Source organism: Streptomyces sp. NPDC053426, from assembly GCF_055585405.1.
The window spans coordinates 1-55537 of record NZ_JBVJKE010000026.1 but is presented as its reverse complement, the minus strand read 5'-3'; the positions used below and the strand labels follow the sequence as shown (position 1 = coordinate 55537).

At 69.0% G+C, this 55537-nt stretch carries 55 protein-coding genes and 10 pseudogenes (1 of these 65 cut by a window edge); 32 read left to right on the top strand and 33 right to left on the bottom strand.

What is annotated here, in order from left to right; genetic code table 11:
• Together ACZ62B_RS35450 and ACZ62B_RS35445 are read right to left on the bottom strand one after the other, a co-directional pair.
• Positions 1-1342, bottom strand: the start of a protein-coding gene (locus ACZ62B_RS35450; RefSeq protein ID WP_469693568.1) for an alpha/beta hydrolase. The gene continues 1403 nt to the left of window position 1, outside the view; the window shows 1342 of its 2745 coding nt (coding positions 1-1342); its start codon is at positions 1340-1342; its stop codon lies off the left edge, out of view.
• An 83-nt stretch (positions 1343-1425) separates the two neighbouring features.
• Entirely contained in the window at positions 1426-1926 is a 501-nt protein-coding gene (locus ACZ62B_RS35445) for a hypothetical protein (protein ID WP_469693566.1), read from the bottom strand.
• 300 nt (positions 1927-2226) lie between these two features.
• On the opposite strand from ACZ62B_RS35445, the gene ACZ62B_RS35440 reads away from it, so the two are divergent.
• Complete coding sequence (locus ACZ62B_RS35440) at positions 2227-2811, top strand: YdeI/OmpD-associated family protein (protein ID WP_344566471.1); 585 nt, start codon at positions 2227-2229, stop codon at positions 2809-2811.
• A gap of 521 nt (positions 2812-3332) precedes the next feature.
• The gene (locus ACZ62B_RS35435; RefSeq protein ID WP_469693564.1) at positions 3333-4025 is read left to right on the top strand and encodes a DUF488 family protein, N3 subclade; all 693 of its coding nucleotides are present in this window, start codon (positions 3333-3335) and stop codon (positions 4023-4025) included.
• Here ACZ62B_RS35435 and ACZ62B_RS35430 read toward each other — a convergent pair.
• Positions 4022-4795 carry a hypothetical protein gene (locus ACZ62B_RS35430; RefSeq protein ID WP_344566463.1) on the bottom strand — a complete coding sequence of 258 codons (774 nt, stop codon included), beginning with the start codon at positions 4793-4795 and terminating at the stop codon, positions 4022-4024. The two genes, ACZ62B_RS35435 and ACZ62B_RS35430, sit on opposite strands and share 4 nt — an antisense overlap.
• Positions 4796-5270: 475 nt before the next feature.
• Between ACZ62B_RS35430 and ACZ62B_RS35425 the strand changes: the two genes are divergently transcribed.
• Positions 5271-5456, top strand: coding sequence for a hypothetical protein (locus tag ACZ62B_RS35425; RefSeq protein WP_468722465.1), 186 nt, complete (start codon positions 5271-5273; stop codon positions 5454-5456).
• A 381-nt stretch (positions 5457-5837) separates the two neighbouring features.
• Here ACZ62B_RS35425 and ACZ62B_RS35420 read toward each other — a convergent pair whose 3' ends face one another.
• The 5 genes from ACZ62B_RS35420 to ACZ62B_RS35400 form a co-directional block, all read right to left on the bottom strand.
• Complete coding sequence (locus ACZ62B_RS35420; protein ID WP_468722372.1) at positions 5838-6407, bottom strand: hypothetical protein; 570 nt, start codon at positions 6405-6407, stop codon at positions 5838-5840.
• Positions 6408-7195: 788 nt separating this feature from the next.
• On the bottom strand, positions 7196-8137 hold the full coding sequence (locus ACZ62B_RS35415) for a DUF2071 domain-containing protein (protein WP_469693561.1): 942 nt from the start codon (positions 8135-8137) through the stop codon (positions 7196-7198).
• A gap of 504 nt (positions 8138-8641) precedes the next feature.
• A complete protein-coding gene (locus ACZ62B_RS35410) occupies positions 8642-10249 on the bottom strand; it encodes an alpha/beta hydrolase (RefSeq protein ID WP_469693559.1) in 1608 nt (535 codons plus the stop codon).
• A 485-nt stretch (positions 10250-10734) separates the two neighbouring features.
• Positions 10735-11013 (bottom strand): response regulator, encoded by a 279-nt coding sequence (locus tag ACZ62B_RS35405; protein ID WP_469693558.1) that lies wholly within the window; start codon positions 11011-11013, stop codon positions 10735-10737.
• Between the two features lie 631 nt (positions 11014-11644).
• Positions 11645-11920 (bottom strand): hypothetical protein, encoded by a 276-nt coding sequence (locus ACZ62B_RS35400; RefSeq protein ID WP_469693556.1) that lies wholly within the window; start codon positions 11918-11920, stop codon positions 11645-11647.
• A 291-nt stretch (positions 11921-12211) separates the two neighbouring features.
• Between ACZ62B_RS35400 and ACZ62B_RS35395 the strand changes: the two genes are divergently transcribed.
• Genes ACZ62B_RS35395 through ACZ62B_RS35385 form a run of 3 tightly spaced genes read left to right on the top strand, consistent with a single transcriptional unit; the run spans position 12212 to position 15033 of the window.
• Complete coding sequence (locus tag ACZ62B_RS35395) at positions 12212-13090, top strand: lysostaphin resistance A-like protein (RefSeq protein WP_469693554.1); 879 nt, start codon at positions 12212-12214, stop codon at positions 13088-13090.
• Between the two features lie 28 nt (positions 13091-13118).
• Positions 13119-14336, top strand: coding sequence for a sensor histidine kinase (locus tag ACZ62B_RS35390; RefSeq protein ID WP_344566450.1), 1218 nt, complete (start codon positions 13119-13121; stop codon positions 14334-14336).
• A 4-nt stretch (positions 14337-14340) separates the two neighbouring features.
• Complete coding sequence (locus tag ACZ62B_RS35385; protein ID WP_469693552.1) at positions 14341-15033, top strand: response regulator; 693 nt, start codon at positions 14341-14343, stop codon at positions 15031-15033.
• On the opposite strand, the gene ACZ62B_RS35380 is transcribed toward ACZ62B_RS35385, so the two are convergent.
• Entirely contained in the window at positions 14930-15970 is a 1041-nt protein-coding gene (locus tag ACZ62B_RS35380; protein WP_469693550.1) for an IS3 family transposase, read from the bottom strand. The genes ACZ62B_RS35385 and ACZ62B_RS35380 overlap by 104 nt on opposite strands.
• Positions 15971-16240: 270 nt before the next feature.
• Between ACZ62B_RS35380 and ACZ62B_RS35375 the strand changes: the two genes are divergently transcribed.
• Both ACZ62B_RS35375 and ACZ62B_RS35370 read left to right on the top strand, forming a co-directional pair.
• Entirely contained in the window at positions 16241-16876 is a 636-nt protein-coding gene (locus ACZ62B_RS35375; protein ID WP_469693548.1) for a YwqG family protein, read from the top strand.
• Positions 16877-17181: 305 nt separating this feature from the next.
• Positions 17182-18123, top strand: coding sequence for an RNA-binding protein (locus ACZ62B_RS35370; protein ID WP_344566444.1), 942 nt, complete (start codon positions 17182-17184; stop codon positions 18121-18123).
• 225 nt (positions 18124-18348) lie between these two features.
• Here ACZ62B_RS35370 and ACZ62B_RS35365 read toward each other — a convergent pair whose 3' ends face one another.
• Positions 18349-18588, bottom strand: a complete 240-nt coding sequence (locus ACZ62B_RS35365; protein ID WP_465270130.1) for a reverse transcriptase N-terminal domain-containing protein — start codon at positions 18586-18588, stop codon at positions 18349-18351.
• Positions 18589-19064: 476 nt separating this feature from the next.
• Positions 19065-20333, bottom strand: a complete 1269-nt coding sequence (locus ACZ62B_RS35360) for a hypothetical protein (RefSeq protein ID WP_469693546.1) — start codon at positions 20331-20333, stop codon at positions 19065-19067.
• Positions 20334-20986: 653 nt separating this feature from the next.
• Between ACZ62B_RS35360 and ACZ62B_RS35355 the strand changes: the two genes are divergently transcribed.
• From ACZ62B_RS35355 to ACZ62B_RS35345, 3 genes are all read left to right on the top strand, one after another.
• Entirely contained in the window at positions 20987-21577 is a 591-nt protein-coding gene (locus ACZ62B_RS35355) for a hypothetical protein (RefSeq protein WP_468722394.1), read from the top strand.
• 171 nt (positions 21578-21748) lie between these two features.
• The gene (locus ACZ62B_RS35350) at positions 21749-22021 is read left to right on the top strand and encodes a hypothetical protein (RefSeq protein ID WP_469693544.1); all 273 of its coding nucleotides are present in this window, start codon (positions 21749-21751) and stop codon (positions 22019-22021) included.
• Between the two features lie 272 nt (positions 22022-22293).
• Entirely contained in the window at positions 22294-22866 is a 573-nt protein-coding gene (locus ACZ62B_RS35345; RefSeq protein WP_469693542.1) for a hypothetical protein, read from the top strand.
• Positions 22867-22908: 42 nt separating this feature from the next.
• Here ACZ62B_RS35345 and ACZ62B_RS35340 read toward each other — a convergent pair whose 3' ends face one another.
• The 3 genes and pseudogenes from ACZ62B_RS35340 to ACZ62B_RS35330 all read right to left on the bottom strand — a co-directional run bounded on the left by ACZ62B_RS35340 (position 22909) and on the right by ACZ62B_RS35330 (position 24745).
• Positions 22909-23433, bottom strand: a complete 525-nt coding sequence (locus ACZ62B_RS35340; protein WP_469693540.1) for a DUF1877 family protein — start codon at positions 23431-23433, stop codon at positions 22909-22911.
• A 35-nt stretch (positions 23434-23468) separates the two neighbouring features.
• Positions 23469-23826, bottom strand: a pseudogene (locus tag ACZ62B_RS35335) (ATP-binding protein); the annotation flags it as partial.
• A 629-nt stretch (positions 23827-24455) separates the two neighbouring features.
• Positions 24456-24745, bottom strand: a pseudogene (locus tag ACZ62B_RS35330) (metal-sensing transcriptional repressor).
• 229 nt (positions 24746-24974) lie between these two features.
• Here ACZ62B_RS35330 and ACZ62B_RS35325 point away from each other — a divergent pair.
• The 3 genes from ACZ62B_RS35325 (at position 24975) to ACZ62B_RS35315 (ending at position 26743) form a co-directional block, all read left to right on the top strand.
• Positions 24975-25544 (top strand): peptidoglycan-binding domain-containing protein, encoded by a 570-nt coding sequence (locus tag ACZ62B_RS35325; RefSeq protein WP_469693539.1) that lies wholly within the window; start codon positions 24975-24977, stop codon positions 25542-25544.
• Between the two features lie 468 nt (positions 25545-26012).
• Entirely contained in the window at positions 26013-26564 is a 552-nt protein-coding gene (locus ACZ62B_RS35320) for a helix-turn-helix domain-containing protein (protein ID WP_469693537.1), read from the top strand.
• Between the two features lie 26 nt (positions 26565-26590).
• Positions 26591-26743 carry a peptidoglycan-binding domain-containing protein gene (locus ACZ62B_RS35315; RefSeq protein WP_344566429.1) on the top strand — a complete coding sequence of 51 codons (153 nt, stop codon included), beginning with the start codon at positions 26591-26593 and terminating at the stop codon, positions 26741-26743.
• Between the two features lie 309 nt (positions 26744-27052).
• Here the strand turns inward: ACZ62B_RS35315 and ACZ62B_RS35310 are convergent, their stop codons facing one another.
• The 5 genes and pseudogenes from ACZ62B_RS35310 to ACZ62B_RS35290 all read right to left on the bottom strand — a co-directional run bounded on the left by ACZ62B_RS35310 (position 27053) and on the right by ACZ62B_RS35290 (position 28899).
• Positions 27053-27313 carry a hypothetical protein gene (locus tag ACZ62B_RS35310; RefSeq protein ID WP_469693535.1) on the bottom strand — a complete coding sequence of 87 codons (261 nt, stop codon included), beginning with the start codon at positions 27311-27313 and terminating at the stop codon, positions 27053-27055.
• A 50-nt stretch (positions 27314-27363) separates the two neighbouring features.
• Positions 27364-27540: pseudogene (locus ACZ62B_RS35305) on the bottom strand (IS110 family transposase); the annotation flags it as partial.
• A 13-nt stretch (positions 27541-27553) separates the two neighbouring features.
• Positions 27554-28012 carry a peptidoglycan-binding domain-containing protein gene (locus ACZ62B_RS35300; protein WP_382052139.1) on the bottom strand — a complete coding sequence of 153 codons (459 nt, stop codon included), beginning with the start codon at positions 28010-28012 and terminating at the stop codon, positions 27554-27556.
• Between the two features lie 45 nt (positions 28013-28057).
• A complete protein-coding gene (locus ACZ62B_RS35295) occupies positions 28058-28513 on the bottom strand; it encodes a peptidoglycan-binding domain-containing protein (protein ID WP_469693533.1) in 456 nt (151 codons plus the stop codon).
• A gap of 104 nt (positions 28514-28617) precedes the next feature.
• Positions 28618-28899 carry a hypothetical protein gene (locus tag ACZ62B_RS35290; protein WP_468722408.1) on the bottom strand — a complete coding sequence of 94 codons (282 nt, stop codon included), beginning with the start codon at positions 28897-28899 and terminating at the stop codon, positions 28618-28620.
• Between the two features lie 164 nt (positions 28900-29063).
• On the opposite strand from ACZ62B_RS35290, the pseudogene ACZ62B_RS35285 reads away from it, so the two are divergent.
• A pseudogene (locus ACZ62B_RS35285) lies at positions 29064-29249 on the top strand (IS110 family transposase); the annotation flags it as partial.
• A gap of 108 nt (positions 29250-29357) precedes the next feature.
• The gene (locus ACZ62B_RS35280; protein WP_344566419.1) at positions 29358-29609 is read left to right on the top strand and encodes a hypothetical protein; all 252 of its coding nucleotides are present in this window, start codon (positions 29358-29360) and stop codon (positions 29607-29609) included.
• Positions 29610-29913: 304 nt separating this feature from the next.
• Here the strand turns inward: ACZ62B_RS35280 and ACZ62B_RS35275 are convergent, their stop codons facing one another.
• From ACZ62B_RS35275 to ACZ62B_RS35250, 6 genes are all read right to left on the bottom strand, one after another.
• Positions 29914-30192: a hypothetical protein gene (locus ACZ62B_RS35275; RefSeq protein ID WP_344566417.1), complete on the bottom strand. Its 279-nt coding sequence runs from the start codon at positions 30190-30192 to the stop codon at positions 29914-29916.
• Positions 30193-30263: 71 nt separating this feature from the next.
• The gene (locus tag ACZ62B_RS35270; RefSeq protein WP_344566415.1) at positions 30264-30620 is read right to left on the bottom strand and encodes a hypothetical protein; all 357 of its coding nucleotides are present in this window, start codon (positions 30618-30620) and stop codon (positions 30264-30266) included.
• Positions 30621-31347: 727 nt separating this feature from the next.
• On the bottom strand, positions 31348-31581 hold the full coding sequence (locus ACZ62B_RS35265) for a DEAD/DEAH box helicase family protein (protein WP_469693530.1): 234 nt from the start codon (positions 31579-31581) through the stop codon (positions 31348-31350).
• 199 nt (positions 31582-31780) lie between these two features.
• Positions 31781-32623 (bottom strand): hypothetical protein, encoded by an 843-nt coding sequence (locus tag ACZ62B_RS35260; protein ID WP_469693528.1) that lies wholly within the window; start codon positions 32621-32623, stop codon positions 31781-31783.
• A gap of 216 nt (positions 32624-32839) precedes the next feature.
• Positions 32840-33406 (bottom strand): RipA family octameric membrane protein, encoded by a 567-nt coding sequence (locus ACZ62B_RS35255; RefSeq protein ID WP_344566409.1) that lies wholly within the window; start codon positions 33404-33406, stop codon positions 32840-32842.
• Positions 33403-34788 carry a hypothetical protein gene (locus ACZ62B_RS35250; protein ID WP_469693526.1) on the bottom strand — a complete coding sequence of 462 codons (1386 nt, stop codon included), beginning with the start codon at positions 34786-34788 and terminating at the stop codon, positions 33403-33405. The genes ACZ62B_RS35255 and ACZ62B_RS35250 overlap by 4 nt, the downstream gene beginning before the upstream one ends.
• A gap of 249 nt (positions 34789-35037) precedes the next feature.
• On the opposite strand from ACZ62B_RS35250, the gene ACZ62B_RS35245 reads away from it, so the two are divergent.
• The 5 genes and pseudogenes from ACZ62B_RS35245 (at position 35038) to ACZ62B_RS35225 (ending at position 41264) form a co-directional block, all read left to right on the top strand.
• Positions 35038-36408: an ATP-binding protein gene (locus ACZ62B_RS35245; protein WP_469693524.1), complete on the top strand. Its 1371-nt coding sequence runs from the start codon at positions 35038-35040 to the stop codon at positions 36406-36408.
• Between the two features lie 91 nt (positions 36409-36499).
• Positions 36500-37330 carry a hypothetical protein gene (locus ACZ62B_RS35240; RefSeq protein WP_344566403.1) on the top strand — a complete coding sequence of 277 codons (831 nt, stop codon included), beginning with the start codon at positions 36500-36502 and terminating at the stop codon, positions 37328-37330.
• Between the two features lie 420 nt (positions 37331-37750).
• Positions 37751-38842 carry an IS630 family transposase gene (locus tag ACZ62B_RS35235; protein WP_469693522.1) on the top strand — a complete coding sequence of 364 codons (1092 nt, stop codon included), beginning with the start codon at positions 37751-37753 and terminating at the stop codon, positions 38840-38842.
• Positions 38843-38975: 133 nt separating this feature from the next.
• Positions 38976-40171 (top strand): annotated as a pseudogene (locus tag ACZ62B_RS35230) (IS701 family transposase).
• Between the two features lie 442 nt (positions 40172-40613).
• The gene (locus ACZ62B_RS35225; RefSeq protein WP_469693520.1) at positions 40614-41264 is read left to right on the top strand and encodes a hypothetical protein; all 651 of its coding nucleotides are present in this window, start codon (positions 40614-40616) and stop codon (positions 41262-41264) included.
• 69 nt (positions 41265-41333) lie between these two features.
• On the opposite strand, the gene ACZ62B_RS35220 is transcribed toward ACZ62B_RS35225, so the two are convergent.
• Complete coding sequence (locus ACZ62B_RS35220; RefSeq protein ID WP_469693518.1) at positions 41334-41534, bottom strand: hypothetical protein; 201 nt, start codon at positions 41532-41534, stop codon at positions 41334-41336.
• A gap of 77 nt (positions 41535-41611) precedes the next feature.
• On the opposite strand from ACZ62B_RS35220, the gene ACZ62B_RS35215 reads away from it, so the two are divergent.
• The gene (locus ACZ62B_RS35215; protein WP_399807618.1) at positions 41612-41767 is read left to right on the top strand and encodes a hypothetical protein; all 156 of its coding nucleotides are present in this window, start codon (positions 41612-41614) and stop codon (positions 41765-41767) included.
• Positions 41768-42116: 349 nt separating this feature from the next.
• Here the strand turns inward: ACZ62B_RS35215 and ACZ62B_RS35210 are convergent, their stop codons facing one another.
• Positions 42117-43040 carry an NADP-dependent oxidoreductase gene (locus ACZ62B_RS35210; RefSeq protein WP_469693516.1) on the bottom strand — a complete coding sequence of 308 codons (924 nt, stop codon included), beginning with the start codon at positions 43038-43040 and terminating at the stop codon, positions 42117-42119.
• Between the two features lie 106 nt (positions 43041-43146).
• On the bottom strand, positions 43147-43542 hold the full coding sequence (locus ACZ62B_RS35205) for a MerR family transcriptional regulator (protein WP_468880288.1): 396 nt from the start codon (positions 43540-43542) through the stop codon (positions 43147-43149).
• 1696 nt (positions 43543-45238) lie between these two features.
• On the opposite strand from ACZ62B_RS35205, the gene ACZ62B_RS35200 reads away from it, so the two are divergent.
• Positions 45239-45523, top strand: a complete 285-nt coding sequence (locus ACZ62B_RS35200) for a hypothetical protein (protein WP_469693514.1) — start codon at positions 45239-45241, stop codon at positions 45521-45523.
• Between the two features lie 313 nt (positions 45524-45836).
• On the opposite strand, the gene ACZ62B_RS35195 is transcribed toward ACZ62B_RS35200, so the two are convergent.
• A complete protein-coding gene (locus tag ACZ62B_RS35195; RefSeq protein WP_468887243.1) occupies positions 45837-46214 on the bottom strand; it encodes a hypothetical protein in 378 nt (125 codons plus the stop codon).
• A gap of 29 nt (positions 46215-46243) precedes the next feature.
• Here ACZ62B_RS35195 and ACZ62B_RS35190 point away from each other — a divergent pair, with 29 nt between their 5' ends.
• From ACZ62B_RS35190 to ACZ62B_RS35180, 3 genes and pseudogenes are all read left to right on the top strand, one after another.
• Positions 46244-46414, top strand: a complete 171-nt coding sequence (locus tag ACZ62B_RS35190; protein WP_344566790.1) for a hypothetical protein — start codon at positions 46244-46246, stop codon at positions 46412-46414.
• A gap of 199 nt (positions 46415-46613) precedes the next feature.
• A pseudogene (locus ACZ62B_RS35185) lies at positions 46614-47123 on the top strand (transposase); the annotation flags it as partial.
• A 176-nt stretch (positions 47124-47299) separates the two neighbouring features.
• Entirely contained in the window at positions 47300-48865 is a 1566-nt protein-coding gene (locus tag ACZ62B_RS35180) for a hypothetical protein (RefSeq protein WP_469693511.1), read from the top strand.
• An 81-nt stretch (positions 48866-48946) separates the two neighbouring features.
• On the opposite strand, the gene ACZ62B_RS35175 is transcribed toward ACZ62B_RS35180, so the two are convergent.
• Both ACZ62B_RS35175 and ACZ62B_RS35170 read right to left on the bottom strand, forming a co-directional pair.
• Complete coding sequence (locus tag ACZ62B_RS35175; protein ID WP_344566383.1) at positions 48947-49156, bottom strand: hypothetical protein; 210 nt, start codon at positions 49154-49156, stop codon at positions 48947-48949.
• A 626-nt stretch (positions 49157-49782) separates the two neighbouring features.
• Positions 49783-50124: pseudogene (locus tag ACZ62B_RS35170) on the bottom strand (transposase family protein); the annotation flags it as partial.
• A 153-nt stretch (positions 50125-50277) separates the two neighbouring features.
• Here ACZ62B_RS35170 and ACZ62B_RS35165 point away from each other — a divergent pair.
• Together ACZ62B_RS35165 and ACZ62B_RS35160 are read left to right on the top strand one after the other, a co-directional pair.
• The gene (locus tag ACZ62B_RS35165; protein WP_469693509.1) at positions 50278-50607 is read left to right on the top strand and encodes a transposase; all 330 of its coding nucleotides are present in this window, start codon (positions 50278-50280) and stop codon (positions 50605-50607) included.
• Between the two features lie 158 nt (positions 50608-50765).
• Positions 50766-51128, top strand: a pseudogene (locus ACZ62B_RS35160) (DDE-type integrase/transposase/recombinase); the annotation flags it as partial.
• Between the two features lie 503 nt (positions 51129-51631).
• Here the strand turns inward: ACZ62B_RS35160 and ACZ62B_RS35155 are convergent.
• On the bottom strand, positions 51632-51955 hold the full coding sequence (locus tag ACZ62B_RS35155; protein WP_468722436.1) for a hypothetical protein: 324 nt from the start codon (positions 51953-51955) through the stop codon (positions 51632-51634).
• A gap of 76 nt (positions 51956-52031) precedes the next feature.
• Between ACZ62B_RS35155 and ACZ62B_RS35150 the strand changes: the two are divergent.
• Positions 52032-52304, top strand: a pseudogene (locus ACZ62B_RS35150) (transposase); the annotation flags it as partial.
• An 80-nt stretch (positions 52305-52384) separates the two neighbouring features.
• On the opposite strand, the gene ACZ62B_RS35145 reads toward ACZ62B_RS35150, so the two are convergent.
• A complete protein-coding gene (locus ACZ62B_RS35145) occupies positions 52385-52852 on the bottom strand; it encodes an SRPBCC family protein (RefSeq protein WP_469693506.1) in 468 nt (155 codons plus the stop codon).
• Between the two features lie 316 nt (positions 52853-53168).
• Here ACZ62B_RS35145 and ACZ62B_RS35140 point away from each other — a divergent pair, with 316 nt between their 5' ends.
• The 3 genes and pseudogenes from ACZ62B_RS35140 to ACZ62B_RS35130 all read left to right on the top strand — a co-directional run.
• Complete coding sequence (locus ACZ62B_RS35140) at positions 53169-53747, top strand: DUF6461 domain-containing protein (protein ID WP_469693504.1); 579 nt, start codon at positions 53169-53171, stop codon at positions 53745-53747.
• Positions 53748-54256: 509 nt separating this feature from the next.
• The gene (locus tag ACZ62B_RS35135; protein WP_469693578.1) at positions 54257-55060 is read left to right on the top strand and encodes an IS5 family transposase; all 804 of its coding nucleotides are present in this window, start codon (positions 54257-54259) and stop codon (positions 55058-55060) included.
• A gap of 43 nt (positions 55061-55103) precedes the next feature.
• Positions 55104-55445 (top strand): annotated as a pseudogene (locus ACZ62B_RS35130) (IS5 family transposase); the annotation flags it as partial.
• Positions 55446-55537: the final 92 nt, after the last annotated feature.

Here is a 55537-nt window from a genome sequence, read left to right as displayed (position 1 = left end):
TGGCGCCCGCCTTGTGCTGCTGGGCGGCGGTCAGCCGGGTCGCGGCACCCGGCGTGCACACCGGGTCCGGCCGCTCGGGGTCGGTCCCGAAGTCGTCCCCGGCCGGTGCGACGGCCTCACCCGGGGTCCACTCGCTGTTGAAGTAGTTGTGGTTGGCGCCGACCATGTAGACCGCGCTGTGCAGGGCCGTGCCCCGGCTGATCCCGCGCGTCCCGTCGACGAAGTTCTCGCCCTGGAGGTCCGACACGTCGCCGTCGCAGCCCGGCAGCAGCGTCACGGACGGCACGTCGGCGACCGGGTTCTGACCGAAGATCGTCGGTCCGATGAGCACGGTCCCGCGCACCTTCCAGCGCACCGGGCCCCGGTAGCCGTCCTCGGCGGCCGGCGGCGGGTAGAGGCTGTCCATGGCGGCCCGGTTGACGCCCTCGCCACCGCGTGAGTGGCCGACCAGCAGGACACGGGAGAGGTCCGCTTCCGCCGCCTCGCGTACGACGGCCGGGGCGGAGGAGCGATGGGCGGTCCAGTCGGCCCAGCGGGCGAGGTGCTGCCGTACCAGCGAGGAACGCGCCTGTGCGCCGGCGTCCTCGGCCTCCCAGTCCTGGGCGTTGATGCCGTTCGCCGAGATCGACACCGTCACATAGCCCTGGGAGGCCAGCAGTCGCTGGTCGCGCAGGTAACCCAGGTGGCTCGGGATCGGCTTGTAGCCGTCCGCGCAGGGCCAGTCACCGGTCACGTCGTCCTCGGAGCCCGGCTTGTAACAGGTGCTGTGGCGGCCGTGCAGGAACAGCGCGAGCGGCCGGCTGCCGGTGACACCCTTCGGTGCCACCACCTCGGCGGTCATCTCCACCGGGGTGTCGAACCCGGGCAGGCGCACCGGGTCGAGGTCGTACTCCCCGGTGACCGTGCGGTACGAGCCGGGTTCGCCCGGATCAACGTCGTTCGCCGGCGCCTGCGCGGGCATCCGCGCCATGCGCGATCCGGACCTGCGAGTGTCGTCGGCCGCCGCGTCCAGTCGGCGCCCCGCAGCCGTCACTCGAAGGTCCGTCAGCTGTTCGGGCCGCATCCCACCGAGGGCGAGCCGGAAGGTCCTCCCGTCCCTCGCCGGCTTCGGCGCCCCGAGCAGCCGGTCCCCGGTACGGAACTCGACCCGCGCATCCCCCATGGGCACGGCCTTCGGCGTACGCCAGACCAGCTCGCGCGCCCCGTCCTCCCCGTCGATCCGCCACCCCGGCGGAAGCGGATCGTCGTCCGTCGTGCTCAGCGGACTCGATCTGTACGGCTGTTCGGCCTGTGCCAATCCGGGCGAGCCCGCCAGGGCCGCCAGCACCGCCACGGCGGTCACACATATTCGCCGGGCACGAATCAATGGTCCTCTCCTCAAATCCCTGTGCGCAGACGTCCCGTCGGTCTCGGGCGCCCCTCGCGTCACCTAGGACGGGGGAGGGGCGTCTGTGGGTTGTCCGTGAGGAGACGCCGGCAGCGGGCGAGCGATGCGATCAAGCCAGCGCCGTCATGGAGGCATACGTCCACGGCGTCTTCCCCCGCTTCGTCGACGACCTCGTCAAAGTCCTCGGGGGCGGCGTACCGAAAAGGTCTGTCACGAAGCCGGACGTCGACGGTGATCACCCCATGACGATCAGAAAGGGCTGTGCCGTCTAGGCGCCCCGCTCCCCCTCCACCGCTCGCGCGCCGCCGACCGACGCTCACCGCAGCGTCCGATGGCCGTGACCGCCCACCCAGGAGAGCCCACCCGTGCGGAAGACCGCCCTCGCTCCCTACGCCGACCTCCCCCGAGCGCACCACGACCGCCACGTCCTGACCAGTACCGTCGACGTCTTCGGCACCGCCCACTGGCTGCTTGGCGAACGTGCTCCGCAGCCCGGCGGCGATGTCCGGCCCTTCGACGCCCTGGTCGTCTCCGTCCATCCGGGCGGCAGCGTCGAACTCACCGAGCTGAGCGCCGTGCGAGCCCGCTGGCCGTATTCGGACCGCCTGCCCGACGGCGGGAGGGCTATGAGTTCAGTGGTTCAGGGGGCTGACGGCGTGACCGGCAACCCCCACCGTGTCCGACTCGGAAATCGACATGGTCCGCACGTACCCGGCCGATGCCCGTCGAGACGCCTCGGTTTCACCGGCATTGGCCTGTGTCACCAACGTTATGTCCCGCAACAGCAGTGCTGTGACCGGGAAGGTCCACCAGGGCGTGGCCGGGCTAGCCTTGCCCGCATGGCGGAGTTCAACGGGGTGGAGGTCGTCGCGTTCGAGGACGCGGCGGCTTTTGAGGACTGGCTGGCCGAACATCACACCCGCCGTGAGGGTGTGTGGGTCAAGGTGGCGAAGAAGGCGTCGGGGATCGCGTCGGTCACGGGGGACGAACTGGTCGACGTGGGGCTGTGCTGGGGCTGGATCTCCGGGCAGCGCCGGGGTCTGGACGACCGGTACTACCTGCAGAAGTACGGGCCACGGCGGCCGCGGAGCCTGTGGTCGCGGGTGAACGTCGAGAAGGTCGCGGCGCTGGCGGCGGCGGGCCGGATGCGAGAGCCCGGCCTCGCTGAAGTCCGGCGGGCCCAGGAGGACGGCCGCTGGGACCGCGCGTACGCGCCACAAGCGACCGCTGTGGTCCCGGACGACCTCGCCGCGGCGCTTGCCGCGGACCCGGCGGCGCGTGCGGCGTTCGACGCGCTCGACCGGACCACCCGCTACCTCGTGATGCTCCCGCTGCTCCAGGCCACGACGCCAAAGACCCGGCGAACGCGGTTGGAGCGGGCGGTACGGGACCTGGCGGAGAGGCGGCAGGCGGGCGAAGGGTGACCCGTCCCGGTGGAACTCCCAGACCGCCGGTGCCACCGCCTGAAGCAACCATCGGGTCGCGTCCTCGTCGGGTGGAGAGCAGTCGTCCGCTGGGGTGGCCGACCGGTCTCAGCAGGCGGTGGGCCGCGCCGTGGCCGCATTCCGGTCCCGGCGGCGCGACGGCATGTGCGTACCGCTGGTGCTGGCGTCGCCGCGCTCGCGACGGGAGCCCAGGGCCGCCACGCCGAGGCCCTCGCCACCTACGACGCGGCGCTTCCGGTCTCCGGCAGGCTCTTCGGAGCCGAACACCCGTCGGTAACCCGTCCCAGTGACAACTACCGTGCTTCGGCACAGCTGACACGATGCCTGTCGACTGCGTCCCTGTGTGGAGAGCTCCACTGTGCGGCTGGATCGTCCTCGTCCGAACGAGTGGAGGCCGGCATCCGGCCGGAAGTGAGCGGAATCGGACGGTGGCGCCCTCGTTGCAGTCAGCGAACACCCGGTGCGCCCATCTATTTCAAGGGGCCCTAGGATCGGTGGCCATGGCGGGACGATCCATGACGGACGCGCTGCAGCGAGCGCAGGGCAAGCGGCTGGCCATGCACCTGCGTCGCCTCAGGTCGCAGCGAGGCTGGAGCCGTGCGCAGCTGGCGGACCTTGCGGGAATCTCCCCCCGGACGCTGGAGCGCATCGAGGCGGAGGCCACGTCCAATCCGGGATTGTTCACCGTGGCGGCCCTGGCCGACGCTTTCGGTGTGTCGGTCGACGGCCTGGTACGCGAAGCCCGGGGCACCATCGGAGCCGGGATCGTGTCGGCCGGGTACGAGGGGCGGAGCATCGAGCAGTTCGTGGAGCAGCTGCTGGCCCGCGACGTGGGGACGGTGGCCGATGTGCGGCTCACGCCGCTGAGCCGCAAGCCGGGCTTCAGCAAGACCAGGCTGACCGGCGCCCTGGCGGAGGTCGGGATCGGCTACCGGCATTTGCGGGCGCTGGGCAACCCCAAGGAGAACCGTCCGCCGTTCTGGGAGGGACGGGCCGCGGAGGGACGAGCCGTCTTCCGGAGCCTGCTCGAGCAGGACCCCGCGCCACAGGCTCTGGACGAGCTTTTCGCCCTGGCGGCGAAGGAGACGGTGGCCGTGCTGTGCTTCGAGCAGGACGAGGACCGCTGCCACCGCAAGGTCATCTGTGACATGGCCCGGGCCGATCGCGGCCTGCCCGTGGCCGCACTGGGCTAAAAAAGCTGGAAGCGGTCCATCACCCCGCGCGGTGGGTAGAACGCCCCCAACAGCATGAACTGGCGCGGCCGTTTATGCAGGTTGCCGACGAAGAAGTGCAGGTCCCGCCGCGGGCCGGCGATCTCGGTGAACCAGCGCTGCCGGATCTTGTCCTCCAGCACCCCCGGCGCGTACAGGCGCCGCCACTTCAGATACGCCGCACCCGCCTCCCAGTCCAGCAGCCCGATCTCATGCCCCTTGCAGCGCCCGTCATCACAACGGAAGCGGTAGACGAACCGATACGGCAGCGCCTCCAGCGCCTTGCGCTCCTGGTCGAAGATGTTCATCTGTGAGGCCATCATGTCCTGCCATGCCGAGCGGTCATCGGCCTTGACCAGCCGAAAGCTCTTGATCTCGCCTGGCCGGAATACTCCCAGTGATGTGCCGTTCGCCTCCTGTTCCCGTTTGATCTGGCACAGCGAGTCCGCGACCAGCGGGCGTATCCACTCGGCCCGCCGTTCCCATGACTTGTCGCTGGGCACATGGCCGACGACCTCCAGCGAGTCCAGCACCGGCCGCCGGCTCTCGGGCCGGTCGTCCCGGGAGTGGCCGGTGACGTCGACCTCGACGATGTCGTACTTGTGGAACCGCTTGGACTGCTCCATGTCCCGAAACGGGACCGGGAACAGCCGCACATGCTCCGGCCGCTCGGCGTCCATCCGGACCCCGGCGACGCAGACCGTCTCGTTGTACTGCCGCGACAGCGTCGGGTACGCCTTCACCGTCACCATGACCCGAATGCGCTCAGCCCCCACAGCTCCCCCTCCCCGCGCCCCGGCACCAGGATCAGTCCCGGCACGGCCACAGCGAAAGAGCGCATGCACAAGGCTGCCGAGCTTCGCCCACCGGTGACCGGCCGTCCCAGGCAGGGACGGACAGCACCACCAAGACGCCGGCACCGCGGCACGACAAGATCCCCGGGCCCGGAGTCCCGGGCGCCGGTTTTTCCCGTACCGTCCCGGAGCGCCCCACTGCGGCGATACCGTGGGGACACCCGCCAGAGGACAGCCCAGGAGCCCCGGATGAGTCGGCGGCCGGCCCCCGGCGACCGCACCCGCCCGATCACCGCGCTCTTCGACGGCGCCTGGACGACCGAGGCCGCCGCCCCCGCCGTCCCGGTCTGACACCCGCCTCCAGCGGGGCGTGACCTGGGCCCGTATGCTGCGCCAGTCCGCGAACCGCCCGCTGAAGGGAAACCGCCCCACCGTGTTCCAGCAGACCCCTGTCTACGACCGCCTCGTGGCCGAACGCGGCGACATCCCCGTCCAGGTCCGCGGGGAAGCCGACCGGATCCACCGCGACCTCGCCCAGGTCCTGCGCCAGGCGCCCTCCTCCCGGCCGAGCGCGCCGCAGAACGTCTTCGAGCCGAAGGCCCCTCCCGCCGCCCGGTAAGGACTCAGACTCCGTCCAGGGCACCGGCCGCGCCGTGACCTGGGCAGGACGTCCGTCGTTGTCCGGGTGGTGCCGCCCCTTCCCTGTCGCGCTGTGACGGTGCCCGGCCGAGTGCCGCGTCAGCCCACGACCGACGCGGACAGGCGGGTCCCGGACGCGCCGCGTCACTCACAGCGTTCCGCCGTGCGGCCCCGACCGCTGCATCACTTCCAAGACCGTCCTCGACGGTCTCACCGGTGCCGTGTCCGAGGAAGCGGTCGAGCGGCGGCGCCTGCCACGGCGGACCGAGGAGGGCCTGGAGCCGGCCATGCTGTGGCTGCCCGAGGACGGCATGCCGATGTCGGCCTCGGGCAGTGGAGCCTCACTGCTGGTCGAGCCCTCTCACGGGATGAGTGGAGTCATGGAGCGGGCGTGTTCCCACATGCCGTGGAGCTGTTCCATGGGCCGCTGCTGTTCGCCGTGGAGGGCGTTGAGGACGACGAGGCATCCGGTGAGGGCCGGCACCGCCCACTGTGCGCAGGCGAGCTGGCGCCGTGCCTTCTCCATGTCGATGGGGTGCCGGTCCGCCTTCTGGTTGTCCTCGGGATCGGAGGAGGAGGCCAGTTCGACCTTTTTGCCGAGGACGCGGGCGTAGGCGGTGGCGGCCAGGGCCGCCGCCGTGACGACGGTCTTGGCCGTGGTGGAGGCGCCCACACCGCGCTGGGTTCTGACCCGGTGGGCGTTCACGGCGAGCAGGCCGCCACCGCCGAACAGGTGCGCGCCGATGGCGGCGGCGTTGACCGGTACCCACTTCGCCCAGCCCACCGAAGCGATCCGGGCCCTGGCGGCGACCGTGGGGCCCTCATGCTCCGCCGCCCCGTTCAGTCCGACCGCGCCCATCAGGGAGCCGCCGAACCAGGCGGCCAATCCCACGTCGTGCAGGCTGCGGATGAGGGTGTTGCGTCCGGACACGATCGTGCTCCTCCAGGCAGGTGGGCGGCAGGGCCCGACGACGAGGTGTTGTGCGCTTCTCCACCCTCGCCGGGCCGCGCCGCCACCGCCATCACAGCTGACCCAGATGATTTCCCCTGGCAGGCAGCGACGATCCGTGAGGCCCGTTGTCTGGAGCAACCGGCAACGGGGTCTTTCCCTGGTGGTTCCGGGTGATACCTCTGATGGTCCGCCGCGGCGAGCGCGGGCGCCCGGTGGTGCTGCCGGATCCGACTCGTGCCTTCCGCACCGGTGACCAGTACCACCGGCCGCCCGGAGCCGTGGACCGCGTGCGCCGTCGCGCCGCTCACCGGGCCATCCTCCGCAGCGTGGTCTCCGTCCACACCGGGCGGCCGGTGTCCTGGCCCTCGGGACTGCCGCTTCTCGCTCGGTTTCCACCGCTTCCACCTCGTCGGGAAACGGGCACGAGCGGCGCACCGGCTCGCGGACAGGGGACGCCTCGGCAGTTTCGCCGTAACGCGAGCAGTGTCAGCCGATGACCGCGGTGGCCTCCATCCCAACCAGGATGCCGGGCCCGATGAAGGCGACGACGTTCGCCGTCGGTCCCGCCGCCGAAAGAGGCTCGGCCGGGGACTGAGGTTCCGCAAAAAAGGGGATTCAGGCTCGGGCAGTGGCCCGCGTAGGGGTTCCCCGGCTGCCGAGCCGGAAAGGTGGATCTCGAGCGTGGCGCCTCGGGAAGTGACGTGCCGGTCACCAACACACTCGACTCCTTGGACGTGGGGGGCGTACCCTCCGTGCTTCATTCCGTTTCAGATCGGATCGCGCTCTTCGCTCTCGAATCGAAATTTCACGCGCGATATCAGGAAAGCGAACGGTTCGGCGTTTCCGATGATGGCACTGGCCGCTGCGGAAAAAACCGGCCCGGAAAGAGCTGTACAGGAATCGAGAGGAATGCCCAGAGAGATCTCCTGCCGGGTCACCCGTCCATGCCACGGTTGAACCGAGAGCGCACGGTCCTGAGGAACGCAGTAGGCGAGCATCTGGCCGTAGTCGGGAAAAGCGCAGTGCCAGGGCCCGTCCGTGGGCCACTCAGGCAGCGGAACGAGGTGGGCTTCAGCGTCCGGCGCGGTACCGCGCCCCGGAGCCAGGAGAAGATCGACCCGACCGTCCTTCGCGACGAGCAGCGAAGCCCGTTCGAGAACGTGCATGGGCAGTGCCTCGGCAACCATCCGGGCGCCGAGGGCGTGCAACGTGCGATCGACAGCGGTACTGAGGAAGTAGACGCCCAGTGAATCCGTGCGACGGTGGCGCACGTAGATCCGCCAGTTGCTCTGCAGCGGGGAGGGCAGAAACCGCCGCCATCGGCCAAGCAGCGCCGGCCCCAGATGCCCGTGGCGGTAACTCAGGAAGGTCAGCATCGCCTGGTTGTCCCCCTCGCCGATACGCTGCAGTTCCAGGCCGGGCGGGACCAGGGGCGCGATGCGGTGGGCGTCGACCACGTAGTTGACGTAGACGACGTCGGTCACGTCGCTGACGAAGACCATTGATGGGATGCGTTCACACACCCACCGCAGCAGTCGACTGCCGGCCACCCAGTTCAGCGGTGCGGCGAGCCGGCCTCGCGGATGAATCCACGGCGCGTACCGTCCGTACCTGGTCTGCCGGCGAGTGCGACGCAATGAACGCTCAGCGGCCCAAGTAGCCGAGCCGACCAACAGGACAAGGCCGAGCACGGCGGGGAGCATGAGCATGAAAGCAGTATGGCAACCGCGGTGGACCTGGCTTCGGCCGCCAGGGACGTCGCATGCGGCCTCCCCCTCGTGTTCGGCCACGTCCGAGATCCCGAGCCCGGACCCGACAGAAGCCGTCTGCCGTGAGCAATTCGGCACCGGGGCCCTTCCTGTCGGTGACGACGTCGGTCGGCTGGGCCTCCCGCCGCTTGCCGGTCTCCTTGGAGCCGACGGTTTCCGACTTTCGGTACCCGGGTGGTCCGGGCCATCAGCCGGGTGACCGGGGCGCCGTCCTGACCGTGGACGACACCGGCTTCCTGACCGAGCCTGAGCTCCTCCCTGACGGGGGCTTGGAGCCCCCGCTGCGGCAGGATGACGAGTGGACGTGCTCCTCGGGGCTGTTCCGAATATCGATGCAGCGGTTCTCGGCCATCGCCGTGATGGCTGAGGCGGCTTCCAACGGCCCCGTCGAGGCGAATCCAACCGGACAGCGGGCCGGACGGGGAAGCACCGCGTTCCGGTGGGTTACTTCTGGGTGACGTCGGTGCAGTAGACGTCCTTGTCCGGCAGGTGACCGGTGGTCAGGAAGCCGACGGTGGCCTTGTCGGCGCAGGCGGAGCCTTCGCCGTGGACGTAGTGCCCGCCGTTGTCGACGCCGACGAAGGCAGAGCCGTCGCCGAGGGACTTGTGCAGTCCGACGCCGCCTTCCCACGGGGTGGCGTTGTCCCGGCGGTTCTGCAGGATCAGGGTGTTGCGCGGGCCGCCCTTCACGATCTTGACAGTCGCCTCAGCCGGCTTGTCCCAGTAGGCGCATGCCCAGATGTTGGCGGGCATGCCCGCGGTGAGCGGCCACTTCTCGCGGTTGGCGGTGGTGCGGACGGCGTAGCCGTCGACGTCGTGCGGCCATTCGACGTCGCCGCAGGTGAGAGCCATGAACATGGTGGCCTGGTTGTCCGCGGGGATGCCCGGGGCCGTCGGCGTGTCGGCGAACACCTCCTTGAGAACCGCGGTGTCGGCGGCCGTGGTGCTGCCATGGGTCAGGTTGTCGGCGGCCTTCCAGAACCTGGCGAGCACGGGAAGGGTGTTGTTGTGCTGAAGCAGGGCGTAGGTCATGTTCCGCAGCAGTGCCCCGTCCAGCGACACCGATGCGCCGGGAATCGCCGCGGGCGTGCGGTCGAGCCGGTCGGCGAGGGTGAGGTAGGCGCGGGTCACCTGCGCGACGTTCGTGCCCAGCTTGAGGGTGTCGGCCTGCGCCGCGGCGACGCGGGCGGCATCGGGGAACCGGTCGGCCATGCCCTTGCCCCAGGTGTCCGCCACCTGGTTGGCCCATACCTTGGTGGGGTCGACGTTGCCTTCCAGGATCATCCGGTCGGTGTGGTTCTGGAAGAGGGAGCGGTAGACGGCGCCGAGGTAGGTGCCGTAGGACTGGCCCCAGTAGGAGATCTTCTTCTCACCGAGCGCCTGGCGGATGCGGTCCATGTCGCGGGCGGTGTTGGCGGTGTTGTAGTACCGCAGGTTCTTGCCCACCGTGTCGGCGCACTGCTCGGCGTCGGCTTTGGCGAGGGCCACGTTCTTGGTGATCGAGCCGTCCGCGGCAGGATAGGGGAAGAGCCCGGACACGCTGGGGTCCTGCAGACCACAACTCTGCGGGGCGCTGTGTTCGACGCCGCGCGGGTCGAAACCGATCAGGTCGTAGCGGTCCAGCACGGACTTCGGCAGTGTGGACGCCATGGTTTCGGGCATGCCGAGACCGCCCAGGGCCGGCCCGCCGGGGTTCAGCAGCAGAACGCCATGTCGCTTCCCGGGCCGTGCGGTGGACAGCCGGGAGACCGCCACGTCGATCTTCATGCCGTCCGGGTTCCGGTAGTCGAGTGGCACCTCCAACGTTCCACAGGCTAGGTGGGGGTCACGGGTTCGTCCCTCGGCCAGGGGCGGGCACTTGCCCCAGGTGATCTTGGCATCGCCCGCGGTCTCGCCTCCGCTCTTGCCGGAGGCCTTGGGCGGTTGCGAGCCCTTGGCGACGGCATCGCACGCGACCAGTGCGCTTCCTGCCAGCGCGGAAACCAGCAGAGCTGCGGCGATTCGGCGGCCTCGGGGGAAACCGTGCTGCGTGGAACTGCGTGCCGTGGTCATGGTGTTGTCCTTAACTGCTGGGCTGGTCGGCCTTGTCCGGCCGTTGTGTTGACGATTCGAGTCAACAAGGGATCACCGACGGCGCGCGTCGCCCCAGAGAGGACGAAACAGGTAGCTCGCTCGGGGGATCCTGGGCCGACCCTGAGAACGGTACGGCCGCCGTGGGGCGTTATCGGACGGGCTGTGGGCGGAACGGCCGCTGCTGCCGGCTTGCCGCGCCGCACGGCGTCACAGGGCCGTCCGGCTCGGTTGCCGTTCCCCGGCCAACCTCGTCCGACAGGTCCTCGCTGATGAGGAGGAGGACCTCGTGCTCGCGGGGTGAGACCTTGAGGCGCTCGCGCTCGCGCTCGGGGGACGCGGGGCGGCGGAGGGGCGTACGCGTTCGGCGAAGCGGCCGATCAGGGGCCGGAGGGCGGCGGCCAGGAGGGACTCGCCGCGGGCGACGACGCGTACCGCGTTGATCAGTTCGTACGGTGGGGCGTCCTTCAGCGGAAAGCCGCTGGTGCCAGCGCGCAGGGCCTCGTACACGACTCGTTGACGTTGAAGGTCGTCACGACGAGGATCCTGGCGGGGACGGCGGAGCCGGGCCCCGTCAGACGGCGGGTGGCCTCGATTCCGACGAGCAGGGGCATGCGGATGTCCGTGACGACGACGTCCGGCTTCCGCTCCCGCGCGCTCCGGACCGTCTCCCGGCCGCCCACGGCCTCGCCCACGACCTCCATGTCGGGCTGGGCGGAGAGGAGCGTGACGAAGTCGGCACGCACGAGAGCCCGGTCCTCGCACACCAGCACCCTGAACGCAGGGGCGGAATACTCATGCGGCCCGGCGGGACGCGTGCGTGCACGCGGAACCCGCCCTGCGGGAAGGGCCCCGCCGCGAACCCGCCCCCAGCATCTCCACCCGTTCCCGCAGCTCGATCGGCCGGCCGCCCGTTCAAGACCGCCCGGCCAGATCAAGTCCTGAGCTCGCGCAGCCCGACGGCGGGCCCGGCCTCCACCCGGGCCGGGCCCGCCGGCCCCGTCCGGCTGTCGATGACGGCTGGAAAGCTGACCGGATGAACGGCGACGAGCAGCTGCTGAACGGCCGCGTCTACGCCGCGGAGCACGACGACCCCAACCCCGGCCCGCTCCCGCACCGGACCTACGCCGAACTGGTCGGCGGGCCGCTGGACATCCACGGGTGGCGGACCGAGAAAGTCGACGACGGCGTCGCCCTGACCACCGAGCTCTCTATGGCCCGGCGGCCGCGCACAGCCGGCTCCGGAGGACAGCCACGGCCAGGAGCCGTCCAAGCCCCGCCGTGCCCTGCTTCGTCGCCGTGGCTGACCACACACCGTGACACCACACCTCCCACCGGACACGAGGCAGAGGCGACATCGACGAACAGCGGCCCGGGTCAGGCCGGGGGCGGCCTGCTGCCGCAGGTCCGGGTAGCAGCGCAGCCGGGCTCCCGGCCGTCCCGGCCGTGGGCCATGACGAGAGTGCCGACGACGAGTTCGGCGCGGAGGCGGTCGGTCATGGCGTAGCCGACGACCTCGTGGGTGGCCAGGTCCAGTCGACAGACGAAGTGGAGCCGGCCCTCTGCGGTGGGCAGACAGGTGATGTCGCAGACCAGCTTGGTCCCGAGGAGCTCGGCATGGAGGTCGCGGCCGATCAGGTTCGGGGCGGGCATCGTCGTCGTACAGGCCGGGTCAGCGGACACCGCCTGCGCCGGGTGACGCCGCGGTAGCCGCGCTCACGCATCGTGCGGGCGCCGCAGCAGCCGTAGTTCCCGGCCCTCTTACGGCGTCCAGTCCCGTTCGTGCTTCGGCCGCGTCCCGTGGCGGAACGGGCGCGGGCGGGTGGTGCATCCCCCGTGAGAGCTACAGGAGCTGTCCATGCACGGGTGATTCGCGGACGTCTGCGGATTCCTAGCGTGGTCGTCAGGTCGCCGCAGGGGCGACCCGCTACTGGGGAGGCCACCATGGGCACGACGTCCGCCGTACGACACAGCGCAGGCTCCGGCCCGGGCGAGGACCGCGACGGGGGCGGCGGCCGCTTCGGTCGGATCGTGCGGTCTCCGCTCGGCTGGATGCTGGCGGGAATGGTCGGCGTCGGCCTGGTCTCGGGGCTGACGGCGACCGGACCCGGCCCCGTGCCGGTGCTGGGCGCGGTCGCCGCGGTGGCCGTGTACTGGTATGTCATGCGCCGTGTGGCACGACGCTCCACGCCGGAGATCGTCCGGTCCGGGGCCGGCCGGGAGGTGCTGCTGGGCGGCGGGATCGGCCTGGGCTTCATTCTTGTCTCCGCCCTCCTGATCACGGCGTTCGGAGGCTATTCGTTCACCTGGGCGGGCGACGGCTTCATGTCGGTCGTCTGGACCGCGGTCGTGGTGCAGATCGGCGCTGCGGTCACCGAGGAGTTGCTGTTCCGCGGTCTTGCCCTGCAGGCTCTTGAGCAGCTGTGGGGCAGCCGGGCCGCCATCGCGATCACCTCGCTGTTCTTCGGTGTCGCCCACCTTGGCGCCCAGGGCGCGAACGCGTGGAGCGGACTGGCGATCGCTCTGGAGGCGGGCGTCCTGCTCGGAGTCGCGTTCTTGTGGCGGCGTAACATCTGGTTCGTCGTGGGGCTGCACTTCGCCTGGAACACCACGGAGCAGCTGCTCGGCATCCCGGTATCCGGACACGCCCCCGAGGGCCTGTTCACCGTCGACGTCCACGGCTCCGACCTTCTGACCGGCGGCGGTTTCGGCCTGGAGGCATCGATCATGCCCGTCCTCATGGGGGTGGCCATCGCCGTTCCGATGCTCGTCCGCGCCCACCGGAACGGTGGCATCAAGACCCGCCGACGCGCGGGCCGCTGAGACAGGCCGGCTGGAGGAAACCGAAGTGATGTCCCGTCAGGCGCCCTGGAGCATTCCGCTGTTCCGGGCGTCGCTCGACCGGTGGCAGGAGCGGGATGCTCTCCTCAAGGACGGCGTCCTCGCCCTGACGCTCACCTTGCTGGCCTTCGTGCCGCCCCTGTCCCGGATCGGTGCGCAGATCGGCGATCTGCCCGAGCGGCCGGCGAACGTGCTGAGCGTCGGGCTGGCCCTGGCCCAGACCGTGCCGCTGGCGGTCCGTCGCAGGTGGCCCGCGGCCTGTCTGGCCGTCATCGCGGGCGCGTTCGCCGTGCACCAGGCGCTGGGCTTCGCGACGACGTTCGCGAGCATGGGACTGTATCTGGCCCTGTACTCCGCCGGGGCCCACCAGGTCCGCTTCCGCCACGGCCTGGTCGTCGTGGCGAGTGCGGGTTACGCCGTGCTGGCCGTCGTCCTGCACCGTCTCGGCTCACCGAATTCGCTGCCGGACTACCTCGCGTTCTCTCTGGCTCTGGCCGCGGCCTGGCTGGTGGGAAGCACGGTGCGCAAGCGGCGGACGGAAGAGGCGAAGCGGCGGCGGCTGGCCGCCGAGGTAGCCACGGCCGCCGAGCGGGCGCGGATCGCCCGCGAGCTGCATGACGTGGTCACCCACCACGTGACGGCCATGGTGGTCCAAGCCGACGCGGCGCAGTTCCTGCTCACGTCCGCGCCGGAACGCGCCGGCGAGGGACTGACGGCCGTGAGCGACACCGGCCGTCGGGCGCTGACGGAACTGCGGTACCTGCTCGGTGTCCTGGAGGCGACCGGCGAGGCGGCGTCCGCGGACCCGGCGGGTGCGGGCCGGGCACCAGCCCTCGGGCGGGTGGGGGACCTGGTCGAGCAGGCCCGCAGGTCGGGTCAGCCGGTCGAGTTCGGCGAGCGGGGTGAGCGGCGGCCGCAGAGCGTGGACGTGGAGCTGGCCGCGTACCGGGTGGTGCAGGAGGCGCTCACCAACGCCTTGAAGTACGCGGCCGGGAAGCCGACACGGGTCCTGCTCCGGCACGGTGACGAGCACATCGAGATCGTGGTGACCACCGACGGACCCGCCGCCGCACCGGTCGCGCGGAAGCCGGGGCCCGCGGGCGGACGGGGGCTGGCCGGGCTGCGCGCACGGGTGCGGATGCTCGATGGTGAACTGGAGGCCGGTCCCCGGCCCGGAGGCGGGTTCGAGGTCCGTGCCACGATTCCGTCCAAGCCCCTTCAGGAGTGACCTCGTGAGCGATACGCCACCACCGACCCGTGTGCTCGTCTGCGACGACCAGGCGCTGGTGCGGACCGGCTACGTCACCATCTTCTCCGCGCAGTCCGACATGCAGGTCGTCGGGGAGGCCGAGAACGGCCACGAGGCGGTCCGGACCGCGCGGCGGCTGCGCCCCGACGTGGTCGTGATGGACATCCGGATGCCCCTGCTCGACGGCATCCAGGCGACACGACAACTGGCCGGTCCCGATACCGAAGACGCGCCGAAGATACTGGTCGTCACCACGTTCAACGTCGACGCCTACGTCTACGACGCGTTGCGCGCCGGAGCGAGCGGGTTCCTCCTCAAGGACGCGCCTCCGGCGGAGCTGGTCAACGGTGTCCGGACCGTCGCCCGGGGCGAGGCCCTGCTGGCACCCGCCGTCACCCGCCACCTCATCGGCCACTTCGCCCAGCATCTGCGACCGGCCGACACCTCCCGGCCGGCCAGGCAGGACGTCGTGCGTGCGTTGACCCCCCGCGAGCTGGAAGTGCTCCAACTGATCGCCGAGGGGCTGTCGAACGCGGAGATCGCCGCGGCGATGTTCATCACGCCCGAGACCGTCAAGACCTACGTGTCGCGCATCCTGGCGAAACTCGGCCTGCGTGACCGCGTCCAGGCCGTCGTCCTCGCCTACCGGGTCGGACTGGTGCCCGGCACACCGTGACCGGCATGCGCGTGTGCCCCGTGCAGCGCCGCCTGCCATCGGCTTCAGACGCCATATGCATGATTCGCCGGACAGTTGTCCAGTGCCCTGGGTTTGGTGGAGCCGAGCCCAGAAGGACTCCATCACCGCGTTGTCCACGCAGCCCCCACCAAAGCACCCAACGACCACCTACTGTCTCTCCAAGGAACCGATGCTGCGACGACCGGTTGAGTCCAAGCCGCACTCCGTGATCGGAGTGGATGATGGTGCCGCCGGGCTGGGGATGGTGGTTGCCGACGGCCATGCTCAGTGCATTGGTGGTCAATGCGGCGGTCGGAGACGCGTCGATGGACCAGCTCACCACCCGGCGGGCGAAGGCGTCCAGGACCACAGCGCGGTACACCTTGCCCTCCGTCGTGGGATGTTCGGTGATGTCGGTGCCCCACAGCCGGTCCCGGGCGTGACGGGTGAAGTCGCGTTCCACCAGGTCGGCGACCGACGGTGTCTGCGGTCTGGGCCGCCGACGGGCTCGGTCGCCCGGCAGGCCGTGCAGGCCGGCCCGCTGCATCAGCAGTTCCACGGTGCCGCGGTGCACGTGGATGCCCAGCCCCAGGGCGAGCTCGGCGTGCACCCGGCGGGAGCCGTAGGTGCCGCGTGAGGCGGTGCGGATGCCGATGATGGCCTCGGTCAGCCAGGCGTGCCGGACCGTGCGGGCCGAGGGCGAGCGGTCCTTCCAGGCGTGGTAGCCGGACTCCGCGACGTGCAGTGCGCGGCTGGCCGGCTGGACCGGCAGGCCCTCGTCAGCCAGCACGCGGATGGCTTCGTACCGCCTTTTGGGCGGGTCGCCTCGCCGAGGAGTTCCGCGGCCCGGCGGCGGAACTCGGGCGGACAGCTGCGGGGGGCATGGTGGCCTCCGGATGCTGCTGGATCGGTCGATTCTCCAGCAACCCGACTCCATCAGACCCGGGGCAGACCGGACTCCACGAAACCCGGGGCGGCTCAGAGCGATTGTGCTCCTCCTTACCGGCCGTGCCTACGGCGATGCGGGATCACGGCACCCGTGCCCGGACAGCAGCCCTCGGCACTCGTGAGCGTCCTGAGAGGGCATGTCAGCACCGTGTCGTACGGTCACGTCGTGATGTCGCGACCTACGGGGCAAGCTGTGGGCCCTTACGATGCTGCCTTTTTGCCACGGCTACAGATGATCTTCCGGGAGCCCGAGGGGCCGGTGACGCAGCCTGTGACCAAGTTCGGCGGGCAGCCGGTATGGCTCGAGGAGCCGGCGTGGCCGGTGGAGCCGCGGACAGGAGAGCCGCTGATGTTCGTGGGCCAGTTCCGGGTGCCGGGGGAGGAAGCACGTCTGGCCTACCTGTTCCTGGACGTGGAGGAGGGCGGCCTGGATCCGAACCGCGGGGATGCGGTCGTGCTCGTCCAGCCTGGTGGAAGGGTCCCTTCCTTCGCGGTGATCGGGCCGCCGCACACCCAGGGGCCCTCACTGTGGCGCTGGAACGAGGACGTGGAGAAGATCCCCGTCGAGTGGCTCGTCGACCTGGCTCCCGTGCCGCCGGAACTGGACGCGGAGGCGGATGATCACGCCGCATGGTCGCGGTACATGCGTCATGAGGGCCCGGAAGCGGACCTGCCGTCCGGGCCGGGCCCTCGAGACTTTCTGGGCGGCGCCCCGGTACTGCCCAACAACTCGGTCAGGGACCTCGATGACGGTTCCTGGCGGTTCCTCTGCCAGTTCACCGATCGGGGCGAGTGCCCGGGCGACCCGTTCTTCATCAACTTCGGTTACGGCAGCGGCTTCGTCTTCCTCAGTCCCGACCACCTCGAGGGCCGGTTCATGTCCGACTGCGGCTGACCCGGCACGGTGCCGGTGGGCCGGCCAAGGGGTATGCCGCATGTCAGGTCGAGGCTGTCGGCCTGGACGGTGCAGGCTGACCCCGCCCGCGTCCGCCGGGGCTTTCGGCACATCCGCCTGCCCGGCCCAGGCACCGAAACCCTCCCGGCCCGGCCCCGGACGGCCATCGGGCCGCAAGAACGCCCGACCCACACCCCGCCACGACGCGCATACACTTCGCAAAACACAGCCGAAGCGACGACAAACGAAGAAGTCGACGACCCCACGGCCCCGACGCACAGGTTAAAGATCAAGCCAGGAGTAGTGTGCCGTCTGCCTTCGTTCACCGGATCACGAAGTACGACCCCGCCGACCGCGACGAACACGGCAGCTACCAGGGCGCGGAGGAGGCGGTCAGTGACCACGGTCCGGTCGAGGCCGCCTACCTGGAGGCGATCTCCGCGTTCGCGGAAGCTGCGGGCATTGACCGGCTGGAGATCCGTGAGCCCTCCGTCACCGGGCTCGTCCACCTCGGTGGCCAGCCGGCGGTCGAGGGGCATGGTCTCGGCGGGCTCTTCCCGGCTGACCTCGCCGGTTACCACGACGGGGCCGAGGTCTCCCTGGCGGTGGCCCTGGAGCTGATCCGCGTCATGCTCCGTGAGCAGGGCGCCTGGTGCCGGCTGGAGGCGGGAGACGTTTTCGCCGTGCACGTCGGAAGGGACCAGTACGTGTACGTGGGCAGCGACCAGCCCTGCACCGACGCCGTGGCCCGTACGCGGGAACTCGGCCTCTTCGCGGAACCGCTGGCGGCCTCCCCCTACGCTGCGGAACCAGAGGTGACAGAGGCCGCCGACGAAGGCTTCTGGAGATCGGTACGCACCGAGCTGGCGGCGCGACAAGGCCTGCTCCTGGAGGAGACCCCCATCGTCAACGTCACACGCTGGCACCGTCTCACCACGGAAAACCTCAACGCGGTGCGCGCCGGTCTCGGCCCGCGCGCCCTGCTGACCGTCTGGCCCGATCTGCAACCCGACGTCGGCGCGGTCCTGACCGCACTGCCGTCCGAATGGCACATCGAGTTCGTCTGGGAGGCGAAGGACGGAACGATCAGAGACGTGGTCGCCGATGAGACCGAGCACCAGGAGCTCGCCGCCCTGGTGGCCGAAGCGCGAGCGGCCCGCGCCCTGCCCCTCTACGCCGACGAGCGCAGCCCACTGCTCCAAGCCGTTCTACCCGACAGCGACGGCGTGCTGCGCGCACGATGGTGACCCGATCATGAAAGCCGGCCCGATGAAACCCGCACATCAGCCATGCTGACCGCCAACCGCGCCGCTCATCCCGCCAAGTAGAGCGCTCATCCGCCACCTGAAACGCTCAGTCACAGCCGGCTGTGGTCGGGTAGCCGGGTCACGTTGCCGTGACCCGGCCCCCTCGGCACCGGACGTGCGCCTTTCAGCGCATCCGGCTCAAGCAAGCCCCAAGGGCTTCGCAGGTCAGCAGAGTTGTGTGTTCCGCTTGCCGTCGCCAGCGTGGTGCTGGCGGTGGCATTCGGAGTGCACGAGGCATCCGAGCGGTCGCTGTTTCCCGTTGCTCTTCGGGATGAACACCCGCTTCACGCCGATCAGCGTGTTGCTGCGGCTTCGCAGCATGAGCTTCTGTAAGTTGCGGACCTTCTTGAGGTCCCCGTCCTGCGTTGCCTCGAAGATCCTCTGCCCCAGCCGCCGTGCGTTCACCTCCAGTGTCTAACTTGTCGCTTTCGCACCCCGCCGTTACCAGCGACGCATGGGAGCGTGGGGACGAGCCCTGGACACTGGCCCGAAGTCCAGCCTCCTCAACTTCCCTTCGTACGGCTGCCCTTACTTACCCGGTGCGACCACGAAGAGCGGACGCGTAAGCCACGCTTCCCCAACCCGCTGTGAGCGCAGAAGAATCCCGAGGCCGGTCAAGGAAAGCGACCCGTCAGAGGTGAACAGGAACCAGTTGCCATGCCCCGCAGCATGATCCAGGAGAAACTGTTGGCCTTGCCCGTAGTGGCTCCCCGCCAGTGGGAAGCCGGCCAGGAAGACCCGCGGACCGACGACTGCATCCAGCGCGGCGCATGCAAGCTTGCCCGCGTCGTAGAACGCCTTCACCGCTCCGACCGGCCCCTATTTGTGTCCGTTGCTTTGGGGCCCGCCTCTGTCGCAGGTGGCGTGTCGCATTCGTCGGCTTATTCGCTCTGAGCCGGCGCCGCGTTGATGGCTGCTTGAAGCTGAAGCCAGGTTGGATCTGTGAAGCCGGCCGCGGTCGTCGTTGCCAGATCGTCTGCTTCCCATGTGCGGGTTCCGTCGGTCAGGACAAGGTGCGTCTCGAGGTTGTCGCCGTCGTCCGGAACCTCGGCAGTGGCTTCCAGGAACGCCGCGGCTGCAGCCCTTGAGGTGTCCCTGCTCGTGGTGCAGTTCTGCGCGGAGCCGGAGAGCACGGACAAGAGCACCAGATCTCCTCCGCTGCCGGCAACCAGGAGTTCGCCGGTGGCTGTGGCGGCCAGCGCGGACAATCGGGATCCGGTCAGCACATCGTGTTCGACCGCTTGCTGGCTTTCGAGGTCCACCTCGACCAGGGCCCCCACGGGCGTTGCGATCCACAGCACGCCCGGTCGCGATCCGAAGGCGATGTTGTGACGCGACCAGGCTTTCATCTGGTCAAGCCACTCCTGCGGGTACGGATAGCCAGGGCTGGGGGTACCGAGGGTTGTGGCCAGAACCCGGTGCAACGAAGGAAACTCGAATACCTCCACCGAGTTGTCGTACGCGTTGCCACGGATCGCCATGTGCCGTCCGTCTGCGCTGAAGAGCGGAGTCTCGTAGCCGTCACAGTCCAGGATCAGCGCCCGGCGGAGCGGCCGCATCACGGCAGGCGCGGTCCCCTGATCGACGCGCGCGAAAAGGCAGTGCGTGGCCCCCTGGTCGCTGGTGAGCGTGGCGACAAGTCCGCCGCCAGGATGCTCCGCGACTCCTGTGTCCCACGGGAGCCCGGCACCGATGGTTGCGGAGGCAAGGTCAAGGACGTCCGAGCTCTCCCACCCGCCGCCTTCGTCGCGAAACGACGGTGAACCCCACAGGGCCTGCCCGTCCGGGCTGAAAGCCAGACTGCGGTAGGAGGCCGTGGCTGGAACGCCTTCCGGTTCGGAGACCCCGGCAGGAGTCCATTGCCGGAGTCCGTCTTCTCCTGACACGGCAAGCAGCGGCTGCTCCGGATGCCACGCCACAGCGGGCGTCCGCTCTGCCCGCTCCCACCCAAAGGTGTCTCCGTAGGCGTTCGACGTGAGCTCCACGGAGCCGAGTTCGCGTAGCTGCCCCGCGTCGCAGTCCCAGATGTGGACTGCCGGACGCTCGGCGTCCGAGCAGGCCACCAGCGGAAGCCGCGGATGGCATATCAGCTGTCCGAAAGAGCGTTCGCCGCCCACCAGTCCACGTGCCACTACTACAAGATCAGTCACCCCAGCACCGTAGTTCTCGCCGACCTGCGCGGCGAGGCCCTCACCGGCATGTGTTTCCTCGCGTCGGTCATGCACAGAGAAGTGGGCGGCGAGGCTGACCGTGAGAGTTGGCGGGCAGGTTAGCGATCGGCTCTCTCACCTGTGGGGTTTTCGCGGAAAGTGCGCACGGGGCCGCACCGTCCGGCTGTCCGGGGGGCATGAAGGTCTCGGTTCCAACACAGTTGCGGCCGTCGGGTCAGGGACGGTGTGGTGCCACGACGACAGCCGTACGCAGGGGGCCGTGCACCTGCTGAGGGAGTGGACGAAAGCCGTCAAGGCGCCCGCGGCTGCCACGGCGGCCTGCGGCACCACAGCCCACCAGCATGACAGCCAGCCAGGCGGAGGCCATCGTACGGCGCACGGTTTCATCCGGTCCGCCTGCCCCGAGACGCGGTACGCCGTAAGCGGCCCAGGCGAAGGCGGCACAGCCGGGCGTGCACCCACCGGCGTTGCGTGCCGACGGGGCCGCCGTGTCCGGGCGGTGCGGGCACACCAGGGGCGCCAGAGGCTGCGCAGCGTACGTGCGCGACGCTCCGGCAGGAAAATCAGTGCACCAGCCGGTGGTGGGTATCCCATAGTGGACCGACACCATCGCCCCACCAGAACGGACGGCCGTGACGACCGCCTACAGCGAAACCCCCACCGAGCGTGTCCCCGGGCGGGCCTGGACCGTCCGGATCACCGGACACAGCGACCGCACCGCCAGCGTCTCCTGCAGCACCCCGGCCTGCCGGATGCCGGCCCGTTCCAAGGACCTCGCGATGCTGCGTGCGTTCGCCGCCCGGCACGCCGCCGCCCACGCCAAGGCCGCCACCCTCCGCCCCCATGCCTGGTGTCACTGCGGCTCCCAGCGCTGCGCCGCCCACCCCGAGGCCAAGACGCACTGCGCGGGCGCCGTGCTGCTCATCCTGCGCCACGACCCGACCGTCGGCCGCGTCTGGAGCGTCGAAGAGGTCTGCGAGACCTGCGCCCCGCTCCTGGCGAACGCCACCGTCCTCGCCCGCGCCGCACAACCCCGGCGCCGCTCCGCCCAGCCCGCCACCGCAGCTCGGCCCGCCGACGCGGTGCCGGCCGCCCAGCTGAGCGTTCCGGGCGGATTCTCCTCACCCGCCACCGGCCCCACCGAGGACCGGACAGCGCCCGCACGACGCTCCCGCCGCGCCCCGCAACACACCCGCCGCAGGCGCTCCGGTCAGAGCCGCTGACCGTCCGGCACACACCCGCCGCGCGAGGCCGGGCGCTCGAGGAACCCGCGCGTGCCCGTCAGACGCGCCCGGCCGGAGTGCAGCCCGAGGCGAGGCGGGCATTCCAACCCTGCTGGGGAACCACGCTGACACCACTGGCGGGATCCGTAGTCTGCTCGGACACAGAGCGGTATGACCATCGACAGGGGGACATGTATGGCCAAGGCCGGCGGGCCCGGCACGGACATCGGCGGAGGCCACATCGGGCTGGTCGTGACGGCCATCGCGCTGGGCGTCGTCGCCTATTTCTCGGGCGCTCGATGGGCCTTGATCGTCGCGGGGTGCTGTGCGGCCTGGTTCCTCCTCGCGCTGACCGTCATCCACGTCAGGGGCGGACGCGGTGGACAAGCCCTGCGGCGGGCTTATGTCGCCACCTTCGGCTGGGGCGACTACGTCAGCCCTTGAGAGGGCGCGCGGCGCGTCGAGGCGGCTCGTGCCCGACAGGCCCCGGCACGGAGGCGCGGCTTCGCTGGCCGCGTCCCGCGGTGCGGGACGCCCCGCACGATGCCCGCCCGGTTGTTCCCGCCTGGCGGGAGCACTGCGGAAACCGGGCATCCGGACCGGGCCCGAACGGGCAGGCTGCGGCCAGCCGCCACCCGCTTCCGGGGCTGTGCGGTATCCCGCCGCCGAGTAGAAGTCCTTGTTGGTGAGTGAGCGGCCCGCCCCCTGCCGACGGCTTGCCCACCTGGCTGACCGAGCGGGGAGCGGACGCCCACGCCCTGGTGCGGGTGGCGCAGGCAGGGGAGCCGACCGGCTGGGCCGGCACCGAGGCTCCCCGGGGAGGGGAGAGCGGGTTCGCCCGCCTCGGCGCCGACCTCACGCGCATCACGCTGAAGGAGATCACCCACGGCCGGCAACAGACCCTGCGCCGCTGGCTCCAACGGGACGACACAGTGCCCACCCTGGCCATCATCAGCGCCGACCTCGACGGCCTGCGCGAGCACACCCCCGGAAAACCGGCCGCCCAGCTGATGGGCGATCCGGCAGGCGACGAAGCCCAGCTCACCGATCTGCCGGCCGACTGGCTTGACCGGAGAGGCACCGACGCGCCGCAAGGACTGAAGTCCTTGGTCGTCGACGTCCCCGTGTTGAAGGAGACGGCCCACTGGCTGCTCGACCAGATCGCCCTGCGCGGTGCCTCTGCCCAGCAGCTGCGGGCCGTCCTCGAGCCGGACCTCACCGACTACCTGCACGACCGGCAAGTCCCCTGTGGACGCTCATGTAATTCCTCAGGGGGGAAGTTCACGTAATTCCCCAGCTGCTGACGCGAGCCGACGGTGAGGCGGTCCGTGTCAGTCCCACCAGAGCACGACGAGAAGCTGCCGTTGGGATGCGGCATGGTAGAACTCGCGCAGGGCGTTGAAGTGCCCCAGCACGTACTTCTTCGGGCCATCGACGATCTCGTCTGCGCCGTTGCCGATCAAGGAGGCGGCCTTTGCTTCGTCTGCCGGCAGGGTGGCCAGGAGGGCCGGAAAGTCGATCTGCCCGAGCAGTTCCGCAACGCGATCCACTTGACCTGCAGAGAGGGCCGTGGGGTTTGGCCCGAAGGTGGCGATGGTATGCGGATGCGTGTTGAGGAAGGCGAGGTCGATGGCAGTGTCGCCCTCGAGAGCCTGCCGGAGAGCGCTCCGATGGAGGTCGTCGAGACCTCCCAGCTCGCAGATCCGTTCGAGCAGGAACGGCGCCCAGTCCAGGTCGAGGACGTCTGCAGACGGCGGATCCCAGAGCGGATCTCCATCCGGCGATGCGTCGGCTGACTGGCGGCAGGAGGCGAGATACTCCGCCGGGATGCGGGCGAGTTGCTGAGTGACGGCCATGACGGCAGTATCCCGACGACGTCCACCGGCTCTTCCTACTTGGTCTTGTCGGTGGGGTTCCTGGGCCGCTTGTTCGGGCGGCAGCTCGGCCCGTTCATGATCGCCTGGTGACTGGTGTTGATGAGCGGCTGGTGTTGATGAGCCGGTCCAGGAGAGACTCGGCGACGGGGTTGGGAAGAGGGGATACCGGTCGCTGGGTGCCCGGTTGCTGGTAGTGATCAGCGGGCGTCCCTGCCGCTCGAAGACGAGTTCGTAGAGGTCGTCGGCCCGGGCCGCGGAGAGCTGTCGCATGGCGAAGTCGTCGAGGATGAGGACGTCGGGGCGGACGAGCGCACGGATCCGTTTCTCCCAGGTGTGGTCCGCGTGGCCGTCGGCCAGGTCGGCGAGGAGTCGGGGCAGGCGGTCGCTCGTGGGGTGTGTCCAGGGGCAGGCCCCGTCGTAGGGGCGCGACGGCCATTCTCACGCGCTGGCAGTGACCGGAGTACCCCTTTGGTCTGGAGTTCCTCGTGCGGGCCAGGCGTGGGCTCGGGCGCACTTGCGCACCGTGCGGCGGTCCAGGCCGAGTTCCTGGCCACTGAGCGGTGGCTCCGGCCGGTGCGGGTCAGGGCGTGCACGGCTTCGAACAGTCTTCGGGCGTGGCGCCCGGCCCAGGTGTCCGCCGCGGTGTCCTCGGCAGTCTCCTTGACCGGGGGCAGTGCTGCGGGCAGGCGCCGCGGTGGGTGGAGGCGATGTTCTGGACGCGGCGGATGATTTCCTGCCGGTAGGTGAGGGAGCCGTCGCGGCAGACGACCTCGACTTCTCGCAGTACAGGCGGCGTACGGACAAGTCGATGCGTAGAGACCGACCACCGAGGGTGATGTCGATGAGGCGCCGTACATAACGGCTTTGGCACCACGCGCTGGCCTTGCCGCACCCGGTACATCCCGCTGGAACGCCTGGCCTCGTGCGGGCACGGACCGTCACGACAACATCGGAGACATCGGCCGAGACCATCAGCACATTGGCCAACTGCGGTAACAGGCTTACCAGTTCAACTGAGCACAACCGCAGGTTGCCCACTGCGCGGACCGGCCCACCGTGTCACCGAGATGATCTCCATCTACGAAAATCCTGCCGGAGCCACGTCCGCTTGTACGCCGACAGGCAGCAGTGATCGCGAAGCACGCCTTGCCCAGCGCTCGGGACGCCGCCGCGAGTTGCATGACCACCTCCGTGCAATCCCTCCCTCCTCGATCATTTTGATCACCTCAGTGATCCGCCCCTGCGCCCGCCGCAACCGGTCGACCACCGTCCTCAGTTCCTCAGCAGCCATCGCCAGAGACTCAGGACTGGATTCCGAGGGGAGGTGACTTGTGGCCGAACGCCCCGGCGTAGGGGCTCTGAACTGGTCCTTTTCGCTCAGGCGAAAGGGCATTGTCGCTACTGGTGTCTGGCTGGAACCGTTCTCGGTGGCTGGACGAAGCCTTGGGCATCGTTCGGCGATCAGAGGTTGTCGAGCCGCGAGGTCGTTGAGCGGAGCGACGCACGCGGAGGGAACAGGCATGATATTTCGCATGAGCCGAGCTCGACTGACCGGCGCCGTGATCGCCGTCTGTGCCACAGGGGATATGGCGCTGAGTGTGTTACCGGCCTCAGCGAAGACGTCCGACGGTTACGTCCGCGGCTACGACACGGTTAAGGGCGACTGGTCGGACGAAGACATCATTTCCGCCAACGAGTACGGCAGTTCCACGGCCACCTGCATGCGGCAGAAGATTTTGTGGGCCCACGGCGCCCCCGAGCCCAGCGGTCTCAAGTCCAACGCGGCAGACGTCGACGGTCACTTCGGTCCGAGCACCACCCACGCCACGAAGCGGCTCCAGTGGAAGTCCGGACTGGTCGATTCCCCCTCCAAGGCAGAGGGCCGTGTTGGACCCGACACGTTTCGCGAGGCTCAGGAGTATGTGGTGAGAACGGGCGGCAGCACCACGCGGGGCTCCAGGGTGTACTTCGGGTACGAAGGATGGCGCTACGGCACGGACATGGAGCGCAACGGGCGGGGGATTCACGTGTTCACAGACGGAGCCGGCGACTCCCATCAGGCGAACCACGACTCCAACGAGTGCGACTGACCGTAGGCAGCGGCGAATGCCGGCACGGCACCCCCGCACGTCGGCAGCAGGCAGGTGTCCGCCAACTCGCGCAGGAGGAGCACGTTGGCAGGTCGGTGGCGCGGCAGGGGCCCGTGACGCCGAGGTCCCGTGTGGTCTTGACGGTCGCGAACTCGACTCCCGAGGCGCGCAGGGCTCCCGGTCGATCGGCGCGCCGCCGGCACTCCACTCGACGCTGTGGGCATCCGGGCGGAGGGACGGGCGGGTGTCGCTATGTCCGCCGGCACATGACCGATGCTTCGGCGAGGGGCGAACGTCCCTCGAAGCGTTCTTCGCCCTCTGCGTCCTCCTCCTGGTTCTCGCAGGCAGGACGTCGTGTGGCGACATGCAGATCCACGACAAAGGTGTGCCCTGCAGAAGCAGTTCTGGCTGATTGGTACGCCGGGACGCTGCTCGCGTCTCCGGGGTGCTCTCAATTTGGGGGTTGTTTTGAAACCATTCAAAGAGGCCGACCGGTTCGCGTCTCGGCTGCGCGCGCTACGGCAGAGGGCCGACTACAGCTACGAGGTCCTCGCTCAGAAGACCGGCGTCAGCCGCTCGAGCCTGCACCGCTACTGCGCGGGCACGTCCGTCCCCAAGGACTACGGCCCCGTCCACCGCATCGCCGTGGTCTGCGGAGCCGCCCCCACCGAGCTGCGCGAACTGCACCGGTTCTGGGCCCTGGCGGACGCTGAGCGGGCCGGCAACGACCCCGTGGAGGCCGAGGAGGAGCGTACGGAGGGAATCGAGAGCTCTGGACCGGTCCCGGAGGCTGCCCCGGTCGGACTTCCGGATCCCAGCCCCGGCCCCGCACCCGATGCCTCACCGGCTCCGGTACGGAGCCGAGGGCGGCGACGCCTGGTCGTGACGAGCACGGTCACCGCCCTCGTACTCGCCCTCGTGGCCTGGAGAGGCTCCACCTTCTCCACCGGGGCGGGCACGAGGACGGCACCGGACGGGCGGCGCTGTTCTCGGAGACGTGCGGGCCCGTCATCAGCGTAGGACGGAACGACGAGTGCGTATGCGAGGTGCAAGTGCGCCTCAAGGAACGGGGCACCCGCATCGGGGCGGACGACTTGTTCGGTCCCGAGACGCTGCGCCAGGTGACGGCGTTCCAGGCGCTCGCGGGCCTCGTGCCGAACGGGGTCGCCGGGGACCCCGACGAAGAAGGCCCTCCCTGAGTCGCACGTACGTATGGAGACCTGGTCGCCGCAGAAGGTCCGCCGACGCGTCCGCGAGGTGTCCAAGGGGGCCCGGACGACACTGTCGCCGTCACCGACTGCCAGTCCTTCCTGGATCCCCCGCACATCCTGCCGAACCCCACGGATCCAGAAACACTCCGGCCTCACCGCCCACGTCACACTGAGGACGAGCGCGCCTGCCTCACCTCACCCGTGAAGAGACACCTCACATTGCTGCCGGCTGACCGCTCTGGATGCGGTCGGCCGGCAGCAAAGGCGGACAACAGGGTGTCGGCCCGCAGCCTGAGTTCAGGGGCCTCCGCTCCCACGACGGACGGACGTCTCTTCGCCGCCGACAGCTCGGGCAAGGTTCACCTCCAGCGTGGCGTTTACGCCGGCCAGGGAATGGACGTACCAGAGGCCGGGGTTGTCGTCGTCAGTGTCCTGGACTCCGGCTTCGATGGTGCGCCAGTCGGTGGTATCGAACTCGTATCCGGTGAAGAGCGACAACACTTCCAAGAAGGAGCGCGGGTTGCGACTCCAGATCCACCCGTCGATCGACTCGGACATGTTCTCCCCCATCCGTGAGAAAGCCAGGATGGCAGGCCGCGATCGAGCCAGGCGGCAGCCACGATCACTTCAGCCGGGAAGGCGGCTTGCTCATCGTTGGGCTCCCGCTTCTGGGGGCAGTGGTAGAGCTGTCCGATCATGCGGTTGAAGAGGTTCCGCTGGGCGGCGGCATGCCAGTCGCCTTGTTCGCGTCGGCGCCAGTAGTGGCCGTCGGCCCCCGGTGAGGCAGGCGCGTACGGATCAGTCGCCGACGGAACTGGCGAACTTCGCGAACGCGGCCCTGGTTTTCGGCCCGGCGATGCCGTCGATCGGGCCCGTGTAGTCGTAGTACTCCTTCAGGAACCGCTGCAGCGCCTTGATCGTGTTGGGGCCGGCGATGCCGTCGATCGGGTCCGTGTAGCCCCATTCCATCCGCAGGTGGCGCTGAATCGCCTTCCAGCTGTTGGTGCCCAGCAGTCCGTCAATGTCGTCGGTGTACTCGTAGTGCACGGCCAGCCAGCGCTGAAGGTTCTTGGCCTGGTCGATGGTCAGGCCCAGGTTGTTCGTCGCGAGCGTGCCGAAGGCCTCGGCGCTCACCGCCGGCTGTGCCGCCGGTGCGGACGCCGCGAAGCTGGTACCGGTACCCGCGAGGGTTCCGATCGCCAGCCCGACCACGACGGTGGCACCGACGATCGACCTCGTCATGACGCTCGGTCGCATGCGTTCTCCCCTTTTCGTTCGGTCCTGCGGTGGTGTGAGAACGGATCAGCCGATGTAGTTGGCCCAGTTCGACCACGCGGCCCTGGTGCCCGGCCCGGCGATGCCGTCGATCGGACCGTCGTAGCCGGAGTGCGCCGCCAGGAACCGCTGCAGCGCCTTGATCGTGTTGGGGCCGGCGATCCCGTCGATCGCGTCCGTGTAGTCCCACTGCGCCTTCAGGAAGCGTTGTATCGCCTTCCAGCTGTTGGTGCCCAGCAGCCCATCGATGTCTCCGGTGTAACCCCAGCCCGTCAGCCACCAGCGCTGGACGCCCTTGGCCTGGTCGATGGTCAGGCCCAGGTTGTTCGTCGCGAGTGTGCCGAAGGCCTCGGCGCTCACCGCCGGCTGTGCCGCCGGTGCGGACGCCGCGAAGCTGGTACCGGTACCCGCGAGGGTTCCGATCGCCAGCCCGACCACGGCGGTGGCACCGACGATCGACCTCGTCATGACGCTCGGTCGCATGCGTTCTCCCCTTTTCGTTCGGTCCTGCGGTGACGGGAGCGACGCTGTCAGGGCGCTCGGACCGCCCGCAACAGAACGCGACCGAGTGGGACGGCGAGACGGTGTCACGCGTGTGACCTGGGCGTCTCACCGCCCGTCGGGATGGGGATGGGACGGTTGGCCCTGCTGCCGACGATCATGTGCCCGCCATACAAGGCCAAGCCCGGGTCCGTGTGCCGGCTGCCCTTGTTGCGCCACGCCGGCAGCGGGAACGATGCGAAGCTCACGCCGGCCACGCAGTGCATGACGGCGAAGAAGCCGTTCTCGATGGAGTCGTGGCTCTTGGTGATCCTGAGGTAGGCGACACCGGGCAGGAAGGGCGCGGCCGCCGCTCCGAAGCCGAGCACACCTCCACGCCGTCGAACCGGGCTGCGGTCACGTTCCGCCCACTTCTGCCGTTGTCTGAGCTCGGGGCACCGTACCGGCACAGGCGTGCCGCCTGACCGTTAGGCCGGCAATCCGGCCTCGGCAACAGCGCCTTCTCGGCTCATACGGGTGGGGAACCGAGTAGCTCTCCGCGCAGACCAGCATCATCCGCGACGGCCCGAACCGGGAGTACTACCTGAAGAAACGCGGCGAGGGCTGCAAACACGTCCAGGCCGTCATCGCCCTCGCACGACGCCGCACCAGTGTGCTGTGGGCCCTCCTGCGCGACAACCGAGCCTTCACCCCCACCCCGCCTGCTCAACCGGCCTGACCCTAACTCGACATCACAGAGTCAGCACCGTGGTTCAGACCGGTGGGGGTGCGGCGAGACACACGCGCGCCTGACACGGCCCTTGTCGTCGACCCCGAGCGTGGCGTCATGCGACCCGTGACCGATTCCCCGGACTTCTCCCGCCTCGTCCCGGCCCACAAGGTGGTCGGTGTCCTGCCCGGCCGAGGCCACCGAGCGTACTGGCGCAACTTCGAGAACGGCGTTCCGAACACGGAAGAGATCATCGGCTGGCTCGTGACCCAGCACGGCGATGCCCTGCCGTTCACCTCGGACGGAGCCACGGCGGAGAACGCCGACCTGATCCTTGCGCCTGGCGACGACGTGCCCACGGAAGCCTGAGGAGCCCAGTCCGCGGGGGAGTGGACACCGAACGTCGCTGTGCCCCTCACGTGCCCGATCAGCAGGAGACGAGCGGGAAACCACGGGGAACCACGGATGGATGCCCGCTCCCCGCAGCTCAGCAGCCACCCACATACGGCGGCTTCCGCACCGGTGCTCCAGGATCCGAGTGCAGAGCTTTACCGGGTCATCGAAACTCCAGGCCAAAGTCGCTGCGCCGACCGCGCGGCTACCATCCGAGCAGGGGGCTGACGGGGATCGCGTGACTTGCTCCACCTTGGCCACCACCACGTCGGCCGCCGCATCAGGACCTCCACTTCACATAGGCCGCGAACGCAGGGCCGGGCAGTCGGAGGGCAAGACGGTCCCGCGTCGCGCGGGACAGGCCGGCGACCGCGCATCCGACCGACAGCAGCCCCGTGCCGAAGACAAGAACGACCGCCGGTACCGCATCGACGCTGCTCTCCCTCGTGTATCCGCTGAGCAGCACCGTCCTGGCCGGTGTGTGCCGCCCAGCCCGGCCACCGGGCCAGGCCATCCGCGCGTCCCGGCCGACGAGGCTCCCGTCGTGAGAGACGAACACGCCCGAACACTTCCTCGCCTTCGTCGGCATAGCCGCAGCCCTCATCAGCTACCGCCGACTGGCGGCTCTACTCACGGCCTGAGCTGGTTCTGCTGTACGTCGAAGCAGACCAGCCCCATGGACTCCGCCACGGCCGCCGCGTAGGCGGACGCCTCCTCGGCCATGCTCCAACGCATGGGGAAGTAGATCAGCGGACCACTGGCTTCGCCGATCAACGGCCCGGTCGACCAGGGAGAGGTGTCCTCCTCGTCCTCGGTGAGGTCGCACCACCGTTCGAGCAGCGCAGCCACATAGGTCGCTATGCGCTCGGATGGGGGCTCTTCCCCCTCGCTGTCGATGTAGCGGTCGTACAGGTCGTTGAAGACCCGGGCAGCGGTCTTGTCATCCACCGGCCTGTCGCCTTCCCAGACAGCAAGGTCGTAGCTCATGCCAGAAGGCTCTCATGCCGCTCTGACGACCATGAGAGACGACGCCAAGCGCGCCCGACGGTCTGGACGGTGTCGACGATCGACTCCCTGGGGTCGGCGAAGACGACCGCGTCCACCACGGGGATGTCCCCCCTCGGCCAGCACCCGGGCGCTGGAGAGCACGCAGCGCTCCGCTACCACCCCGTCCGCGCCCCAGCCGCGGGCGAACTGCGCCAGCACCTGCCGCCGGTGCCCCATCCCGTGTCCGCCGTGCAGCCAGCCGGACCACACCCGCCGCGGACAGACCGCCGGACCCGTGGCCCAGAACCGGCCCGAAGACCCGCTCGTCGTTCATGGACGCTGCCGGCGCCGGCCCGCCCTGGGCTTCTTCGTCGTCTTCCGCGGCCCAGGAGCCGGCCACCCGCGGCGTCGCGGTCAGATACAGCCGGCGGTCCGCCGGCAGCACGGCATCGTCATGGGCCGCAGCCCACGCCTTACCCATCGAGCCCGAGGTCCTGTGGGCCTCGTCGACGACCACCAGGTCTCACCGGCGAAGCCTCGCCCTATGAGCCTCGACGAGCACCGGCAGCGACGCGTACGTGGCGAACACCGTCACCCGCCCCGTCCCGCCGGCCCATCCCAGCAGCTCCCGCGGATCAGTGGTGCAGAGCACCCCGGCGGCATCAAGCTCTGCATCCGCGCGCAGCGAGCAGACCGCCACCATCGCCCCTGCGCGTCCGGCCTCCCGTCAGGCGGCAACCGTCCGCACCAGCAGATCCAAGGTCGGCACCAGCACCAACGCTCGACCCGAGCGTGCCACCCGCAACGCGATGTGCGCCCCCATGAAGGTCTTGCCCGTCCCGCACGCCGAGACGATCGTGGCCCGCAGCCCTGCACCGGCTGGCGGGACGTTCCCCAGGGTGCGCACCACGGCGTCGACTGCCTCGACCTGATGCGCCCGCAGCACCGGCTTGCCTGACACCAGTACCCCCACTCACCTGCACGAACACCGCCCCTACCTGTCCGGTTCTTAGCGTACGAGCGGTGGCTCAACCCGGACCGGCCCTGATCCAGTGCAGCGGCGGAAGGCGCCACCCTCCGCCAGGAGTACTGCCGTTCCGGTCCAGCCCACCTCGGTGAGGCGGGGGCAAGCCTGATGTTGCTGATGACCTCGGCTTCTCTCACTGGTCGGCAGATCTGTTACGAGGCGCCTGCCAGACCGCTCCAACCCTTGCCCCGCTGCCCCCGGCACCGCCCCTCGCGTCGTCCTCCGCGTCGCGGGTGAGGCCATGGCCCCGGCGGTGGAGGAGAACCAGTTCGACCGCGCTGAGGACGGTGACCACGGCTAGGCCGGTGAGGGCCAAGGGGTCCTTGAGGCTCTCGGGGGTGGCGATGACCCCGCCGACGAACCGATCGGCGACCACCGCCGCCCCCATCACGAACGGGGCGGCCAGCGGCGGCAGAGCCGGATGGGCGTTGGCCGCATTGAAGACGGTACCGGCGACGCTGAACGGGACGAGTAGCAGGAACGCCAGGGCCGGCAGGAACACGATGAGGAAGCTCATGACGCTGATGAAGCCGTTCTCGTACCCCTCGGTGGCCTCCATGACCCAGGCGAGGAATCCGGTGGTTGCCAGGAAGAGCAGCATCACCGCGAGGGGCCCGGGGATCCAGGAGTCGTCGGCCCGTGTAACGAAGAGCCGCCGGAGGCGGGCCCCTCGGGCGCCGGGACGGCCGAGGGCCACATAGCCCGTGCCCAGGACCACCAGAGCGACAGCGGCGACGGCGCCCATGGCGAGGTACTTGCCGATGATGGCGTCCACCAGGCCCAGAGGACCATCAGCGGCGAAGCCGTACCGGTAGGCGAGGGTCAGCACCACTCCGGCGGCGACGAGGGACCGGGCAAGGGCGTACCTCGAAAAGTCGGTGCGGAGGAGGGGCAGGAGAAGGCCCATCCCGGCCAGGACCCAAGCTCCCGCCATCTGTACAAGCCAGACCACCAGGGCCCACAGGAAGTCGATCATGCGTCTCTTCACTCTTCAGACAGGGGGAAGGGAGGACAAGTTACTACTTGGAGCACTACATCAAGCGGGTGATGACCGACGCGCCCGTCTGACCGCCGTGCGCGAGCCGACCGCACGTCCCGCCGCGCACCTGTCCCGCAACGTGAAGGTGTAGCTGGGGCCCACTCCACGGAGGGTCTCGCACCGCTTCCGCGGTGCGAGACCCTCGCCTGCTGCTCAGTGAGAGAACAGAACGGTGAGACCCACCCCGAGGTGGAGAGCGGCGAAGACGACGGGAACCCACTGCTCGATGCGCGTGAGCGGCGTATAGCGGCGGCTCGGCAGCGCTGTGCCCCACTCGGCCGACGAGTACGCCAAAGCCGGCAGCCGGAGCTCCAGTTCGGCGACGACCGCCCACTTGGCAGAACCGAGCCTGCGGTACGAGCGCGCCTGCACCCACCACACCAGGCACTGGCAGAGCGCGGCCACCATGACGCATACGACGCCGGCTGTCGGTGCCTCGCGCGCCTTTGATGCGGCAGCCGCCCCGAAGAGGGTGAGCAGGAGCCCGTTCACGGTGAGGAAGAACGTGTTTGCCACGTTCCTGCGGGCGCTCGCGCGGTCCGCCGACTCCACGTACACCTTGTACTGCTCCAGCACGGCCGTGCGGTAGCGGTACGCCGACTCGTCGGCGAATTCCTCTGCGGGCACTGCGGCGTTCCACAGGGCGGTGCCCAGATCCGTCCGCGAGGCGCGGGGCGCTGGGAGGGCGCCCCGCGTTGCGGTGCCGTGTACGGCGGTCATGCCGCCTGCCCCTCGAAGGCGCCGGTCTCGGATGTACCAGCGTCGAAAACAGGAGTCTGGGGCTCTGGAGCCGTACCGGCGGCCGTCCAAGCGTCGGCGGGAACCTCCCGCAAGCGAACTTCGGCCTGCTCCGGGTCACGCGGGGACAGCGCGGCAGAGAGCACCTCCACCCGCAGCCGGTCTCCCTTCGCGACCGCGCCTGCCTCGAATCGCTCCCGCAGCTGGGCTGTCATCCGCGAGATGTGCAGAATGGCCGACTGCCCCGTCTTGCTCCAGCCGTCCAGGGCGACCAGCATGAAGCCCCGCTCACAGACCGAGCTGGTGACCGTGCCCTGGTACTGCTCCCCTGACCGCGGGAGCGCGACCGCCGGCTTCCGTTCGGCGTCGTTGAGGGGAGCGCCATCCGGGACATCCCGCCGATGGTCGGCGAGGGTCACCTCGATGCGCTGCCGTACCGGGTCCACGCTCAGCACCCGTACCCGCACCTCGGAACCCCGGTCGAGACCGGCGGCCTCTGCGGCGGCCACCGAGAGCCGCGACTTCCCGCCCTCCTGCAGCTCCACGAAGCACCCGCCCCGGTTGATCTGAACAACCTTGGCTCGCACAAGTGCGCCGCGCCGGTACGACATTTCGAAGGACGGCCAGGGATTGGTCTTCCCGTGGCGTTGCGAGAAGCGTGTTCCGTTCTCGTCCGTGACGAAAACACCCCGAACCCTGCCGTGTTCCCGGAATCGCTTCGTCATGTCGTCCGGAAGCGCCTCCAGGTAATCCATGTCGGACCTCCGCATGACTCCGGTACGCAGTTCGTTCTGAACGTCCCGGACGTAGATGTGGTCTGCGGCCGTCCACACCACCTCGGCGATGGCCTCCACGTCCCGGACGCCGGTGCGCGGACGCAGGTCCATTTCCGGCGTGCTCTGCCTGCGGGCCTCCTCGATCGCGAGCCTCAGCGCCGCCTGCATGTCCGGCAGCCCGGTCATGTCACAGCGGTACTTGATGGCCCGCACCTGGCCCACGATGTTGGTCGGCAGTGCCGCGCCCTCGTGGTGGATCACGATGGCGCGCTTGTGCAAGGCCATCGCCCAGCCCAGCTCCATCGAGACAGACGTCGAGGGGAGAGACAGGTCGATGACCACCACGCCTGCCCGGTCGACGCCATTCCACGCGGCGGACAACGGGCTCTCCATCGTTCCGGGCATGCAGTCCGCACGCTCGGGCGTGAGCCCCATCGACCGCACCGCCTCAGCGAAGTACCGTTCGTAAAGCACATCGAAGTCCGCATCCTCGCCGTTCGGCAGGGTGCGCTTCCCGTACGGCATCGCGAAGAAGACCAATTCGTCATCCACGGCCGGACCGCGAGTCAACATTTCCGTCAATTCCATTTCCTTCTGCCTTCCTTGAAGTGATCTTTTTGAGTCTCGACGCTGTTCCCCCATGCGGTGGGCTGGCCAGGAGTCGAGCTGTACATCAGTTTTCAGGAAGGCCCGAGGAACCGGCGAGGCACTGAATTGCCGTACGGATTACAAAGTTTTGCAGTCCGGCGTACGAACGTTTCCTTCCCGCCATGCCCCCCGTCGGAGACAATCGTGCGCATGTCATCAGAGGAAGCGGCGTTCTCGATACGCGACCGGGTGTTCGGCAAGGGCGCTCTCGTCCCGGGCCACCATCCGGAACTCCACACCACACAGCACGCGGTCATGGTCAGGCGCGCCCTTCACGGCTTCTACCGCAGGATGGCTCTCAGCAGGATGGTCGTCGTCCCCTTGTGGACGGGCACCCTGACCGTCGAAATGCTCACCAGCCCCACCAGCCGGCCGCAGGGCAGTACGCGGCTTCTCGTCACCCTGGTCCTCATGACCGGGGCCCTGTCCGCCCTGGGCGCGGTCGCGGCGTGGAGTCACCACCACGAAGGTGCCCTGGACTGGATGGACGACCGGCGTGCCCTGCGCCGATTCTCCAGCTACCTGCGACGCACGGCCAGGGACAGGCGGGTGAGCGTGGACGTGCCCGGCCTGACCGAAGGCGCGGGCGTCCTCGCCATGGCCTCCCTCACCGCCTGGACGGCACCCGAGACCCAGCAGGCAGTGCCGGTCCTGTGGTCCGTTGCGTTTACGCTTCTGTTGCTGTACCTCCCCTTCTCCCAATACGTCATCGACCCTTCCTGGTACCAGGTCGACCTGGCCCGGCGGGCCGACCACGCCTGGTTCCGGTTCCTGCTCCCCCTCGCCCTTGCCGGGGCCGGATTCGCGCTGTACCGGGTGTGCGCACCGGCGTCGGCCCCGGGACCCGACGGTGCGATCGTGATCGTGGGGCTGATGCTCCGGCTCTACGTGGACGTGAGCCTGGTCAACGCGTTGCTGAGCGCGCTTCCGGACGCCCTGCGCGATCAGCGCAAGGACCTGTCCGACGCGGTGTCGAGCGTTGTACACAGCAAGATCAAGAACGAATTGCGCATCCTTGGCACGCAGCTGGAACTGGACTCCCAGTCCCCAGCGGTACAGGCGAGCTGGCACAGTCTGGTGCATCAGGTCGAGACCTTGCGTTGTCACCCGTTCCGCGAGGGCGACTGCCTTGACCTCGACGAGATCATTGAAGGCGTCCGGTCGACATCCCGAGCCCATGCGGCCGACAGCTCGGCGATCGAACTGTCAGCCGAGAGCGCGGGCACGGACGGGGCGCCGCTGCGTCCCACCGACCTGAATCTGCTGGAGATCGTCCTCAGCGACTTGTGCGCCAACAGCGTTCGCGAGGCCAACCGGCTCGGCCGCTCCACCTACGGCATCCGGATCTTCATCAGCATGGCCGAAGAGGGGCGGCGGCACAGGGTGACGGTGACGGTGGAGGATGACGGAGGCGGCTTCGATGGATCCTCGTCCATGAACCGGCAAGGGTCCAGTCTCGCCGTACTGGACCGCAGGCTGAAGCGGCGTGGCGGTGGGATCGAGGTGAGCCGCGCACCCGGTGGCGGAGCCCGAGTGCGAGCCACCTGGCTCGCTCTGTGAACACTAACTCGCCAGATTTCCCGTGCTGCTGACGTTCCGTCCGGCCTCTGGGACACTGACTTCCCGCACATCGCCAGCCGGAGGTAGCTCCTTGACCGATAAGCTCCACCAGCCCGAAGAAGGCGCCCCCCTCCGGCACGTCCTGATCGTCGATGACCTGGGCACGATCGAGTACAGCATCGAGGGCATGCTCAACCGGCATTCCGCCGTCACATCGGGGCGTCTGACGTTCGAGATCGCTCAGGTGACCAGCCCCGACGACATCCCCGCCACCGTGGAACTCGCGGAAGACATGGGAGTCACGTACGACGTGGCGCTTGTCGACCTCGACTTCGGAGCCCGCCGAGCCGGCGGCTCCCAGAGCCACGGGCTGACCGCACTGCGACTACTGGCCCAGCACACGCCCGGCACCAAAACCGCGCTGTACACGGCGGACGTCGAAGGCAACCGCGAGCTGATGCTCCGCGCCGCCTTCGAGCTCTGCCCGCACAAACCGAGCACCTGGATCAGCAAGGCCTCACCGCCTTCGAATCAGGCGGACGTGATCTGCGACCTCCTCGACGGACGCGAGCCGCCGCTCGGGCACCTACGCCCGTACTTCTTCCGTCCAGAGCATCTGAAGCTGCGTACAGTGTGCGGCACTCGCACGCAGCTGCGGCTCTGGCAGGCCCTGGCCCTGGGACTGGAGAACCGCGTCCAGATCGCCACACAGGCAGGTGCGAGCCCCAGCACACTCGACAAGTTCGTCGCCCACGCGCGGGAGTTCATACTCGACTGCATGCCACCGCCCGCGTCACCGGAAGGCGCTCGGCTGCCCATTCCGGCCGCCCGGTCCGCAAATCTGGCGCTGGCAGTGCGGTTCGCCTACGCCAACCGCGCATTCTTCGACGACCCGGAGCTGGAGCAGTTCGTCGATCGCTGACCCGCCCTGCACCTTACGGCGCTGCGTCCAAGCCAGGTCAGGGCGAGCCCTCTTGTCTCCTGTAGATGCCGCCCTCCTGACCGGCGCCACTCCTCGTGGGTGGCGCACTGGTCGTGCAGGAGCCGAAGACGCCGGGCAGATCAGGAAGCTGGAACGAATACTTGAGCCAGCATGTTCTGATGCGGTGCCGCACGATAGGCGAGAGACGGGCCACTCCCGCACGGGGCGGACCGGTACCGCAAGTAACACCTCCTGCGCGTTCACCTGGCCGCCGGTAACGACCCGGCCACCCTCCACCCCGACATCCTCATCGCCGGCGTCAACATCGGCGGCTGGCTTCGCCGACAGCTCACCCGCTGGTACGCCTGTCTGACCACCCACACCTAGTGATCTGAGTCGGAGATTCGTCGTTGGTTCGGTATGAGTCGTCCGGGTCCGATGATTCCGCCGTTGTCGCTGACCGATGCCCAGCGGGTCGTGCTGGAGGGCTGGGTGCGTCGCCGCACGACGGCCCAGGCTCTGGCCCAACGATCAAGGATCGTGCTGGAATGCGCCGAGGGGCACTCGATCATGGAGGTGTCACGCCGGCTGCGGGTCAGTCCGGACACGGTCCGCACCTGGCGGCGGCGGTTCCTCGAACGCGGCCTGGACGGCCTGTGTGACGAGCCGCGGCCCGGCGTCCCGCGGAAGATCACCGACGCGGACGTCGAACGGGTCGTCGTCAAGACGCTGGAGGAGAAGCCGGAGAACGCCACCCACTGGTCGACCAGGTCGATGGCGGCGGCCACCGGCATGTCGCAGTCGGCGATCTCGCGGATCTGGCGGGCGTTCGCACTCGTGCCGCACCGCTCGCAGACGTTCAAGCTGTCTACCGACCCGCTGTTCATCGACAAGGTCCGTGACGTCGTCGGCCTCTGCCTCGACCCGCCGGAGAAGGCCCTGGTCCTCTGCGTGGACGAGAAGTCGCAGATCCAGGCCCTGGACCGGTCCCAGCCCGTGTTGCCGATGATGCCCGGCGTTCCCGAACGCCGCGGCCACGGCTACGTCCGCGCCGGCACCACCACCCTGTTCGCGGCCCTGGAGGTCGCCACGGGGAAGGTGATCGGCTCCCTGCACCGACGCCACCGGGCCGTGGAGTTCAAGAAGTTCCTGGCCAAGCTCGACAAGGAGGTGCCCGCCGAGCTCGAGGTGCATCTCATCCTCGACAACTACGTCACCCACAAGACACCCGCCGTCAAGAAGTGGCTGCTGGCACATCCCCGTTTCCACCTGCACTTCACGCCGACGAGTTCGTCCTGGCTGAACCTGGTGGAGCGGTGGTTCGCCGAGCTGACCCAGAAGAAGCTCAAGCGCGGTGTCCACCGATCCGTCCAGGCCCTCGAACGCGACATCCGGTCCTGGCTCGCCGACTGGAACGAAAACCCCAGACCCTTCGTCTGGACGAAGACCGCCGACGAGATCCTCGACAAAGTCGCCGCCTACTGCCGACGAATCTCCGACTCAGATCACTAGTACTCCAGTTGCAGTTCGCTATTCCTGCTGGTCATGGGCTTGTTCGTGAGTGTACTTGGCTGATGTGCCGTCAGGTGGCGGGAGTTCGTGACTTCGGGTGCGGCAGGCCGTTGTGTTTGTCGTGCAAGATGATGTGCGGCCCGATGTCTGGTCGGCGGAACTGGAAGAGCTGCTGGTGCGGATCGGTCACCGCTTCGGGCGGGTGGATCTTCGGCGGATGCGGGCCTATGCGCATGGCCTGCTCGGTCCGGTGGGCCGGAAGAACAGCTGGCAGCTGGCCGAGCATGCCGGTCACGACACCCCCGCAGGGTTGCAGCACCTGCTGAGCCGGGCCTGCTGGAACCCCGACTAGGTCCGCGATGACCTGCAGGAATACGTTGCCGAGAGGCTCGGGGATCCAGCCGGAGTGCTGATCATCGACGACACCGGGTTCATCAAGAAGGGCACCGTCTCGGCCGGGTCCAGCGGCAGTATTCCGGCACGGCCGGCCGCACGGAGAACTGCCAGATCGGCGTGTTCGCCGCCTATGCCTCCTGCCGGGGCCGCGCGCTGGTGGACCGGGAGCTGTATCTGCCGAAGTCCTGGACCTCCGATCCAGACCGCTGCGCGGAGGCGAAAGTTCCCGACGAGCGTGCGTTCGCCACCAAGGGTGATCTCGCGAAGGCCGTCATCATGCGGGCCCTGGCCTCGCCGCTGCCGATCGCCTGGGTGACCGCGGACTCCGCCTACGACCAGGAGTGGCGGCTGCGCCGCATGCTGGAGGAGGCCGGCGTTGGCTATGCCCTGGCCGTGCCGAAGTCCCAACACGTGCACGCCATCGGCCGCATCGACTTCGCCATCACCCAGGCACCCGAGGATGCCTGGGAACGCCACTCCTGCGGGGCCGGCGCGAAGGAGCCGCGCGTCTACGACTGGGCGGCAGCGAGGCTGCCAGCGATCGACGACTTCGACGGCGATGCGCCCACCCACGACCGGTGGGTACTGGCCCGCCGCAGCCTGGCCCGCCCAGATGAGATCGCCTACTACCTCGCCTATGCGCCGGCCGGCACCGCCGTTGGCGAGCTGGTGCGGATCGCCGGGACGCACTGGGCGATCGAGGAGGCTTTCCAGGCCGCGAAGAACGAATGCGGCCTGGATCAGTACGAAGTCCGCCGGTATCCGGGCTGGTACAGGCACATCACCCTGGCGATGCTCGCCCACGCCTTCCTTGCCGCCATGGCCGCCGCCGCAGGGACGGAAAGGGGGGCCGCAGAACCGGTTCCGGCGATCTCGCCCCGCTCACGGTGGCGGAAATCCGGCGACTCCTGGCAACTGGCCGCCCCACGCTGACGCACATACGGCGTACGCGCCACGCACTGAACTGGTCCCGCTGGCGCCGCCGTCACCAGGCCACCGCACGCCGCTGTCACTACCGCCGCCGCACCCGAAGTCACGAACTCCCGCCACCTGACGGCACATCAGCCAAGTACACTCACGAACAAGCCCATGACCAGCAGGAATAGCGAACTGCAACTGGAGTACTAGGCAACGCCTACCTTGCCGAGGCCGCGACACCGACGCAGCGCCGCGCCCTGGCCAAGGTCCGTGAGAGCAAGGCCCGCGCTCTCAAAGCGGACCTAAGAGGGCATTCTGAACCGGTATGCTCGATTCTCGCAGTTGGCTTGGGTCGGACACCGTCCTGGCGGTCACGTGGTCCTTCGGCGGCTTCTACAGTGTCCCGAGGTAAAGGGGACGGGCGAGGCCGGTGGATCAGAAGGGCTGACTCGAGAACGTGGTGCGGATCGAGCGATTGGCGGACCTGAGGCCCGTCCATCAGCGTCAGGCTGCCGTCCTGGCCCTGTGGCGGTGGCGCGCGCCGATACTCGCGTTCGGATTGGATGCGGAGTGGGGCGTCGACCAGTCTGTGCTGGAGTCGCTGTTCCGACTGGCAGCATCACCCGCTGGTGAAGAGTCGGATCGTGCATACCGGCGAGCAATCGCCGAGCTGCGCACCGCCCCGCTCTTCACATCTGAAGTTGACCCGGACACGGTCCAGCTCTTTCAGTTGGAGACCATCAGCAACCTGCTGACCTTCGGTGAACTGCTGGACAAGCCTGGCGTGGACGAAGTCGAGCGAGTGGTCGAAGCCTCGGCCGGCCTGGCGAACTACCTCGACGGTCTCGTCGAGGGCTCCTTCTACTCTCACCCCTCGGAGGAAGCCCACCGCCAGTACCTTGCCGACCTGGCGGGCCGAGCGAGCGAGGGCTATTTCGCATCGCGCCACTTCGCTGTCGAGACCGCCTGCCACGATGCTCTCGGGGTTCTCCCCGATTCAGCAGGGCTGCTCGACTCGTCCACCGGTCGCGGGTTGCTCGCGCTCTGCGAGGACTTCGGCGAAGAGCTCGTCACAACGATGCAGTGGCTCCGCATGACGGGTTACTAGCGATCGCAGCGTGAGCCGGATGGCAAGTGCGGCAGCTGTGACGGACGGGTGGCCTGGAACGGAGGGCTGTTATGGGCGGCGCTGGATGAACAGGCCCGGTTCGTTCTCGGCGAGGACACCCAGGCTGACCAGGCGCTTGAGCTTGTGCCGAGTGCTCTCGATGTTCTTCGGCTTGAGCGAGAGGTCCAGGGCCTGGCACAGGTCGCGGGCACGCATCGGTCCAGCAGCGTCGGCGAAGACGTCGAGGATCTGGCAGGAGATCGACCGCATGCCGCTGGACGAGGTCCTGGCCGTCGTCCCGGCCCTTCCACCCCGCCTGGACGGACGCGGACCCCGAACTGATCGCCTTGTGCGACCGGGAAGCGGCCCACGGGAACTTCCGGGCCTGGGCGAAGATCACCCACCACCTCACCGTGGGGATGAAAGAGACCGGACGGGCATGCGTGGATGAGGAACTGCTGCGCTGGGCCTACAGCAAGCTGAGCCACCGCCGGGCGGCCTGATGCTCGACTGCCCGAACCCGCCCCCGGTCACGGTGATCATCGACCCACACGACGACGTGGCCCGCACCCGGGCGGCCCTTGCCTCCCACGCTCCACACGGCGGACACCTCACCGTCCACCCCACTCCCGGTGTGGACGCCGCCCTCGCACTCGCCTGCGACATCCTCGCCGCTCTGGGCAAGTCCGTCCCCCTGACGGGCTATCGACCTGCCGATCCGGCCCCGTGTCGGCGTACGCCTGAACGTGCTCAACCCCGTACAGGTGAACGTGCTCAGTTGATGAGGCGCTGACCACGGGTTCTCGTCAGTCCGCAGTGGACGGCCGACAGCGTCGGACGGCCGGGCACTTCTCATGCCACCTTGATGACAACCTTGCCCGGGGTGTGACCGTTCTCGACGGTGGCGAGGGCGGCCGGGGCGTCAAAGAGCGGATGGACCGCGGTGATCACGGGTGCGAGGAGTCCGTCGAGGGCCAGCCGGGCCGACCGCTCCAGGTTCTCGCGGTCGACGCGACGCTCGACGAAACGCCCACCGAGATCGGACACGGACATGTCACCCACAGCGATGACGTTGCGGGGATCCTGGGCCAGCGGAGCAACCGTCCGCAGCGAGGTGCCTCCGGCCAGGTCGACGATCCCGTCGAAGCCGTCCGGAACCAGCTCGCGTGCCGCGGCGGCGACGTCCTCAGCGGTGTAGTCGATGAACCGCACCCCGATGGCCTCGGCGTGCTCGCGTTTGGCGGTACTCCCGGTGCCGATCACACGCAGCTCGCGTCCGATGGCCAGCCGGGCGACGGCGAGGCCGACCCCACCCCCGACTCCGTTGACCAGGACCGTGGCACCGGCCGGGAGGCTGAGCTGGTCGAGCACGTCCACCGCGGTCGTCCCGGCTACCGGCAGCGTTGCCGCCACGGCCATGGACAGACCCTCCGGGATGCGCGCGGTGTTCGGCGCGGACAGCACGGTCGTCTCGGCGTAGGTGCCGCCACCGGTGAGTGCGAAGCCGAAGACCGCGTCACCCACCTCGAGCCCGTTGACGTCCTCGCCCCGGGCGAGAACGGTTCCGGCTGCCTCCATGCCCAGCACGCGGGGAAACGGACGCCCGCCGTCGAGCCCGTCGACCAAACCCGAGCGCAGAAGGTGGTCGAGGGGATTCACGCCGGCGACGTCGACCTGGATCAGCACCTCGCCGCGACCGGGGACAGGGTCGGGACGATCGAAGAACTCCTGCACCTCGGGCCCGCCATACCTGCCGAAACCCCATGCCTGCCCCATCTTCCGCCGCCTCTCGTACGACCGACCCGGTGCTTCCGGGCGTTGTCGCCATCCTCACCTTTGACATTGATGTGAGGGGCAACCGGCTGAGACGCAGATCACGGCATCAGGCCGACTGCGCCACCGGTTCCGGGGCCGTGGACAGCTCCGCCCGGTGTCGGCTGTTGGCCCTGATCAGCACGTCGAGTGCATCCCGGGTCTCGATCAGGTGCGCGATGCCGGCGTCGATCCGGTCGCGCTCGCGCATCATCGCCGTGAACGTCTCCTCGGCGACGCCCAGGTCACCCGGGACGTCCACACACGGCAGCACAGTCGCGATCACCCTGCTGGACATACCCGCGTCGAACAGCTGTCGGACGAGTGACACGCGCTGGACCGCAGCATCGGAATAGTGACGCTGCCCCGCGCCGGAGCGTGAACTGGTCAGCAGGCCCTGCTCTTCGTAGTACCGCAGTGAGCGCGGACTCACGCCCGTGCGCTTGGACAACTCGCCTGTCCGCATCCCTGAGAGCCTACGCCCGCGTGCTCCAGGTTCAGACCGCCGTCGAGTCATGGACACTCGCGGACACCCCCACGGCCGCAGGACTGCCCTCCTGGTCCCACGACTGAGCACGTTCGTCTGTACACGCCTGAGCACTTTTCCCGGTACGCCGACCCCCCGGGCCTGGTCGCTCGCCGCCGCCTGGATCCTCGCCACCCCCCATCACCCACCTGACCCTGCTGCGCGCCCACCTCCTCACTCCGCACCGCTTCAAGGACCTCCTCGCCCTGCGCCGGCGCACAGGCATCCGCCTGACCCTTGTCTGTCACCGCCGGAAGACGAGGCCCTTCCTGGAACGCGAACTGCGGCCGGTGGAACACCACATCGCCGAGGCATCCGCCCTGCTCCCCGAGACCGAACCGGCCCCTCTGCCCTCGCTCCCCGTAGCGCGGCCGCTGGCGAACCGATGGATCAGCCTGTCCGCCCCAACCACGTTCAAAGCCTTCGACGAGGCCACGGGCCCGTGCCACTGCGCAGCACCGACGGCAACGGACCGGGACTTCTTCCCACCAGCGATGCCACCGGTCACCGAAGCGGAAGCCGCCTGGCGCCTCCACCGCGCCCCAGCCAGCCCCCACCTAGCAGCCCAGCTCGCCACGGCAACGTTCACCGCGGCCTCCACCACCCAACTCGATACCGCGCGCGCCCGCGACCTGGAGCCGGACACCTCGACCATCACGCTTCACGACCACGGTCTCCGGCAGGGCTGTATGACCCGTCCGGTCCTCGGCTGGGCCCGCCCCCTGCGAGGGCTGCCGCACCCGCCTGGAGTATCGACACCGGCACCGACGGCCCCCTGTTCAGCGACCCGCTGCGCAGTACAGGACTGCCATCCCTGACAGACTTCGCCGAGAGCTGCAAACTGCGCCCACCCCAACCGCCCCACCCCAACCGCCCCGCCCCAAGCGACGCCGAACCAAACGTGGCCCGGCCCCGCGCCCGAAGAAACCCGCAAACACCATCTGGCCCGTGTGCGCCGCGCACTACCGGCTCTCCTGAGCCAGCGAGATGCCGGACCTGATGCAAGGCTGCCCCCACCCTCCACCGCACACGCAAAAGACCATTGACCGCAGAAAGCGGGGATGGTTGCCGCCCGACTACGGGCTGCGTGAACTGCGGGACCTGCGCTAAGAAGCGGTGAACCGCCCGAACCCTCCGCGACCTGCCGTAGGCTCCCCGCGGATAACGGGCCCTGCGTGCTGCTGACCGCGCACAGCATCCGGGTCAGGCCGAATTGCGTATGGTTACGGCTACAGAAGCCCCTCCTCCGGCCGTGCCCGGTACGACCCGCGCCCCGGCGACCCGGACCGCTGGGACTGGACCGGCGACATTCTCTGACCGTCCCGGGCCGACTCACCCACCAGCCTGGCCCGGGGCACGCTGGGAGGCGGGAGCAACGCGCCGATCGTCGTGCACCGGCCCTCCAGCTCGGGCGGCCGGAGAGCCACCATGTCATGGCCAGGGCGAGGCCCTCAGCACCGCCTACAGCGACCACGACCCGGTCGTGTTCCTCAAGGGCGCCGACGTGGCCGACCGGAGGCCGTCCTGGAGGGCGAGACGCTAACGATGCCCGTGTTCTACGTTCCCGCTCGCCCGGTCCCGTGACCGCGTCTCCAACTGGCAGACGGCACGCGCCCGGGCGGAGAGGAAGAGCGCCATGACGTACATCGAGGACGGCCTGCGCGTACGGAACGGCTTCGACGAAGGGCCGCTCGCGGATGCGGCGCTGGACCGTGCGGCCCGCGCGAGGCGACTTATGGACGAACTGCAGGAGTGGCCGGAGAGCATGACGGAGGCGGAGCTCCGCGACGGGGTCCGCCGTGCCCTGCGGCACTACACGGGGCGCCGGCCGCACGCCGACCAGGTCTGTGGGATCGCCCGACTGATTCGTCGCGGGGCACGCATCGAATGGGCTGTGGCCGACCGGCTCACCTGCGCCTGACGGCGACACACCCTAAGGCGCACACAGCGACGGGCCGCACGGAAGACTCCGTGCGGCCCGTCGCTGTGTGCCCCGGAGGTTCGCCGGCTCAGGCGGATACGCGGACTCGGGGTCGCCCAGCAGGTGGACCATGCCGTGGCCTCGCTTTGGTGGAGGCTGATGCGGGGCGGCTCCCGGCCGTACGCGTCCGCGTCGTGTTGCTTGGTGCTCACGCTGTGCCTCCCTTGTCTGTCCGGGGGCGGTGGGCGACCCGGCCCGGATCGCGTACAGGCGCTGGCGTCCGCGTCTTGGTGGCCGGGGGGCGCATGATGCGTCAGCTGGTGCGCGGAGCGGTGACGGCGTGGGCCAGGACGACGACGGTCTGCCGCCCGGCGCCGCCCCGGGCCCGTACTCCGGTGAAGCGGACCTGATCGGCCGCCCGATCGCCCAGCCGTTGCCACGGGCGCAGCCGTCCGAGTAGATCGCCCTCCAGCTCACCGGACACGCCTGCGCCGTTGCCGCTGACGTCCAGCGCCACGCCGCCGCCCTGCCGAAGAATGACGGCCGCGGCGCCCTCGCCGAAGTCATCCTTCACGAAGCCGCCGGCCACCACCTCTACGACCGGAAGATCCCGATCATTGCGATCGGCCTGAACCAGCTGCGCCAGCACGGTCCCGCCGGCCCGGTGTTCCTCCGCTTCGGCCGCGACCACATGCAGCCGCTCCTGAAGGTGATGAGGAGTTGCTGCGCGGCCGGGTCTACGGCGCAGACCACGGCCGCCCGGGCCCGCTCCCGCACCGCGACTACGCCGAACTGGTCGGCGGCCCGCTCGACGGGCTGCTGCTCGATATCATCGGCTGGGCAGTGGACGAGATCCAGACCGGCGTCGCGCCGATGACCGATCTCGGGTAATTCGGCGCTGGTGGTCGGGCCTTGTACGACCTGGAGCCGGCGAGCGGAACCGCTGGGACTGGTCCGGCGACACACCTGACCCGGGCACAGCAACGGGCCGCACGGAGACTCCGTGCGGCCCGTTCGGCCTCATCCATGCTTCGGCTGCAGGGGGGCCTGTTGCCCTGGAGTCCCCCGGCCGTCCAAAGGACGTACCTGGGGCCGACGCGGCCGCACCCCGGTCGTGACCATCAGCGGGCGCCGCTCGGGACGCCTGTCGGTGGCCGGACTGATCGCCATGCGGCCCGGCTCCCGCACCCGGTCGTGCCACCGCCTGCGCACCCACCGGGCGGGCAAAGGCAAACGCCGCAGCATGGGCGAGCGTGACTTCGTCGCACTCGTCGACGGCGTCCACCAGCTCCTCGAGGCACCCATCGTGCTGGTCTGGGACCGCCTCGACACCCACGTCTCTCACGCCATGCGCAAGTTGGCCGCCGAGCGCGCATGGCTGACGGTGTTCCTGCTGCCCGTCTACTCGCCCGGCCTCAACCCCGTCGAATGGGTATGGGCCCACGTCAAGCGCAACTTGGTCAGCCTCGCCGTGGTCGCGCCCGACCGACTCGAAGCTCTCGTCCGTAACCGGCTCAAGCGCCTTCAGTACCGGCCCGACACCCTCGACGGCTTCATAGCCGGCACCGGCCTGACCCTCGACGAACCAGCCTCACCCTGACGAGCGGAAGTCAGTAAACCCGGACTAGATCACTTCACGCAAAGACCCTGGGCCGCTGGTGGGTGGCGGATCCGCCTCCGTGGCCCCGGTCCGATCTCTACGCTGTGAATCCGGGAGGGAGCCGCCGGGGAGGCAGGGCACCGGGGGCAAGAGGTGAGGGGTAGGGGGAGGGCTTGTTGGACCGCATCACAGATGACGCCGGCGAAGAGCCGCCAGCGCGGGTTTTCGGAACCGAGCTCGGTGAGGTGATGAAGGAGTTCGGCGAGGCCCGCGGGGAAGGGCTCTCGCTGCGCCAGGTGGAGGCCTTGAACACCGAGCGCCGCCACGAGTACGCCGCCGACGGCGGAAAGAAGGGGAGCGAAGCCAAGAAGCCGCTGAGTTACGACCACACCACGGTCCGGCGTTACCGCAGCGGTGACGGCATCGCCCCGGAGGACTTCATCGATCTGCTGGTATGGATCGGCAACCGGCTCTCCACTCCGCTCTCCGGGAAGCGGGTGGCAAAGTTGCGGGGCTTACGCCAGGAGGCACTGAAGGCCAGCGCCAATCCCGCTCACCGTCTGGAGAACGCTCTTTTCGAACTCGAAGAAGCCGATCTGATCATGGGGTCGCTGCGTAAGGACCTGGCTGCCGCCACGGCCCGCACAGCTGAAGCCGAGCAGACCTTGCACGCCGTGCACGACCGTGTGGTGGCCATGTCGGCATCCCTCGACGCGAACTCGGCCGCCGACGCGGAGGACCGCCGCACCCTGCTGGACGAACTGGGCCACCTGGGCGCCGAGCTCGACCGCCACCGCGCCGAATTCGATCGCTCCCTCACCCATCAGGCCCGGCTCAGCGCCCAGCTCGCCTCCTTGCGGGCAGTTACCGCCGATCAGCAGCGCAAGCTGGCAGCCGCTGTCCGCTCCGCCACGGAGATGGAGGCCGACCAACAGCGAGCGGCCGCTGAGGCCCGCGCGGCCCACAGCCTCGTCGCCGAACTCCGGCAACGGCTTCACACCACCGAACTGCAGGTGGCTGAGCACACCGGTCTGCGGGCCCGCGCTGTCAAAGCCCTGGCCCAGGTCGCGACCCTGGCTGTGCTGACCTGTGCCGCTGCGGCCGGCCTCTGGTCGGCGTCGTGGTGGGAGGGCGTGATCCTGCCTCAGCCGGCGGGACAGCGCATTCTCGCGTTGGTCGTGACCGCGACCGTGGCGACGTTCGTCGGCACCGTGCTGGGGGCTCTTGTCGCGGCGGTGGCAATCGGGGGCTTCGGTTTCCTGTGGTCGGTGCTCAGGAACCGCGAGCCGTACGGGCGTGCACCGGTGGCCGCTCGTGTGGCCCGGGGCACGGGCTTGGCTGTCTCTGCTGTCCTGGCGGTGGCCGGTGTAGCGGCCGGACTGGTCTGGATGGCGGTTCTCTCGCTGCGGCTGGGGGTCTGGGTGGCTGGACAGGCCGGGCTGGACATCGAAGTGTCCGGTACTTGGCAAGCGGCCGCAGCAAACTTGTCGGCACTGTTCGCCGAGTGGCTCTGCGCGGTCATGCTGGGCCTGACCACGCCCGCTCAGGAGGAGAACGACGACATCAAGGACCCCACCCTGGTACGGGCATCCCGTCACCGCAAGCGGTGGGCACTGGGCCCGTTCTACCACGAGGAGGTTTCCTCCTTCACCGAACGTCGCAGCCCCGAGGCCCTGATCTTCCCCCTCCTGGAGAGGCAGGGAGAAGACCCGGACGCCCCGAAGCAACCGACGGGCCCATAACCCTCCTCGTACTCTCCCGCAGCCGAGGCGGCTCGGGCCCGGCCCGGCCCCCCTGCCCCGAGCCGGGCCGAGGCCAGCCGGTCAGGCGTCGCCGACGACGGAGTCGGCCAGCGGGAACACGACTGCGAAGGCCGATCCACCCGCCAGAAAGGCCACGGGCAGGTTTGTCCCGCTCCAGTAGGTGAGCAGGCCGGCAACCACCGAAGCCAGCACAGCCAGCAGCAGTACGACAGCGGTACGTACGGACACAGTGCTCTTCAAGGCAATGGCCCCCTTCGGTTCCACGCGCACGGCCCCCTCCCAGGGGGCGGGTACGTGGTGCTGGGTGGGCAGGCTTGCTGCCCCTGACGTGACACCACCTTTGCGGGCCATAGCGGTGTTGCGGAACGGTTCAACACCCTCCGAGCAGGTATTTTCCTCCACCTCTGCGGACCGCCGCAGTGTTGCGGGGTGGTTCAACACCCGTCGATCAGCAGCCCGTCCCCGGAGTTTCCGCAAGGGGCGAAGGCTCCTGCCGCCGCCGACCCGGCTTGTGGTGGCCGGCGGCTGCGGGCGGCCCGCACGGCCGCCGGGAGGAGGGGAGCGATGCCCCTTCTGCGACGGCTGCAGTGCCCCGGCACGCCGTGCGTTGGTGGAGCACCTGGCCGGTGAGCACGAGGCTGCCCTGCCCGCGAGAAGCCAGAGCAGCGGCTGGCCCCGGTCCGGCCCGGTCGTGGTCACGGTGTCCTCCCTTGTGGGGCGGTTGGGCGTGCACCGGGTGCACACGTGTGGTGGGCGGTGAGGCGCTCCCGCCCTTGTGCGTCCCAGGCGGACTGCCGGGCAGGGGCCGGCCGCGCCCGGATGGTGAGCTTCCCCCGCTGTGCGGGAGGTGCTGGCTGAAGGGTGTTGCACAAGGCCGTTTCGGGCAGGTCAGGGCCTTGGACCGCGTGCTGGAGGCCGTCGCCGCGCTGTCGGCAGTCGCGGAGGATCTTGTAGTTCTTCATCCGGCCGATCACATGCCCGACGCGGGCACGGACCTTGTGGTGGGCGGCGTTGTCGTCCTCCTCGCCCGGCAGCAGGGGCCGGTGAGGGCGTTTGCGGTGCGGTACGGCCATCCCACAGTTGAGGTAGGCACCGTCTGCCAGGACGGTCACGCCCCGGCAGTGTTTGCTCAGCCCGGAGGCCCGCCAGGCGTGCGCGTCCGCGGTGGTGCCCGGAACCGGATGGGCGGCGGCGATCACAAGGCGGGTGTCGGCATCGACGATGACCTGCACGTTCGTAACGCTCGGAGGGGGTTTGTTGGTGTTGCCGAGTGCTTGCTGGCCTGGGGTGTTGTGGGTTCACTGAGAAGTCGAGTGGGCGGTTAGGCCGGGGTGGGCGGGGTGGGGTCTGCCGCACGATCGGGTGGCGTCTGAACTGGCTTGCCCTGTGGGGTGGGTGGGAAGGATGTCGCGGTGCCCGAGCCTTGTCCTAGAGAGTTCCGTGGGGACGTCGTGCGGGTCGCGAGGAACCGTGTCCCGGGGGTGACGGTCGGGCAGGTGGCCAAGGACGTCGAAGTCCATCCGATGACGTTGTGGAAATGGATGCGGCGGGCGGACATCGACGACGGGACCAGGCCCGGGGTGACCGGCCGGGAAAGCGCGGAACTGCGGGAAGCGCGTCGGCGGATCAAGCTGCCGGAGCAGGAGAGTGAGGTCCTCCGCCGGGCGGCGGCCTGTCTGTCACAGGCGCATCCGCCGGGAGAAGGATCTACCCGCTCGTGAAAGAGCCGGCCGTGGACGGGGTGCCCGTCACGGTGACGTGCCGGGTGCTGAAGCTCGCCGGACAGCCCTACCACCGCAGGCTCGACAAGCCCGTGACGGACCCCGTGCCGAAGCAGGCTCATCGAGCGAACGCGCTGTTCGACGCCCACCGCGAGGACCCTGAGTTCGGCTGCCGCTTCCTGGCCGGCGAAGCCCGCAGCTCGGAGGCCGCGATGGCCGGCCGGACCGCATGGCGGATCCGCCGGGACAACCACTGGTGGAGCGTGTTCGGCAAGAAGCGCGGCGGGATCAAGAAGGCCGGCCCGCCGGTGCACGACGACCTGGTCCGCCGCGACTTCACCGCGGACGGCCCGAACCGGCTCTGGCCTGCCGACATCACCGAACATGCCACCAGCGAGGGGAAGTTGTACCTCTGCGCGATCAAGGACGTCTTCAGCAACAGGATCGTGGGTTACTCCATCGATGCGCGGATGAATTCCCGCCTGGCCGTGACCGCTCTGGACAACGCCGTCGCCCGGCGCGGACAGGCCGACGGATGCATCCTCTTCGAGACCGTCATGACAACACCGGCCCCGCAGGCCGCGTGACCGAACTCGTCACCCGACGCCGCATCAGACCCTTCGTTTTCGGCCCTCTGTCAAAGGCCGGGAGGCAAGGGGCGGGCAGGGGGTAGGCGGGTAGGTATGGATGGCACACGATTGCGGCAGAACAAGCGGAGCCCTCAGGAAGCGCGTGCCCGGGGAACCATGGGAATCTGGCGGTGGGCCAGGTGGGTGGCGCTTGTCCTTGCGGTCAGCTGGGCGGTGAACTGGATCGTCAATCTCGCCCGGGGTGAGGGGGGACGGGATCTGTGGTGGCCTCTGGTCAGTACCGTCATCTGGGCAGGACTGACCGGATACGGCTTCAGGACCTACCGCCGGATCAGGACAACGACTTTGCCGTCCATCACAGGCCGTCCGCCTGCCTGACCGCCCCTTGCCCGGCGCCGTCGAGTAATTGTCAAAAGCTGTGGATCAGTAGCTGTTCACGCTGTCTCGTGGTTCAGGTGGGTGAGCCCTTCGATGGAGCCCAGGCGGGTTCGCAGGGCGGGGTCCGAGGTCGGTGTGGTGGTGAGCAACAGCACCTGGGCCGCCGGATGTTCCGGGGCGTAGAGGTCGTCTTCATCATCGTCGCCGGGGATCGGGTTGGGCTGGATCTGGATCCGCCCGCTGGGAATGTCGGCGAGGTAATAAACGCCCTGGTAGTAGCTGTCGCGCTCGGTGAAGATCAGCCCGAGGCGGTCACTGACGAGCCGGACCAACTCGCCGACGGTGTGGGTGCTGGTGCCGTAGGTGTGGTGGTCGGTCATGGTGCACCAGACTCTATGCCGCAGCGGTGGTGGGGTGCTCGATGAGCCGGCCGCGTTCGAAGCGGGCTCCGGCCCGGACGACGGTGATGAACTGCTGGCGTTCTACGACTTTCCCGCGGAGCACTGGGTTCACCTGCGTACGACGAATCCCACTGAGTCGACCTTCGCGACCGTACGGCTGCGGACCAAGGCCAGCAAGGGAACGGGCAGCGCGGCCGCCGCTCTCGCGATGGTCTTCAAGCTCGTTGAGCCCGCCCGGCAACGCTGGCAAGCCGTGAACGCACCCCACCTCGTCGCACTCGTCCGGACCGGAGCCCGCTTCGAACGCCCCGAGACTCACGCCGCCTGAACAACCACAACCGAGCCACTGATCTTGACAATTGGTCTGCGTGAAACATCGTGGCCGGGCCAGGGCACAGCCGGCTTGAGTCAGCTGGCCGCTTCGACGTACGACGCCAGGTTGGCCAGCGAGGAGGCGATTCCAGCTTCGTGGTCCGCTTGGTCGATGCCGGGTGGCACGTCCGTGGCGGTGACGGTCACCTCGGTCCCGTCACCGACGGCGGCGAGGTGCCAGGTCATAGTCATGATGCCTGCGTACGACGGATCGTCGGCCTCGAACACCGCCCGCTGCACCACACGCTCCGGTGGTACCAGGTCGGCAAACCCGACGTCGACGACATCCGTCGCCTCTGAGGTCTTGCCGGGGCTGTCGGTGGAGTCGAGGTAGGTGAGGACCATCCGGAATCCGCCGCCAGGCCGGGGATCCCACCGCTCGACCCGCCCGCGCATGCCGTCCGGCGGCAGCCAGTCCTCAAGCGACTCCCTGTCGAGGAGGGCACCGTAGACAGTCGCCGGTGGTGCCGCGATGACCCGGCTGACGCGATCGGTCCTGCTCATGGCCCGACCCTAGGACCAAAAAGGTTCTGCTGAGCACACACTCATCGAACGACCCGCCGAAGAAACCAGCCAGGAATCACGAGGCGACCAACAAGTCGCATGACACGCCGATCCACAGGTCTCGACTATTCCTCCTGGCCCCCCTCGGTCGGACGGGGAACGAAGCGAAGTGGTCTGCTGTGGCCGGGTAACCGGAGGACTGGCCACCAGACACTTGCCGGTTTCACAGTGCCGGCGTTCGTCATCGGGAGTTCAGGCGTGTGTCGTAGCGTTGGCGGCCGCCAGGCGGGTGCTGACCGGGAAGGCGCGGGTCGTGATGGCTTCCACGTTGTTCGATGTGCTGGGGGACGAGTGGTTCTGCGTGACCGCGGTCCGGGGGCTTGGGGAGGCGGACGTATTGGCCCGGCTGGGTGCCGCCGGCCCGGATCCGCTGCTCCGGTGTCCCATCGACGGTGTGGCTGAGCACTTCAGCCTGGACAGCTGGGCAGTGCGGGTCTACTGCCCGAAGGGGGAGGGCTGGGCGTATGTGTTCGATGCACTCCCGCAGATGGGTGTCCCGTTCAGGGAGCCGGTGCTCAAGGAGCTGTCCAGGAGCACGGAAGCGGTGTCCGTGTGGCAGCTCCTCGACGGCACCACTCGCGTGGCGCACGCCCGTGACGGGGAGATTCTCGCCCTGTTCGACTCGTGGAGGTTTGACCCGGCGTCCGGGAAGGAGCCGGACCGGCTCAACCGGGCCTTGGAACGGGTCGGCTTTTTTCTGGACGAGCCGGGTGACGACTTCTCCGATCCGGCTGCCGCTCTGGAAGCGGTGGAGAGCGAGTTCGGTCTGGCGGTGGACCCGCGGGAAGTGGCGGGGCCGCTGCCGACGGTCGTCGTTCCCGTACGGGGCGGCTGACAGCCGGCAGCGGCCGCTTGTTAGAAGGTCATCCTCAGCCGTGTAGGTGGCCTGTCTGTCCACCTACGTGCATGTCGCGGGACGCAGCGTCGGGTGTTCAGGATGGCGTGTCGGTCAGAGTTCCTATTCTGCCTAAACCAACCATCCACGCACTCAGTCTTTCTGACGCCCTGTTAACCATGATCCTCTGATCCGGCATGATCACTTTCTGTTTGATTGGGGGGAGTTGTGGGAGAGGCAAGCGCGTTGGCTTGTCGGAGCCGTCAAGGGCTTCGGTGTGGAGTGCGGGATGAAGCTGGCCGGCCCGGGGGAGCCGGAGGCCGCGATACGCACGCCGCTGGAGCAGCCGCTGCGGACGGCCGGACCCGAGCTCGGGGTGTGAGCCGTCTTTCACGACGAGGTGCGTGATACCGAGCGGCGTGTGCGGCCGGACCACGGGATCAGCGTCGATGGGGTGATCACGGGATACGTCGGGGTCAAAGCCCCCGGTAAAGCTATCGCTCCGTCCGCTGGTCCCGGCGGTCAAACCCGGCGGTCGGCCGGCGAGGCACACGCGGCGGGAGATCCTGAACGTGTTGACGTACTGGCTGCGGGCCGGCTGCGCCCGGAGACTGCTGCCGCATGACCTGCCACCGTGGCAGACCGTCTACCGCCACTGGCGGCGATGGCGGCAAGAAGGCGTGTGGGAGCGGATGCTGACGGCGCTGCGTGAACGCGAGCGGGTGCAGCTCGGCCGTGATCCCACGCCCAGCGCAGCCATCGTGGACAGTCAGAGCGTGAGGGCCGGCGAACGCGGCGGCCTGCACGGATACGACGGCGGCAAGAAGGTCGGCGGCATCAAGCGCCACCTGCTCGTCGACACCCGCGGCACCGTCCTGATCACCTGCGTGAGCCCGGCGAGCGCCGGCGATCGTGATGGCGCCGCGATGCTGTTCTCCCGGGCAGCCGATGCCTTCCCGCGCCTTCGGCACGTGTGGGTGGACCAGGGCTCCCGCGGCGCCGACTTCCATGCCTGGGCCCGGGAAGCCACCGGCATCACCGTGCAGGTCGTGCAGCGCCGTGACGGCGGATTCCGCTCGACCTGGGCGAAGGCAGGGACACCGCCTCCGGCCGTGCCCCTTTTTCGCGGTGGTCCCGCGACGTCGGGTGGTGGAGCGGACGATCGCCTGGCTGGGACGGTGCCGCCGCCTGTCGAAGGACTACGAGTACCTGCCCGTGTGCTCGGAGAACGCCGTCTACCTCACCATGGCCATGCTCCTCGTACGGCGCCTTGCACGATCAGCCTGCTGACCAGCTTTTCAGACGCCCTCTAGGGCGTGTTGCGAAAGTGGATCTTGAGCCTGATGATCACGTGCTGTGGAGCGTGGTGATCTGACGAATGGCCAGTGGGCCCGGCTGGAACCGTTGTTGCCGCAGGGCATCAAGCCGGGCCGTCCGCCGGTGTGGACGCGGCGGCAGCTGATAGACGGCATACGGTGGCGGACCCGGACCGGTGCCCCCTGGCGCGATGTGCCGGAAAGCTACGGGCCATGGGACCGGGTCTACGACCTGTTCCGGCGCTGGCAGCGGGACGGCACCTGGGCCAGGATCGTCACCCAGCTCCAGGCCCAGGCGGATGCGAAGGGCCTGATCACCTGGGACGTGAACGTCGACTCCACCGTCTGCCGAGCCCACCAGCACGCCGCCGGGGCGGCGAAAAGGTGCCCCTATGGTTTTCGTCAAGCGGTGGCCGGAGTAGGTGGCTGGTAGAAAGTGCCGTCTCGGAGCATGGCGAAGAGGACGTCGATGCG

Bases quoted from the DNA above. Each gene is read 5' to 3' on its own strand.
- ACZ62B_RS35380 (WP_469693550.1), bottom strand. From the start codon at position 15,970: ATGGAGTCGGGTTGCTGGAGAATCGACCGATCCAGCAGCATCCGGAGG.
- ACZ62B_RS35145 (WP_469693506.1), bottom strand. From the start codon at position 52,852: ATGAGCAGGACCGATCGCGTCAGCCGGGTCATCGCGGCACCACCGGCG.
- ACZ62B_RS35395 (WP_469693554.1), top strand. From the start codon at position 12,212: ATGGGCACGACGTCCGCCGTACGACACAGCGCAGGCTCCGGCCCGGGC.
- ACZ62B_RS35390 (WP_344566450.1), top strand. From the start codon at position 13,119: ATGTCCCGTCAGGCGCCCTGGAGCATTCCGCTGTTCCGGGCGTCGCTC.
- ACZ62B_RS35295 (WP_469693533.1), bottom strand. From the start codon at position 28,513: ATGCGACCGAGCGTCATGACGAGGTCGATCGTCGGTGCCACCGCCGTG.
- ACZ62B_RS35435 (WP_469693564.1), top strand. From the start codon at position 3,333: ATGGCGGGACGATCCATGACGGACGCGCTGCAGCGAGCGCAGGGCAAG.
- ACZ62B_RS35415 (WP_469693561.1), bottom strand. From the start codon at position 8,137: ATGCTCATGCTCCCCGCCGTGCTCGGCCTTGTCCTGTTGGTCGGCTCG.
- ACZ62B_RS35410 (WP_469693559.1), bottom strand. From the start codon at position 10,249: ATGACCACGGCACGCAGTTCCACGCAGCACGGTTTCCCCCGAGGCCGC.
- ACZ62B_RS35200 (WP_469693514.1), top strand. From the start codon at position 45,239: ATGACGTACATCGAGGACGGCCTGCGCGTACGGAACGGCTTCGACGAA.
- ACZ62B_RS35250 (WP_469693526.1), bottom strand. From the start codon at position 34,788: ATGGAATTGACGGAAATGTTGACTCGCGGTCCGGCCGTGGATGACGAA.
- ACZ62B_RS35430 (WP_344566463.1), bottom strand. From the start codon at position 4,795: ATGGTGACGGTGAAGGCGTACCCGACGCTGTCGCGGCAGTACAACGAG.
- ACZ62B_RS35440 (WP_344566471.1), top strand. From the start codon at position 2,227: ATGGCGGAGTTCAACGGGGTGGAGGTCGTCGCGTTCGAGGACGCGGCG.
- ACZ62B_RS35260 (WP_469693528.1), bottom strand. From the start codon at position 32,623: ATGATCGACTTCCTGTGGGCCCTGGTGGTCTGGCTTGTACAGATGGCG.
- ACZ62B_RS35205 (WP_468880288.1), bottom strand. From the start codon at position 43,542: ATGCGGACAGGCGAGTTGTCCAAGCGCACGGGCGTGAGTCCGCGCTCA.
- ACZ62B_RS35445 (WP_469693566.1), bottom strand. From the start codon at position 1,926: ATGGACGGAGACGACCAGGGCGTCGAAGGGCCGGACATCGCCGCCGGG.
- ACZ62B_RS35155 (WP_468722436.1), bottom strand. From the start codon at position 51,955: ATGACCGACCACCACACCTACGGCACCAGCACCCACACCGTCGGCGAG.
- ACZ62B_RS35280 (WP_344566419.1), top strand. From the start codon at position 29,358: ATGCGACCCGTGACCGATTCCCCGGACTTCTCCCGCCTCGTCCCGGCC.
- ACZ62B_RS35255 (WP_344566409.1), bottom strand. From the start codon at position 33,406: ATGACCGCCGTACACGGCACCGCAACGCGGGGCGCCCTCCCAGCGCCC.
- ACZ62B_RS35300 (WP_382052139.1), bottom strand. From the start codon at position 28,012: ATGCGACCGAGCGTCATGACGAGGTCGATCGTCGGTGCCACCGTCGTG.
- ACZ62B_RS35325 (WP_469693539.1), top strand. From the start codon at position 24,975: ATGATATTTCGCATGAGCCGAGCTCGACTGACCGGCGCCGTGATCGCC.
- ACZ62B_RS35220 (WP_469693518.1), bottom strand. From the start codon at position 41,534: ATGCGGTCGATCTCCTGCCAGATCCTCGACGTCTTCGCCGACGCTGCT.
- ACZ62B_RS35350 (WP_469693544.1), top strand. From the start codon at position 21,749: ATGACCATCGACAGGGGGACATGTATGGCCAAGGCCGGCGGGCCCGGC.
- ACZ62B_RS35210 (WP_469693516.1), bottom strand. From the start codon at position 43,040: ATGGGGCAGGCATGGGGTTTCGGCAGGTATGGCGGGCCCGAGGTGCAG.
- ACZ62B_RS35140 (WP_469693504.1), top strand. From the start codon at position 53,169: ATGGCTTCCACGTTGTTCGATGTGCTGGGGGACGAGTGGTTCTGCGTG.
- ACZ62B_RS35235 (WP_469693522.1), top strand. From the start codon at position 37,751: ATGAGTCGTCCGGGTCCGATGATTCCGCCGTTGTCGCTGACCGATGCC.
- ACZ62B_RS35270 (WP_344566415.1), bottom strand. From the start codon at position 30,620: ATGAGCTACGACCTTGCTGTCTGGGAAGGCGACAGGCCGGTGGATGAC.
- ACZ62B_RS35340 (WP_469693540.1), bottom strand. From the start codon at position 23,433: ATGGCCGTCACTCAGCAACTCGCCCGCATCCCGGCGGAGTATCTCGCC.
- ACZ62B_RS35310 (WP_469693535.1), bottom strand. From the start codon at position 27,313: ATGTCCGAGTCGATCGACGGGTGGATCTGGAGTCGCAACCCGCGCTCC.
- ACZ62B_RS35400 (WP_469693556.1), bottom strand. From the start codon at position 11,920: ATGCCCGCCCCGAACCTGATCGGCCGCGACCTCCATGCCGAGCTCCTC.